The following is a 57671-nucleotide window of genomic DNA, read 5'->3' on the forward strand; positions in this document are numbered from 1 at the left end:
CGCGCATCGTACCGGTGGACTGAATGTACCACTGCTTGCTCTTCTGCTGCCAAACGCCCTGGCTGAAGCCGCCGTTGGAATCGAACACCCACGATCGGATTTGCTCGGCCGCGGCATCCCAACCGATGATCTGCATCCCCGATTGTTCGACTTGATCACCGACCACCATCGAGAACATCCGCACGATGAAGTTCCGATTCTTCGTCCATTGACACGTCGTTTCGACCCGCCCCACTTCGTCTTGATCGACCCAGCTGCCGATCATCCACTGCAGCTCCTGCAAATGATCTTCGTTGGACACCACCACGGGGACGTCTTCTTCGGTCACTCGGTCCAGCAACCATGCATCGTCACGTTTGACGTACACCGCGGTGTATTCCGATTCCTCCGGCTCCTGTTCCGGCACGATGACCGCCGCTGTGCCGGTCTCCAACGCGACGCTGGGCGAGATGAACTGAACCGACCGGGTCGTCGCGGACAACTTGACGCCCTTGTTTTCAGCAAAGATCGCTGCAAACTGTTCCTCGATCGCCTCGCGGCCGGCAACTTGCTCGCCCGAAATCGGGTTCGTGTACACCGCCTCCGGTGACCACATCGCCGCCAACGCTTTGGCATCCCCCTGGTTAAACGCCGTGACATAGGCCGCGACCTCTTTGCGAATCGTCGCTTCGTCGTCGGCCTGATCTGCCGCCACCGGTCTCACGCACAGCGCAACCAACGCCGCTGCCATGAGTGCAAGAGTCACTCGTTTCACTTGTCGCCTCTCTTTCGGTAATGAAAAGGTTTGATGCATTTATTGACGCTGCGCTCGGATCACAGACAAAACCAACTCGATCCCGCCGATCGTGTCGACGCCGCTGACGTCCACATCCGGTGGTTCTAGCGACATGTCGATGTAGGGCAACAGCCGACGAAACCGTTCGGACCGAAAATGGTCCTCCAAATCCTCGCGCGTTTCCCACTGCGCCCAATAGGTGATCGCATTGTCATCCTCTGCATCGCAAAGGACGCGGCAAAACCGACATCCCCTGGTTGCTTCCGCGGGGCCGGACAAGCTGCAGAAGACCTGTAAAATCTCCTCTCGCTTGCCAGGCGGTGCCACCACTCGCAACACGGCTTGGATCATGCGATCTACCCCAACGGAGTCATTCCCCTTGAATTACATCGGTCCGACCGGCCCAACGCCGCTTGGGCCGGTCACGTCGAAGGCAAAAGGCATACCGGTTTGGCGATTCGTCGCCACAAAGGCCGTAAGTCAATTCCAGAAAACGGCTTGCGGCGATCCGGTCGGCCTGGCCTCGGATCGGGTCGGGCCCATGGAAATGGAGATTCTCCGATATATTGGAGGTCTGCATGCGGTCTTCATCCCTGGCTTGGCCGCCGGATCCCCAGCTTGGCCATCCGCGCTTCCAGCGTCGTCGGCTTGATATCCAGCCGCTCGGCCGCTCCACCGCTGCCGCGGATTCGCCAGCCTGTCTTTTCCAGCACACGCAGAATCTGGTCGCGCTCGACTTCCCTGAGCGTCTTTTGCGTCTCGGCGCCCTCACGTGCGGTCGCCGGCGTCTCGATATGCAGCGTGTCGCTGTCGGCAAGGATCATCGCGCGTTCAATGGCATTGCTCAGCTCGCGGATGTTGCCGGGCCAGTCGTGGTTTTGCAACTGTTTCATCGTCCGCCGCGGAATCGTCTTGATCGATTTCCCCATCCGCCGCCCGAACGCTTCGACGAAGGCCCAGGTCAATGGTGGGATGTCGTCGCGTCGATCTCGAAGCGGCGGCACGTGGATCGGGAAAACGTTCAGCCGGTAGAAAAGGTCGGATCGAAACAGGTTCTTTCGCGTGGCCGCTTCCAGGTCGCGGTTGGTCGCCGCGATGATCCGCACGTCGACCGAGATCGTCTTTGCCGTCCCCAGACGCTCGAACCGGCCGTCCTGCAGCACGCGCAGCAGTTTCGCCTGTAACTCCAACGGAAGCTCGCCGATTTCGTCCAGAAACAATGTCGAACCGTCGGCCAACTCAAAACGGCCGATGGCCGCTGACGCGGCGCCGGTGTAGGCACCCGCGGCGCGGCCGAACAATTCGCTCTCGATCAGCGTGGCGGGCAGCGAAGCACAATTGACAACCGTCATGGGACGGTCTTTACGGGCGCTCAATGCGTGGATCGTTTGCGCCAGCAGCTCCTTGCCCGTCCCGGTCTCTCCGGTCAACAACACCGGCGCATCGGTCGTCGCCACACGTTCGACGTCGGCCAGCACCCGCGTGATCGCGTCGCTGTGTCCGATGATTCGTCCATGACGGTGCTTGACCACGGCGTGTTCACGCAGGTACAGGTTTTCCTGTTCCAATTGCCGCCGCAGCCGAACGTTCTCCGACAGCGCCGCTTGCAGCATTTGTTCGTTCCGACGTCGCACGAGCGCGTTGCCGAACACTTCACCGATCAAACCGAGTCGCGAGAGGATTTCGCGAGACCAATCACAGGGCTTTCGGATGAACGCGAACGTCAGCGCGCCCAACCGCTTGCCGCCGACCTTGATCGGAATGGCGACATTCGATCGGATTCCCTCTCGTAGACAATGCGCCCGCTCCTTCTCCGCGGATTCGGGCAGGTCCTGCGGGATCGAGCGCAGAAACACGGTGTTGCCGCTGCGGAACTGGTTGATGTACCACGGCAATCGGTCGACGGCGAACGGACCGATCGGAAACGGCCGGCAATCTCCCGCGGCATACGAATGCGACACGATCACGTGATCTGCATCGTCACCGAACTCGATAAAGGAGCTTCGATCATTGCCCAGAAACTCCACCAGCGACTTCAGGCTGGCGTCGATCCGGCTGTCGATTTGATCACAGGGAAGATTGACAAACCCGGCCGACAGGTTGGCCAACAATTGCTCGAAGTTGAGCCGCTCTTGAATCTCCAGGTCGGCCCGGCGGTGGGCCGTGAGGTCGACCATCACGCCGACCCAGGCGGCGTCGTCGCGATCGTTTGCAGCCGATCCGACGTCCAGCGGTGATTCCATCACTTCGACGGTCGCGGAATGTCCGTCGGCGCGGACCAGACGTGCCCGAAAACACGACGACTCCGATTCGCCAGTTTGCCAGCGCAGTGATTCCAAATCCGACTGATCGTTGCGGCGGATGAAACTCGACACCGACTCGCCGGTGATCGCGTCCGGGGCACGATCCAAAAGCTGTCCCATGACCGGATTGGCATAACAAATTCGCCCCGCCTGGACCACGTACACGCCGACCGGAGAGCGATCGAAAACCTGGCGAAAGTCCCAATCTGATGGATCATCTGCGCGCCCGTCGTGTCTCCCCAGTGATAGTGCCGATTTCATAGTCCGCGCAACAAGCGTGTCGTCGTTTGTCTCAGTGGGGTTCGCCCCGTCAGTCCAGATCGCCTCGACAACAACCGTTGTTGGCTGCACCTGACGGAGACGGGCTCCAATATAATCGACACAGGATTGGATTGGAGGGCGTGCAATGTGGGCTTGGGGTGGACGTGACCGAGCGTGTAATTTTGAACAGTCCCCCATGCCCCGACGGTCCCTTCCGGGCCGTCGGGATAGACCTGTACGACGGTCCCTTCCGGGCCGTCGCGTGAACCCTACGGGTTCAAGGGCTTTTCACAAGCACAATCAACCCCTGGATCAGCCCCAGTCCGATCAGCAGCCCCACGATCCAGATCACCGGTTTCATGGAGTTGGGGATTATCGGCTTCCGCCGCCGCGGTTGCTTCTTGTCCTGTCGCTTTCGCTTCTTCTTGTTGGTGCCCGTGGTTGAAGTGGAAAGGTTCATGGCGCGTCACCCTGCGATCAATGCCACAAAGTAGGCGGAAAAAATAGCGATCGTCAGAGCCATCCCCGCCCATGCGATCGCAGACGGATCGGACGAAGGCGGCTCGCGTGGATCAGTTTCCGATGGTGGTGCGTACGGATTCATGACACCGACCAGTCTACCACAATCCCGCCCGCGGCAAGCGTCAACGCCCCACCCCGAAATGCCGGCGAGCGGCACCCGAATGCCAGCGGGAAGCGTAACAGCCTGTTGAATTAATCCAGCCGCATGGCGCGAGTCGACGCTGCCAACGATCGACATATCATTTGTCCCGAGCCACTCGCACCGCGTCAAGCCGAATTTGCCGTTCGATTTTCATCCTTGCTAGGTCACAAGCCAGACGCCAAGGCACAAGCCCGCAGCTTTTCATCGAAAGGGCCTTGACCCTCCAGATTTGCCTCCATGCTGCTTTGGGTCCCTGGATCGGAATCTGATTCCCCCTCGTCCAGTTCGAACTCAGGATTTTCCGACACCGGACCGAGCAGGACCTCGTCGCCGTTGATGTGAATGGTTGACGCTGGACGCACGGGGTGAACGGCGGGAGCAGGATCTTCAAATTGCTTGGACGCGCCCCTTTCAAAAAACGCGTCGACGAACTGCCAAGCACTTTGCCGGGGACCAATTCGTGCAACGCCATCGTGCCTCATTGCGATGCCCTTTTCTGCTTCAGCAGACGGGCCAGCTTGCATTCTCGCGAGTTCATTGATCACAAACGGGGCGTCAAACGGGGTAATCAAGTCGTCACCGGTGGTGTCGAAAAAGGCCCCGGGCCAAAGATCCACGTCTGGGGGATCAGGCAGTTCGTTTCCCGTCTGGATGGCGAGTCGGTTGATGACAACCAACGCGTCCAACGCAGAGATCATTCCATCGTTGTTCACATCAAATCGATTGATGGTCAATCATGACCGTCAATGCGTTGTCCGATGTTAAATCGATTCTCTCGACGTTTCTTGGCAACAGTGAATCGACTAGCCTGACTGTCGGCACGAAGTCATCAACCGATGACGGCGGCCGAACAACAAGCGTATCAAAGCCTGCTCCCGCATTCATCAATCAGTCCGATGGCAAGCTGGAAGTGATCAAGCAGCACTTCATGCTCGGGTCGACTTTCTTCGCTGAGTTCGGAACCAGGAGCGAACTGTTTTTCTAGCGTCTCATTTGTCTCGAGGAAGTATCAGGCGTATCCATTATTTCCGCCTTTCGCTTGCCAGTGAATCGTAAATGTAGTCGTGAAATCGAGGTTTTGCGGTTTTTTCAGTTTCTTGTTAACGATTTCTGTTCGTGTTCGGCATACGGTGAAAAGCCCGAAATCCACGCTTGCCGCAGATATGAGCGAAAAAAAGAAGCGAGAGCTATTCACTGACTGCTGGCTCAACGCCGAGCCTGCTATATCGGCGTATGTATTTGCATCGATTTCTCTGTTTCATGATGCTGAGGACGTTGTTCAGCGGATCGCTCACGAGTTGGCTCGGCGGTTTGATGAGTATGATTCTCGCCGTCCGTTCGTTGCTTGGGCATTGTGGATCGCAAAGTCGCGAGTGATCGACTATTACAGGGCTCGCGGACGCTCCCACGAAGTTCTTTCCGACGAATTGCTCGGCAAGCTCGCCGATACGATGGCTCGTCAAGCAGATGATCGGAGTCTGCGGCGAGAGGCACTGGAAGTCTGTCTGGATGAACTCCCGCCAAGATCGCGCCGGTTGCTCGATTTGCGGTATGCGGAAGAATTGTCGATCGATGAGACTGCGCGGGAAATTGGTTCCACCAGCGGTTCGGTCCGAGTTCTGCTGTCGCGCGTGCGGACGGTTCTCGCCAGTTGCATTGAGCGACGCCTGGCAATGGAGAATGCGTGATGCCCGTAGACGATGATTTCATCGACCGCATTCTCGAAGGAGAGGCGTCCGACGAAGAGGCCGCGGAGTTTAAGGCGTGGCTGCTGGTCCCCGAGAACCTCCAGCGGTATGCGTTTCGTGCCGAACTGCATTCGGACTTGCGGCGTTCACTGAGACGTAGACACATTCAGAAGAGTGCGCTGGAAGCGAGCACAGACGGTACCGTCGCTGACTCGGCATCGCTGCAGGAGAGACTTCCATCGCCGATTTTTACTTTGCGACAAATGTTGGTGCTGACGGTAACTGGACTCGTGACGGCGGCCTGCATTCTGATCACATTCGTGTGGCCTGAAGGTAAGCCAGCCCCCGGTGACGCTTACACGGCTACCGTTGTCAGTAAGGTGAACGGTTTGCTCACGAAAGACGCATCCCGATGGGACGACATGCAAATCCCCGTGGGTGATTACGAATTGCAGAAGGGTCTGTTGAACCTGCAGTTCGGCGGTGGAGTCATGGTTTACTTTGAGGCTCCTGCCCGCTTCGAGGCGGTCAGTGACAGACGTATTGTGCTGCACAGCGGGCGACTGTCGGCTAGAGTCCCTCCCGAAGGGATCGGGTTCACGGTGGAAACTCCAGAAGCGGAAGTCGTTGACTTTGGCACCGAGTTTTCCGTCGACGTGGAAGGCGGCGCGAGTGAGGTGCATGTGTTTGATGGGCTCGTGCGCGTCCATCCCGGGGCATCGAATCAGCGTGACGTCTCGAGGTCCGTTGACCTTCAGGCGTCGCAGGCCCTGCGGATTACTGATGGGGCGACTAAGCCCGAAGACATCTCGATCGCGACCGACAGGTTTATTCGCAACTTTGACGAACCGAGACTGAACTACGCTCGCTTGGTCAAGCGGTTATCACCGCTCGTCTACTACCGAATGCCGATTCGTGACCGCGGGCTGGTTTCCGAACCGCCCGAGTACTCCGGCGTTGTCTTGACCGGAGAAGGAAAACGTCCGCCGCATGCCCGCGGTGTGTTCGTCGGCGGATCACTGCGAGTTGGAGCCGATTCCACCGGTCGTGGAGGACGCATTGATTCGCCGCCAGCGTTGAGGATGGGGCGATTTTCGCTGACCGTGTTCGTGTATCTTGAAGCACCCGTGCACGGCGCGATGGTTGCCACAAACCTGCATGATGGTCAGGGCAACTTTGGTCTGTCTCTCGATGAAAACGGATTGCTGCGGGCCGCCATCAGGAGCAGCGATGGAAATGTATCGTCCATCGCGGGCGGTTCCGTCCTGCCACAGAAGACTTGGCGGCATGTCGTTGTGACCGCTGATGGTGAGCAATTGCAGTTCTACGAAGACGGGAAGCTTGTTGCGTCCACACCTTGTGAATCAATGGCAGCCAGCGACTCCGATACGGTCTGGTTCGGAACGGACGCCGAAGCGACGCGGGTGTGGGACGGCCGGCTCGACGAGGTGGCGTTGTTCGACCGGGCACTCAACGAAGAAGAAATCGCAACGCTTTATCGCACCGCTCAAGAGGAGATTGCCAGATCACAATGACGAATCAAAGGAAACTGTTATTGCCAAAGCTTCTGACTCGGACTTTGTCAGCCGTGCTTTGCTTCTTGCCGATCATCGGCCTGAGGGTCGCAACGGCGGCCGACCGGCCCAACGTTGTGATCATCCTTGCGGATGACCTCGGTTACGGCAGCCTCAACAGCTACGGCGCGGATGAGTCGCACATACGAACGCCCAACATCGACCGGCTAGCACAGCAGGGCCGGCGATTCACCGACGCGAATACTCCGTCCTCGGTGTGTTCGCCGACTCGCTACGGATTGCTGACCGGCCGATACGACTGGCGGACAAATCAAAAACACGGCGTGGTCAACACCACGGACCCGCTGCACATCGATACGTCGCGTTCAACGATCGCTTCGCTGCTGAAGGCGGCTGGATACCGCACGGCCGCCATCGGGAAGTGGCATCTCGGGTACGGCACAACGAAGGCCGATTTCACGAAACCGCTTACGCCGGGGCCACTGGACATTGGTTTCGATTATCACTTTGCCGTGCCGCAGAACCACGGAGACGCTTCGGGAATTTACGTCCGCAATCGGCAAGTCGTCGGCTTGCGCAGCGACCGAAATCTTCACGTCGGTAAGTCACCCTATGGTCGAGACTTTATCGGCATTGATGCACCTCAACGCGTCGATGAAGACGTGATGGATGAGCTGACGACCGATGCCGTCACGTGGCTCGAAAAGCAGACCGCCGACACGCCCTTCTTTTTATACTTCGCCCCCGTGGCGATCCATTTTCCCTACACGCCGTCAGACAAAACAAAGGGCGAAAGTGGAACCGGTCTCTATGGCGACTGGATTCACGAGTTGGATCTGTCCGTCGGTCGGATTCTCGACGCCATCGACCGAATGAAGGCGACCGACCAGACGCTGGTCATCTTCACCAGCGACAACGGCGGCGTACTGATGACCGAAGGGACACGTCCCGAGGCGGAAGCGTATCGAGCGGGGCTACGCTGCAACGGCCACTTGCGCGGTCGCAAGCACAGCATTTACGAGGGTGGTTTTCGAGTTCCGTTTCTCGTTCGCTGGCCGGGACATGTTCAGCCGGGAACGGTCTGTGACGACACGATCAACCTCGTCGACATCTACGCCACGCTTGCCGCGGTGATCGATCAGCCGCTTCGACCAGACGAAGACGCTGCTGAAGATAGCTTCAATGTGCTGCCGGCAATGCTCGGCACGCCAAAGGAGGAACCGCCTCGTCCGTCGATGATTGTTCACAGCCCCAACGGAAACTTCGCGATTCGACGTGGACCGTGGAAGTACATCGAAGGCAAATCGAGCCCCACATTGAAACGCGTCCCGCGGCGCGACGAATTGCATGCGCAACTTTTTAACCTGCAGGACGACCCGGGCGAGAAACACAACGTCATCAACAAACATCCCGATGTCGTGAACCGGTTGGCAAGTTTGCTTGAGCAGCAGCGCACCGACGGAAGGTCATCGACGCGAACGCCTCAACGAGAAAACATCAAATGAACAAGCAATTTCTTTCATTCACTTCAATAGTGCTCCTCGCGTTACTGCTAGTAATTTCCTTGTCCGCAGGAACTCAGGCAGCGAATGATAGGCCGCCGAACATCGTCTTCATGTTCGCCGACGATCTTGGGTACGGCGATCTCGGCTGCTACGGGCATCCCTACGCGAAGACACCAGTCCTCGACCAACTCGCCGAAGAAGGGACGCGGTTCACTCAATTCTATGTGACCGGAGTGACGTGTAATCCCAGCCGCACGGGACTCATGACCGGACTGTTTCCGGCTCGCTTTCCGAAATATGCGGCCGACTTCGGGTTCGGCGGCCGCTTGACGATCACCGAACTGCTGAAGGAGCGGGGATACAGAACCGGTCACTTCGGCAAGTGGCACATTGGCCCGGACGACAGCGACGGCACTTATGGGATCGATACGGTCAAAACGATTGGCAAGAGTCGGGACAGATCAGCCGGTAGAGATACCGACCTTTATTCGGCCGCGATTGAATTCATCAGAGAAAACAAGAACGAGCCGTTTTACGTCAACGTCTGGGGGCACGCGACGCATTTTCCCGTGAACACACCTGCTGAACTGGCCGACCAGTTCAAAGATGTGACAGTCGACCGGAAAGACTTCTCGCCAACCATGCAGCACAAGTTCGATGAGTGTCTGAAAATCGGCGGTAATCTCGATGAGTCGATGCGTCAGTATCTCGGCGACGTTTACCAGATTGACTTGAATGTCGGCCGAATCCTGAAGGTCCTTGATGAATTGGGGCTCCGGGAAAACACCATCGTGGTTTTCTCCAGCGACCACGGACCGGCTCCCGTGATTCTGGGAAAGAAAGGTGCGCGGGAATTCTCAAACAACATGCTGGGTTACGCAGGAAAGTTTCGCGGAGGCAAACACGAACAGTACGAGGGCGGCACACGAGTCCCGTTTATCATTCGCTGGCCCGACAAAGTCAAAGCCGACCGGGTCGACACGACAAACGTCTGCTCCTTCGTCGATTGGTTGCCCACACTTTGCTCGATTGCCGGGATTGAGGAACTGCCGTCGCAACTTGACGGAGAGGACGTTTCCGACATCTGGCTTGGGGGCGATCGGCAGCGTACGAAGCCGCTGTTCTGGAAATCCAGCTCAACTGGTAGCACTCCTGCGATACGGGTCGGTAAATGGAAGCTGCACCTGCCTCGAAAGCAACGCGATAGACCGGAACTCTACGATCTTTCCCTCGATCCGAGCGAGGGCAACAACGTCGCCGAAGCTCATCCGGAAGTCGTCGGTCGCCTTGGCAAATCACTCCAAGCGTGGGTGGCTGAACTGCCTGCGAACTATGAAAAGGCGAAAGAAAGATGAACAAGTTCATTCAATCATTGCTCTGCGTCATTTGCCTGCTCGTTTCTCTGGCTTCCGAGTTCAGAGCAGCGCTGGCAAGCGACCGAAAACCGAATGTCATCGTCATCCTCGCGGACGACCTCGGCTACGGTGATCTGTCGTGCTATGGAGCCGAGGACATTGCCACACCAAATATCGACCGGATGGCGACGGAGGGGGCGAAGTTCAACAGCTTCTATGTTTCTCCCGTTTGTTCTCCGACTCGCGCGTCGCTGATGACCGGCAGTCATCCGACTCGCGTGGGTATCGGCGGTGTCATGTTTCCTCGGAACAACCACGGGTTGAATCCTGACGAGATCACGTTGCCGGAGCTGTTGAAAGGTCAGGGTTATGCGACGGCCATCATTGGCAAGTGGCATCTCGGTAACGAAGACATTTTCCAGCCTCTGAACCACGGGTTTGATACCTGGTACGGAACGCCGGCATCCAACAACCAGTTCTATTATCCGACGATCAAGAAGTACGCCGCCGACTGCGTGTTTCGCGAAGGCTACACCCGCGAGGGAATCCTCAAGCGAGAGACAGCGGCGTGTCCGCTGATTCGAGACAACGTCGTCATCGAAGTGCCCGCCGACCAGTCCCAGTTCACGCGGCGGTACACGCATGAGACCATTTGCTTCATCACCGAGAACAAAGACAAACCGTTCTTCGTGTACCTGGCGCACAACATGCCGCACATCCCCCTGCATGCGTCGGAGAATTATGTTGGCAGCAGCAAACGAGGTATCTACGGCGACACGATTCAGGAACTCGACTGGAGCACGGGCGAGATTCTACGGTCCCTGAAAGAACTCGGCCTTGATAAGAACACGCTGGTCATTTTCACATCAGACAATGGCCCCAACACCGGCAAAGGCGGCAGCGCCGGTTCGTTGAACGGCGGCAAAGGCTTGACCTTGGAAGGCGGTGTCCGCGTTCCGTTCGTCGCTCGCTGGCCGGAAACAATTCCCGCGGGAACGGAATCCGACGAAGCGATCACCGGCATGGATCTGCTGCCGACGCTGACAAGACTCGCGGGCGGCGACGTTCCCGACGACCGCGTGATTGACGGAAAGAACATCTGGCCGCTACTCGCAGGAAAGCCGGATGCCAAGTCACCTCACGAAGCCATCTACTACCTGCGAGGCCGGGGCGTGTATGCAATCCGCGTCGGCGACTGGAAGTACCGCACGGCGACCGAAAAGCCTCCGAAGGTGAAGGGCCAGCCCGCCAGCGATAGCAAGTCAAGGAAGGTTGCCGTTGAGACGCTCTATAACCTGCGGGAAGACGTCGGCGAGCAGACGAATCTGATCGACAAGCATCCCGAGATCGCCCAGCGCCTGAAGCAGCAACTGGCAACCTTCGAGACGGAACTCAAAAAGAACTTACGTCCCGCCGGAGTTGCGGGCGAATGATAAACCGGGAACAGACGATGACTGACAACACTTCTCGACGCGAGTTTCTAAGACGCACAGCCGCTCTTGGCGTGGGACTCTCCGCGGCTTCGTTTTCGCAGTACGCGTTGGCTGCACCAATTGAGACGACACAACCGGAGCCAGACGGATTTTTTACGCTTGGCAAGCGGAACGATCACTGGTGGCTGATCTCGCCGGACGGGAAACCGTTCTTCACGATGGGCTTGAACCACATCGATCCGGCGAGTCTGCGGTACCCCGAGAACATCGCAATCTGGCGCGACAAATACGGGGGCAGCACAATTCGCTGGATCGAAGAGTCAGTCGCTCCAAACCTGGAGGACTGGGGATTCAACACGGTCGGATGGGTGCAGGAAGTGACCGTGCGTAAGTGGCGACATTCGCGGGCATTCACGATCGATGAGTATCGAGCGCTCGACATGCCCTATTGCCACCTACTTCCCTTCACCGAATCGCACCAGTGGGAAAAGCACACCGTCCACTACGATTTTCGGAGCAACGACTGGAAGGAATGGGCCGACTACGTCGCACGATCTCACTGTGCTGAGCTCAGTGACGAACGAAACCTGGTTGGCTACTTCTACAGCGACTGTCCGACGTGGACACACTCAAGGCCGGACAACGAATGGCGCGGCCCGATCTTTGATCCGGAACGGCTCAGAACAGAGGCGGGACGCAAAGAACTGACTGAGTTGGCTCACAGCTACTACAAGACCACTCACGACGCCATTCGACGATACGACAAGCACCATCTGATCCTCGGCGACCGATACGAAGCAAACGCTCCCATTGCAATGGAAGTAATCGATGCGTCGAAACCGTATGTCGACGTGCTGTCGTTTCAGGACTTCCGTGACCCGGTGAAACACCTCGCCGAATGGCATAGGAAAACGGGCAAGCCGGTCCTGCTGGCAGACGCCGCGAGAATGAATTGGCTCACCGAGCCGGGTGAATTCACTCAAAACGAAGGCCATTGGTATGCCAAGACGCTGGAGGCGTTGTTCACGAATCCAGGCTGCATCGGTTTCCATCTCTGCGGGGCCTACCAACGCAACCGAGCTCGGCGATACGGTCTGCTGGACGAACAAGAAAAGCCCGACCAGGAAAACGTGGCCCTGATGAAGGCTGCCAATCAACAGATTGCCGCGAGGATGCAACAGGAGTTTGGTCAATGATCACAAACATGAAGACAATCACTTTGCTTCTGACGAGCGTTGTTGCGTTGAGCTCTGCAGGAGCTGCGGACGACCCGCCAAATGCAGAAAGTATCAGCAACCAGGACCAAGCGTTCAACGCCCGCATGGAACCGTTTCTGAAGGAACTGAACCTCACAGATGAGCAGAAGCCAAAGTTCCTGACCATCCAGAAAACGATGTCCGCGAGATGGGCGGAGTTCCAAAATTTGCCCGCCGATGAGCGGAAGCCGAAGCAGCAGGCGTTCTATCAGGCCCGGTTCAAGGAACTTGAGGAGCTTCTTACGCCGGAACAAATGGCGAAGTACCGGGCGATTCGAGCCCGTCGAACTGCCGGAGCAAACACGACGGCTGAGGAGAAAAGACTCCCCAATGTTCGCTTAACCAAGATTGATGGCCGGCACTGGCTCGTTGGCCCGGACGGCAAACCCTTCTTCGCGCACGGCATCACTCATGTCAGCACGAAGCGGGCGAAGTTCGACTTTGCCGAACTGTCCGCAGCCTGCAAACGGTTCGGCTTCAACGCTTATGGGTATGGCTGCCCGCCTCAACTCAAACATGACATGCCCTACGTCGAAAGCTGGAATCACCTCGTTCCGATTTCGTATTACAGAGGCAAAGACAACATCAAGTTTGTTGATGTCTTTGATCCGAAGGTACAGACGCGGCTTGAAGCGGGTGTCAAAGCCAACTGTTTTCGCAGTCTCAGCCACCCGCACAATGTCATCGGATATTGCTGGACGGACCTTGGCTCGTGGCCGCTCGACAATCCATCCGGCAGGAACTGGGTGGACTTCATTCGTGGATTGCCTGAAGAGGCTCCCGGCCAAAAGGCTTACAAAACGTTTCTCAGCACCTGGGATGGTGACGACGAAGCTCGGGACCAGGCCTTCCTTCGCCTGATTGCCCGCGAGTACTTCCGTGTCGTTGGCGGAGCCCAGCGAAAATATTCGCCCGACCATCTGATCTTTGGCGATCGCTTTGACTTCAATACGTTCGACTCAGATGTCGTGAAGGAGATGCTGCCCTACGTCGACGGCATCGCGATCCAGCCGCCTTTCCGGGCTCCATTTCCGAAAGAGAAACTTGATGAGATCCATCAGCTCACGGGTAAGCCGATCCTCTTGTGCGACTTTGCCATTCGGTTCAAGGATGGCGACAAGGACATTCGTAGCTGGAAGGCGGAAAAAGATTCCGTTGCTGCCGGAAAGGTTTACTCCGATTACGTGAAGGCAGCGATCGACACGGATTACATCGTTGGCGTTTTCTGGTGCAATCCGGTTGATACTACGAAGGGATTCGGCAACCCCGGAGTCAAACAAGGTTTTTTTGGCGAGGGTTTGGCGGAGCGGCCCGGCCTGCATCAGGCGGTGAGGGCGTTGAATGTGTACCGTGAAAGCATGACACCAGAGGAGCTGGAATAGTGGTGTCGAAGATGTTGCAACGATTGTTCACTCACGCCGTATTCTGGACCGCTGTGCTCATGGGGGACGCGGGCGTCGAGGCAGCAGAAAGGCCGAACATCGTTGTGTTTCTGACGGACGATCAGGGATACGGTGACCTTGGTTGCTACGGCTCCGATTCGCTTGAAACGCCGAACATCGATCGGCTGTGCCAGCAGGGTATGAAGTTCACGGACTTCTATGTGCATCAGCGGTGCTCGCCAACTCGCCTGGCGTTCATGACCGGCTCGCACGCGCATCGTGCTGGTTGCACCAAAGTCATCTACAACAAAGACCGCATCGGAATTCACTCCGATGAAGTCACGACGCCCGAGCTTCTGAAAACAGCCGCCTACACCACGGGGATCGTTGGTAAGTGGCATCTGGGCGAATGGAACGCGTTTAATCCTACTCGTCACGGCTTCGACTTCTTTTACGGTTTCATGATCGATCTTGATCAGGGAACGGGCATTTATCGAAACCTCGAACGGATTGAGTCGATCAGGCGAAAGACCGACGGGCAGCATTCGCCGAAACTGCTCGACGCCGCGACCACCTTCATCAAGGAGAACAAAGAACGCCCGTTCTTTCTTTACTACGCATCGCCGCTACCGCACACGCCGTGGATTCCCAATGAGCGTTTTAAAGGGACGTCGCGGCGAGGCACTTACGGTGATGTGATCCGTGAGATCGACTGGCAGGTCGGGGAACTAATGAAAACACTCGACGAGCAGGGTGTCACCGAGAATACGCTGTTTGTCTTTGCATCGGACAACGGCCCAGTGCTCGGCATCAATGGTGGTGACGCCGGCCCGTTCCGCGACGGCAAATGGACCGATTTCGAAGGCGGCATTCGTGTTCCGTGCATCATGCGCTGGCCAGACAGAATCAAGCCTGGTTCGACCAACAATCAGATCACCGGGATCATCGACCTGCTGCCGACCTTCTGCGCGATCGCCGGAGTCAGCCTACCGGGCGACCGCGTGATCGACGGCCGAAACATCCTGCCGTACATGACGGGCGAAAAGGTTGAGAAGCCGATCCACGATTCCTTCATCGTCCCCGGCTCAGTGATTCGTCACGGGCAGTGGAAGTTGCTCGTTCGAGACCTGAAACCCGGTGGAAAGAGTGGTCGCGAGGGAAAGCGTCCATCAGCTCCAGCAGGATCGCTTTTCAACCTGCAGGTCGACCCCGGTGAGACGCGAGATGTCTCCGCCGACCATCCCGAAATCGTAGCCGACCTGCGTCGCCGAATGGATAAGGCGGTCAGGGAACTCGAAGCGAACAGCCGACCGATCGGCAGACTCCCCGATACACCATCTTCCGCAACCAAGAACAACGTCAAGAAAACGAAGAACCAGTAAATGCGCTTCACACTCGTATTACCAATATTCGCCGGCGCGATCGTTTCGCTTTTCACACAATCGGCCTGGGCAGCCGCGCCGGCTGATAAGCCGATGAATGTGCTGTTTCTGGTTGCCGATGATTTGAACAGCTGGATGTTGGAAGAAGTGAATCGCTATGCGGGCAAGGTGGTCGCGCCAAATCTTCGCAAGCTCGCCAGCAGTGGAGTGAACTTCACGCGAGCCTATACGGCTGCACCAGTTTGTTCGCCTTCTCGCACAGCCTTCTTTTCAGGGGTCGCGCCGTGGAGGTCGGGAATCTACAACAACGCACAGACCGTCAGCAAAAGTGAGATACTGAATCAGGGTGACGTGTTATCTCTGGCCGGGTTGTTCAAGAAGAGCGGCTACGGCACCTTCGGTTACGGAAAAATCACCCACGGTTGGGACCAAAGACAGCACTGGGACGACAAGGTTGGCCACAAGCGAGATCCAGCTCCTCCCGGAGCACCTCTGGCCAAACTCAGCGGGGGAGAGCAGGACTGGGGGCCCATTCATCTCACCGAAGAACAGATGAATGACACGCTCGGAGCCGACAGGGCGGTTGCCGTCGATGATTTACGCCGCACCGCCAGCAGCCGCAAACAATAAGTTGCGAGTCGGGCTGATTGGCGCGGGCAATCGAGCCAAATGGCTGACCCGAGCGTTGGGGCGTGAGTCTCATCGAGCCGATTTGGTCGCCGTCTGCGATTGCCACCTGCCGCAGATCGATGCCCTTGCGGCTGATAACACGAAAAATCCAAGGGCCGGTGATTCCTGGAAACGCTATCAGAACTACGAGCAGATGTTCGATTCTGAAGATCTAGACGCAGTCATCATCGCGACACCCGATCACGTCCGCGTGCGTGCGGCAATCATTGCCTGTGCCAAAGGCCTCGACGTTTACGCGGAAAAGCCGCTCAGTTTCAGCGTTCCGGAAGGCCGCGCGCTGGTCAAAGCCGTGCGAAAGCACAAACGCGTGCTGCAGGTCGGTACACAGCAACGCAGCACACCGATCAACCAGTACGCCTGCGAGTTTGTGCGCGACGGTGGACTTGGCAAAGTTTCGACGATCCTCGTAAAGAACTACTCAGGCTCTCGGCCTGCGACCGGCCTCGACCAGCAGCCCATCCCCGAGGGCATGGATTGGAATCGATTTTGTGACCAGGCACCGCTGCTCGACTATCACGAACAGCTTCATCGTCGGTGGCGGAACTTCGATGCCTTTACAGGAGGACCCATTTGCGATCGCGGTTCGCACGCGCTGGACATGGTTCACCTTGCGATGGGATGGGAGAACGTGGCGCCAACGCGGATCGAACCCACAACCGAAGCGAAAGACTACTGGGATCGCGGTGTGAGACTTCATTACCCGGATGGCACTGTCATTCGCCTGGAAAGTACAGGTGGCCGGCCTTTGGCGGCATCTTTGTTGGCCAGCAGGGAAAACTCGAAATCAACCGTGGGCGGTTCGCGTGTAACCCGAAGGATCTGCTCGCTCCATTCACCGGGTCACAGACGGAATCGCACGTCGCTAACTGGTTGGATTGCATCGAAACCCGTGAACAACCCAATGCACCTGTGGAAGTCGGCCATCTGATTACCAGCGTCGCACACCTGATCAATATCTGTCGGATCACCGGACGCACGATCAACTGGGACGCCACCAACGAGCAGATCATCGACGATGACGCCGCCAATGCGCTGTTGACCAAGGAACGACGTCCCGAATTCTCGCTTCCCACTGTTTAGCCCCAGGACTTCAAATGCTTTTCGATTCACTCTGTCGTACTGATCGCGCGACAACGCAACGGTATTCTTCAACCATTGCGCTAGTTGCGGTCTTGATGTGCTGTGGCACCTCCTTCGCTGATGATTGGGTTACCTTGTTCGATGGTAAAAGCCTCGATGGCTGGAAACCGTCACGCGACAACACGCAGTTCGCGCTCACCGACAGTGTCATTATTGGCACGAGTTCTGGCCAGACTCAGTTTCTACACACGGTTGAAGAGTACGGTGACTTCGAGCTTGAACTGGAAGTCAAACTTCACGACACCGACTTAAACTCGGGGATTCAAATCCGGACGAAGCTGACGCGTACCAACGACGCCGGAAAGGTTCGTCCCTCCGTTCACGGACCTCAGGTCGATATCGGGAAGTCTCCTGGGCGCAGCGGACACATCTTTAACCAGGGCAATGGTGCTTGGATCACTCCCAAAGAAGACCTGGCCCGGAACGAGCTGATGGTTAATAGGAAATGGAACAAGCTGCGTGTGTTGGCCGCTGGCCCTCGAATTCAAACCTGGATCAACGGCGAACAAGTTGCGGATGTCACTGACGATGAGGCCTATGCGAAGTATTCTTCGGGCGTGATCGCACTGCAGGTCCACGGTGTCAAGAAGTCACCGGAGACAGCACGTCACGTTTCGTTTCGTTCAATTCGCGTACGCAAGGTCGAATCCGCATCTGGAAGGTAACACCCGATCCTCCAAATCTTTCACGAAACCATGAACACCACGCTACGTTCGAGTATTCATTGCATATCGACCCGCCGGATTTGCAGAAGCGAGCCGAAAGCAGATTCACCAACGACATCGACAAACAGACCCGCGCATTCGGTCACATGATCACCTACATGGATCAGATCGTTGGAGACATCATGGCCAAACTCAAAGAGCACGGCCTCGAAGATAACACGCTGGTGCTGTTCACCGGAGACAACGGCACGCACAAGAGCATCACCAGCAAGCTGCCCGGCATGAATCTCCAGGGCGGCAAGGGCTCGATGACGGAAGCCGGCAGTCGAGTCCCACTGCTGGCGTGGTGGCCTGGTCATATCAAGCCGGCAGTCCGCAGCGAATTCTTCTGCCTTGTCGATGTTCTTCCAACGATTCACTCCATCGCCGGCATCGAACTGAACCGCAAGGTAGACGGCATGAATCTGTCTCACCTTTTCGTTGGTGGCGAAGGAACAGATCGCGATCACGTGCTGATTAATTACGGTCGTGGGTACTTCGTCCGCGAGAAACGCTTCCGGCTGAATCAGGATGGCAAACTGTACGACATCCCGATTACCTCAGACGCCTCTCGGTACAGCGAAGCCGTCACGACTGATGCCGCACACAACTTTGACCGCGTCCGTCTGCAGAAGATTCTCGATGACTTCATGGCCATCGAACCGCAGTACAACAAGGGATCGACGGACAGCAGGAAGAAGAAAGAGCGTGTCAAAAGGCAACAGTAATCCGAGTCCAAAAACGACGCCGAACCATGCCAGGTTCCAGCCGCAGCATTCCTGGCAGATCAATTCGGCTCGCACGAAGGAACAAAGCCACTGAGAAGGTAGATATGAGTTTGCGTTCTGGACTGAAACATCCATTGAACGTGTTCGTGCCTTTGTGCGCGATCACGTTTCTGTTTCTGGCATCGTTTGATCGTGTGGCAGGCGCCGCTGAGAAACCCAACATCGTGCTGCGGTTCATCGATGACTGGGCGTGGAACGGCACACCGGTTCCTATGAATGACGGCATGGAAAACTCACGTATGCCGGTCGTGCAAATGCCGAATGTTGAGCGGCTGGCTCGTGAGGGAATGAAGTTCACGGGCGCGTATGCTTCGCCGCAGTGTTCTCCGTCGCGAGTCTGCGTGCAGACCGGACAATCCTCGCCGCGGAACGGCTTTACTGTGTTCATGAATGACCGGGGACAGGACTACTTCGACGAAAAAGGCTACCCGCACTTCCCGGTGATTCCCTGCGTCTCGGACATGACGATCGACGCGGACGCGGTGACGATCCCCGAAGCTCTGAAGCCGCTCGGCTATGTCAGCGCCCACATCGGCAAATGGCACATGCGAGGAGAGCCTGGCGACGAAGAATACGTGCTGCACGACGGCGACACCAGCAACAAACCCGGCAACACACTGCCTGTGGGCGCGAACCAACGTCTGCCTGACGACCTGACCGATCCCAAGCTGATGTACAACCATGCCACATTCCGCCGTCGTCTCAGGTCATCGCAAGCTTCTGCATTTCTACGAGCGACCGGACGTCCCCATGCTGTTTGACCTGACTGACGACATGGGTGAAGTCCACAACATTGCGGCGACGTACCCCGAAGAACACCGCCGACTCTATGACGAGATGATGGAATACTTCGACAAAGTCGGAGCGCGGATCCCGAAACAAAATCCGAATTACGACGCGGCCATCTACCGGGACTCGAAGGAGTACGACAAACGCATCCAATGGGGACCATTCGCAGGCAGCAGGCCACTTGAAGAAGACGAAAAATAGATGGCTCTGAATCTGACACACCAGAAGTGGAGTTACGCCAGACTGTTCTTTAAGTCTAGCCGCTTCCACGAGCCAATTCTGAGGCCCACATGTCATTGCGTTTGAATTCGTCAAGGGCGTGATCCGAGCCCTCGAATGGCGTGCGGGCTGGCCGCGCGATACGCGGCGATTGCGTCAACCGCTGGCTCGAAACGCGTCGGCTTCAGCGCAGCGGTCGGATTCACCGCTGCACGAATGCAAATCAACTTAGTGGGTCCCGCATGGCCCATTTTGACTCGACAAAGGACCGACTCGCGTGTTCAGTGACGTCCTCCATCGCAATCGTCCCAACCGGTTTCCCAACTCCGGCGTCGGCCGCCGGAGCAGCGATTCAGATTGTCGAAAGTCGCATCAGTGGCTCCGACTGAGGGGGATTCGGGCGACGCCGCCGAGCGTTCGGCTTGTCCAACTTCGCTAGGGTTAAAGTTAAAGAAATTCGCATCAATGTCTACGATCGAGCCTGGTCGTTTGAACGTCTTCATACCAGCCAGGGATGATCGGGTACATGCGAGCCAGATTTCCGAGTTTGTTTTCGGTCCTCGTGTCGGATCCTCGCTCACGCTTTGGGTTACGATAAGAACGGTCCTGAGCAACTTCATTTGATGCACGGAAATGCGAGAGTTTTTACCCATGATGCGTTCAATCATTAGTTTGACGGCCTGTTTTTTGGCGGTAAGCGGGTACGCAGATCAGCTCTGGCTTCAGGGCCAACTGCAGCAGCTTTCCGAGCGACGTGCCAGCGGCGATAACAAGCCGGTGGTTATCGAAATTCCGGACGGAGTCTACCGACTTCAGAAAGCTCTCACACTGTCGCCGGAATTGGTCGGGGCTGGATTGACGCTTCGCGCCACAAACGCTGGCAAAGCGATCATCTCCGGCGGTCGTCTACTGCCGCAAGGTGAGCGTGATGAACGGGGCCTCTGGAGAGTTCCACTCCCCACCGATTCAAACCGTTTCGGTCGTCCGCGATTTCTGATGATTGACGGGAAACTCTGCTCGGCTGCCCGACATCCCAATTTTGGATACCACCGAATCAAAGAATCACTCCCTGATCGCCGCAGTGGATTCGTCGCCGCGGCGGGAGATATCCCGGATGGAATCGGCGATGGCTTTGATCTGATTTTGCTGCACGATTGGTCCAGCAGCAGGTTGCCGGTTCAGTCTTATGACGCCCGCACGCGGACGCTGCGCACTGTGGGACCGATCGGCTGCAAGGCCGATCACTACGCCATCGATCACTTCGAGAAACAACCACGCTACTGGCTGGAAGGACATTCGGCATTCGCAGATGTCGAAGGTGAGTGGTACATCGACGCGGATTCGCACGAGTTGGTGATTGTCGGCCGAGAAAACCAGCAAGAGTCACCGAAGGTTGTTTTGCCCTGGCTAAGCGAGTTGCTGGTTGCCTCCGGCACGGACGGGAATCCGATTCGTAATCTTGCGATCCACGGAATTGCGTTCACCGAATCACGATTCGAGATGCCGCCGGGAGGTTACGCCGGCGCTCAGGCGAGCATGCATGAGGCACGTGATGAGCGTGGCGTGCGCACTCCTTCAGGTCGTGACTTCGTCCAGGCCGCGGTCAGGATTGAAATCGCCAGCGGCTGTCGCGTCACCCATTGCAACTTCCGGTCACTCGGTGGCAGCGGGCTCTGGATCGGCGGCAGGACAAAAAACTGCAAAGTCTTCCGATCACGCTTCTACGAGATCGGCGGCAACGGGTTGAACCTTGGCGAAGACAATTCACGCCGCGTCGACGACGAAACCTGGTACAAGACAGCACCCGATCAAGTTCCAACCGGCAACAAGGTCGAGCACTGCGAATTCAGCCATTGCGGTCGTATCCTGCCGGGGGCGGTTGCCATTTGGGGGGCCCTGCACCGCGATCTGGAAATTGCCAACAACCACATTCACGACTGCCCCTACACGGGAATCTCGCTCGGATGGATCTGGAACGACAGCGAAAGTCCGGCCGCCGGAAACGTCATCCGCGACAATCGAATCGAGTTCGTGATGCAGGTTCTTAGCGATGGTGGCGGGATCTACACGCTGGGCCGACAGCCGGACACGCTGATCACTGGGAATCGGATCAGCGATATCCCACTGAACGCCGGACGCGCCGAGTCCAATGGCATGTTTTTGGATCAGGGCACAAGCGGACTGACCATTTCCGGCAACACAATCCGTCGCGTGGACAAATCCCCCTGCGTTTTCATCAATGCGGCGAGAACATCGTGCGAGAGAATCGCTGGGAGTTGGCAACCGACGAAACACCGCCGGTGCGTTTCAACAACACACCCGAAGAAAACATCACGGTCGGAGCGAACGAAGTACTCGAGCCCCAGAAAAGTTACTTCCTGATCGGCAATTCGCTGACTTGAGACACCGTGCCATCGCGTCTGGACGGCAATGTGCATTGGCACGTCGACTGCGGCAAGAACCTCGCCTTCATCCGCGACAATCATCAATCTCCTTGCGTGGAAACATCCCGATTGTGGCCGACGGCACTGACGACAAATCAGTACGACTACGTTTCCATCCAGCCGCACTACGGGACCACGATCGAGCAAGACGTGGAAGTGATTGCACACTGGATGAAGCTCCAACCGAAAGCAACGTTCGTGATCCACACCGGCTGGGCCCGTCATGCGGATTGGGCCGATGATCATCGGGAGTTCTTGACAGGAGAATCTAAGATGGCGGAGAATTGAGCGGATGGCAGTACATCCACACAGAATCGTCTATCCAGGTCAATGGCCTCAGCCAAATCACAATGCGCCTCGTCGCGCGGCTAGATTCGCGTTCTCGGTTCTATGCTTGATCATTGCGACGCAGCATCTCTCCCACGCAAACGATGCCTTTGTTCGACCGCTACCGACTGATTCCCAACCCAAACCGGTTTGGGGACATCGCGACGGACTAAGAATTGGGCTCCACCCCACGCCCGGTCCTGCTGGCCTGATTCGGGTTTATGCACCCTATCTCGATCAGCAATACCCGCGCGTGGTCAACTTCATCTCGATCGAACCCTCCGTTGAAGGTCTCCGAGGACGCGGGCAATCGGAGTTGGAAATGAGCCAGTATCGTCCCGGAGAACGCGGGCTCGTGTTTTGGGCGAGTAATCAACGAACCTCAAATCGCCCGCCCGGGACGCTCGCCTCCGGAATCGTTGATGAAGCGGACGATGTCCTTCGCCTGTTCATTCACACCGAGCCGTTTCGTAACGGTGCCCATCCAATTATTGAATGTTTGTTCCGCAAAACGAGGCCTTACGAAATCGAGTTTCGTATCCATGTGGCGAACGATAGTGCAGAGATGACATTCTGCACGCTGTCGGCGACCATGGGCAACTTTGGGCTTTTGCGACGGATTCATTTAAAACAGAATCAAGTGGTCGCAGCAAAAGACCTCTGGGGTGAAGAAGCGTTGGATCGGCTAGGCTTTCTTCCTTGGCGAAGCTGGCCGGCCGCCGATTTGGCTCGAACCGAGGATGGGCGCTTTTGGGTCCAGTTGTCGACAGATCTACCGAACCCTTCACGCGTCAATTACGATCCACATGTCGCTCCAAACTGGCGATATGTCGGCCACAAAGCAACTCATTATTGGCGCGCCGAATCAACGGCGAAGCCACTTGCCGCAGTCAACGGCCGAAAAACCTACTGGATGTCGCAGTCGCCTATCCCCGGTGGCATTGCGTTCGAGAATTTTGAGCTTCGCATGCCGTTCAGTCGTGGCCAACGGCTCTGGTTTGGCGTTCTCCCCGATGAGCCAAAGCAGAACGAAAGTTCGGACGACAACTTGCCGAGCGAGGACTGAGCATCCGCTACAGCGGATCCATCACAGATAAAGACAAGAAACACGGTGGTCGTGCCGTTCTCCGAAGCGAATCACTTCTCTACCGACCGCTTGGATGATCTGTCGACCATCTTGAAGTCGAGCTTGTCGACCTGGCGGGCCAAGAAACCGAAAGATCCTGCTCAACCCGATCATTATTCGGCCTAAAGTGCTGAGTTTGATCGCCATTCGCCGAAGATCGACAAGTATGTCCCTGTGATGCGTTCTCGGCGACTGGTCGGCCAGTTACATGTGTCGGGGCTGCGCGTCACGCTGAGGGCGAGTTTTGTTAGGTATAACGCCTGGCTTTCTCGCAGCACCGACTCCGCCGCAACAGGCTCCGATGCACCGTTCGCACCCCCCCCGGGCCGGATCGGAAGGAAACGGCACCGAAAGGTAGACCTTATTTCAGCCTCCTGACTCAACCGAAGCATCGATCCAGTCTGCACAGAACGACCGGTAGTGGCGGTATTTCCGCGCGAAGTAGCACCTGGTGGTATGATACTTGCGACATTTCAGCGTCGCATTGGTCCCTCGTCGTGCGGTCACGAAGTTGGGCCAGAGCATAGGAACGGGTAGTCATGTCGCGAATCCACTTTCTAATCGGTGTCTGTGTTTTTGGCCTTGCAGACGCGGTTGTTGCCCAACAAGCCACTGTGCCGAAACCGGATTCAGTGAAGGTCGCCGCTGTGCAGGTCAGTGGCTATGACAAGGGCGAACTTCCACGCCAAGATTTTGACCCGTCGGGCAAGCTAGTGCCGTATATCGATCGCGCCGGTCGCGAGGGAGCTCAGCTGGTCGTGTTCCCAGAATATGTGCTTGGACACACCGACGTGCCTGGGGATGTGACCCAACCGATCTCTGCGGCAGCTCGAGCCAATTCCATCTACGTGATCGTCGGATGCTGGGAGCAGTCTGGCGATGGCACGTTTGCCAATGTGGCCTTGGTCTTCGGCCGAAATGGAGAGATTGTGGGCCGCTACCGAAAGACACATCCTGCCATCGACCACTTCGACGGCGACGATCCTTGGAAACGACCACCCGCTGGCAAGAGCCGCCGGTGGATGCTCGAGAACGATCCGGAATGGATCATGCAAGCGGGGGAAGACTTGCCTGTATTCGATCTCGACTTTGGCCGAGTCGGAATCATGACTTGCTACGATGGCTGGTTCCCCGAACCACCGCGAGTTCTCTCGCTGCGCGGTGCCGAATTGATCGTTTGGATCAACGGCCGACGTGGTACCGTGGAGGACTTCATCGTTCGCTCCATCATGTTTCAAAGCCATGTCGCCATGATCACCTCGAATCAAGCCTACGGCGGAGGCACAATGATCGGAGATGGTCGAAGCCGAATTCTCGCGCAAAGTCCGGCGCGGCAAGAGTCCTACATCACCGCAACGATCAACCTGGCGAGGGTCCGGCACATGCGATCGACCAGCCGCAATTTCGCCCAGCGACGTCCCGACCTGTATGGCGAGCTTGTTCGGCAAGACCTGACTCAGAACGCGACAGCCGAATGACCCCTTCGCTTGTTTCGGTTCCCTCGCGGTTCCCGCCTTTTTCTCCTCGGACACATCGACCGGAATGCTCGTCGTCAAACCGGTTGTGCAGTTCGTCTCATCAGCCGCCGTTTAGGAGCGTTTTTATGCAAAGCGGGTCGCGCTGTGCGGATTGCACGTTCAAATACTCAAAAGCAGCTACATTAGAAGTACATTGAGGTCACCATGCTGGGCCAGAAGATCCGATCAGGCTCGATCATTTGTCTAATGACGTTTTGTGCATCCGGACTGAGCGTGTTGCCAGCCGCGCCGGCAGCCGCACCGCCAAACGCAGCTTGGTTCCCGGAAGCACCCAGCCCGCCCGAGCCTGCAGGAAAGACCATCCTCGCGTCCTCCGTCGAGGAACTGTTTCAAGCGGCGAAACAAGTTCAGCCCGGGGGGACGATCTTGGTGGCCGATGGTCACTATAGCCTGCCGCGATTGCTTGCCATCACAACGAACAATGTCACGTTGCGCGGCCAGTCGGGCAAGCGGCATCAAGTGATTCTCGATGGCGGCGCGATCCGACACGGCGAGTTGATCGGCATCACTGGCGCTGCGGGAGTGACGATCGCCGATCTTACGGTTCAGAACGTCAAGTGGAATGGCATCAAGATCAATTCGGATCGCGGCGCTGACAAAGTGACGATCCACAATTGCGTCCTGCACAACGTCTGGCAAAGAGGTGTGAAAGCACCAGCCATGCCCGAACAACAAAGCGATCACGGACCGCGTCACTGCCGCATTCAGTTCTGCCTGTTCTACAACGATCGCGCCAAGCAGTTTTCAGATGACGAAACCGACACAGCCGAATCATACAACGGCAATTACATCGGCGGCATCGATGCCAAGAATACGACCGAATGGACGATCAGTGACAACGTGTTCATCGGCATCCAAGGCCGTACACGTGAGGGCCGGGGATGCATCTACATCTCGGAGAACGGTCGCGGGTGTGTGATCGAGCGAAACATCTTCATCGACTGCGACATCGCCATCGCACTTGGCAATCCGTCGCTGGGCTACTCGCCACTTCAGGCAATCGATTGCGTCGCTCGAAACAACTTCGTTACCCAGTGCCCGGAAACCGGAATTCTCGCTTGCTACACACGAAATTGCCAGATTCTCAACAACACGGTCGTAGAACCGAAGAGCCGAATGCGGCGTCTGATTTGGGTGCAAAAGTCTAACGAAGGACTGCGGGTGGAGAACAACTTGCTGATTGGGGCACCACCACAGATTGCCAGAGAAAGTTCGATTGTACGAAGTGGCAATATCGTTGGCGATTCATTGACCGAGACGAAGATGGGAAGGGGGCAGAGCTTCTTGTCCCCGGCGGCAGTCGCACAAGCGATCGAGTTCTCTTCAAAGCTTGAAGCAGATCGCAAGCAAGCCGCTGCCGACCGCCTCAAACCTGGAGTCCAGCGCCCCGAGGTCTTGGCCGCGATGCGCCAGGTGCACGCAGGTTTCAACGGACAGTCCGGATATGTTGCCCAGTTCGGTGACTCAATCACGCACTCGATGGCCTTTTGGACGCCGATGGGCTGGGACGAACCACAGCGTTACCTCACCCACGAGGATGGTTTGCCAAATCGGCCCGAGAAGATGCGATGGCGTGACTACGTGAAAGGAACACGCGATAAGGGGCCCGAACACGCGAACGATTCTGGCTGGCGTGTGGGTCAGGTCTTGAAGGCGATGGACGGGGTGCTTGAAAAGCAAAAACCGGAAGCAGCGATCATCATGGTTGGCACGAACGACATCTCCAGTGGACGGGTGCCCGAAGGCTACCGTGCGGGGCTGGAGGAAATCGTCAGCAAGTGTTTGGCGTCTCACTGCGTGCCGATTTTGAACACCCTTCCTCCCCGACGCGGACACGACCAAGCTGTCGATGACGCGAACAAGATCATTCGAGAGATAGCCCGCGAAAAGCAAATCCCTCTGGCTGACTTTCATGCCGCGTGTTTGCGTGTTCGCTCCGGGAACTCATGGGACGGCACGATCATTTCTGATGACGGCGTCCATCCCAGCGGCGGCGAGTCGAACAACTACAGCGAGGAAAACTTGAAGCAGTGTGGGTACGCACTGCGCAACTGGATCAACTTTCTCGTCTACCGACAGTTGTACTTCCGCATCTTCGCAGCGGAACCTTGAGTGAGTGTCTTGTATCGTCCCCGATTCATCGGATCGAAGGGGGAGCTCGTCCGCAGACCGCCCGGCGTTAGCAGATCATTCGTGACGACGTTAAAGACACTCGCTTACGTTCCAACTGAATCTACGGGCCTGTTTTTGCAACAGACTCGCAGAAACAAAATCTAACATTTGTCAGCGAGGAGTGAGCAATTGTGCAATCTCTGTTCGCATATCCAGCCGCACGACCATCGCACCAAAATCTGGTTTCAGTATCCGCCGAAGCCTTGCCTCAGTGCACCCCTCCGCCAATGAATTCAGCCAGACTGGCTATCCAAATACGCAGATTTTGAAGCCGGCATCCCTTCTCACAATACCATCACGCGAGTGTTGTCCCTGATCAAACCAGCGGAGCTCTAGGAGGCACTTCTTCAGTGGCATGCTCATCTCTGCGAAATGAATTGGGATCACGAGATTAAGGACGACGATCGTTCCATTCGTGTGTTCAGTCGCGACGTCGTTCGCAATTGCAAAAGCCGGTTTCCGAACTACGGTGCCGGCCACCGAAGCATCCGGTCAGAGAACCCGGAATTGCGTCGGCAGCGACCGCGTCAGCTGTTTCGGGTTACGATAAAAACGCTCCTCTCTGCCATCGGCCTTTCAGTCAATCCACCAATGAGTCAGTACCTTGCTAGACGACTTTGATTTTTTCGGCGATGTAGGTGGATCCAACAACTCGATTGGCTGTGGAGGGCTACTGATCACGTTTGCCATCGCTGCGCTACTGTTCGTCATCCTGATGGCTTGGATGTCGTGAGAGCGTGAACGTGTTCGCGCCGGCGCTAACTCGCAAACGGCGTGCATGGCTTGAGCGAGAACATCAAATGATCCATGCAAGTGACGCGGTATCGAGCGACGATTCGTTCTTACGACCCAACCTTCGCGGAAACTGGAGGGCCGTGAATCATAGGGCCAGCGGGACAGATGGGGCCTATAAGTCCTATGTGTCCTCTTGGTCCCATTTCACGATCATTGCCGCATCTGCGAAGAAGCGGCAGTGCAGTTCCAGCCTGTGAGCGTTTTATCCTATCATTGTCAGGGACGTTTGATGGGTGGCGCAAATTCGAAGTCCCCCAAATCAAAGCCCCATGAGGTTGCTACACAGCACAAAGTGCATGTCGTGCACCGCAGCGGCCTGTCCCGCAATCGAATCGGTCATCCGGCCATCAGCCCGGCTCGCTTATTGCGTCAGGAACGGTTGATGCCAGGGACTCCACGAGGACCACTGGCCGGTGTCACTCTGCTGGCGAACTCGGCAATAGTAAATGCGTTTGGAACCGAGTTGGTGTTTTGCTTCGGAGGCTCCGATAAAACTTCCGGTCTCCGAACCCACTGTCAGTCGGTCCTGTTCGCGACTTGGTTTGGACCGCCAGACGATTTCATCGCCCGCGTTGTCGGCTGCGATCTCCACTTGCCATGCGCGTTGGCTCCCTGGTCCTCGGTATGGTGTCTTGATCAAAACCGGATTCTTCGAGCAGACGACCGGACCGATCGGCTTGGTCGAGACGACGAAGTTGTCAATCCAACGAGCCTGATCGACGGGAGAGCCCTGGTTCCAATACGCTTCCAGGAATACCGCGTTGATGCCGCGCTCGCTGAATTTTCCTCGCCAATCGAGATTGCGTCTCTCCGCTTCCAGCCGACCGTCAATCCATAGTTGGTTCACTCCATCCTGCTCGCCGGGAGTATTCAGTTTGGCACGGGCTTCGACGCAGACCCACCAGCCGGCCCCATCGCCGCCGTGCAATTTGAACCGCGATGCCGGTTTGTTTCCGAGCCAGCGGAGGTTGTCGAAGTCGTTGTACCTGGTGGTGACCACACGACTTTCGCGGACTCCCGATGCCGGGTCCAATGTGAGTGCCTCTCCACTGCTCCAGACGTGTGCGATCATCGCCTGCCGCCAACCGGGCGGCACCAGGCTGGTCGCGCGGGAAAGCTTCGCCGGACCACCGCCTTTCCAATCGCGAGGATGCTTCACGTAGATTCGCCAATAGACATCGCCGAACGTTTCCTCGCCGCGAACGACATGCGATCGATGAGTGGGCGAGTCGCCAAAAAAGACTTTGCGGCCGCCGATACCGCGACTCCCTTTCGGGTATTCCATGAGGAGCGATCTTCCGACGCCGCCGAAACGCGGCCGGTCAACCAGATCACCGCTCTGTTCGGCATAGCGTGATTGGTTTTTGGCATCGTCAAAGTCGTCGTGCCAAATCACCGCCGGATCACTCGCAATCGGCTGCGGATCGAGTATGACCAAGCTGTCGATTTTTGGGGATTCCGGAGCATCTTGGGCTGCCCCGATCGTGCAACCGAGCACCAGCCAACCACAAGTCACTGACATGCGTTTCAAAGACGTATTCAATCCCTGCATCTCGTGATCCCTCGGAACGTTCACACTAAAATGCGCGTGACGTCAGGCCCTAAGCCGTTCGTGAATCCTGGCGCCGCTTCGCACATTGAGTGTATCATTCCGTTCCGTGTGCGGTGCAACTAAACTTCCTGCCGGTAAACTTACGCTGTCCAGCGAGACGGACATTCGGCCGCATATTGATTGGATTACAATTCGACCGAGTGTCCCATGCCGCCAGTTCAAACCCATCGTCCGCCGATGCCATCCTTACCCCGTCTTTGCTTTCTCGTCGTGGTTTTCTGTGCTTTGGCAGTCGTCGACAGGACGTCCGCACAGGAGCCTCCTTACGACGTGTTCCCCGAAGCCACGCCTCCTTACTTTCGTGTGCGCTACGAGCCATCAACCGAACCGGGCGAATTGATCTTTGCAGTGAACTACACCGTTTGGATTCCACAAGGTGTCGAGACACTGCGTGGGATCGTCGTGCACCAACATGGTTGTGGCGAGGGTTCGTGCAGGTCCGGCCTGACGGGGGCATATGACCTGCACTGGCAAGCATTGGCCAAGAAACACAATTGTGCGTTGTTGTCACCGTCGTATGAACAACCCGGAAAGGCTGATTGCCAGATGTGGTGCGACCCACGCAATGGATCGGCCGCCGCCTTTGATCGATCGCTCGTCGATCTCGGCAAGTTGTCCGGGCACCCGGAACTTGCCTCCGTCCCGCTTGCACTTTGGGGACACAGCGGAGGTGGGCACTGGTGTGGTGGGATGGTGCTGACGCAACCCGAGCGTGTCGCAGCAGCTTGGCTGCGTTCGGGCGTGCCCCTGCTGGTCGCCAATCCCGATCGACCAGAGATCAAACCGTACACTCTGTCCAGGGCAGCGTTGCGCGTTCCGATCATGTGCAACCCCGGCACCAAAGAAGGTGTGACGGTGAAAGACGGTCGATTCGCCAAGGTTTGGCCCGCGAACCTCGCCTTTTTTGAAATGGTCCGCGGTAGCGGGGGCCTGCTCGGAATCGCAATCGATCCGCTGACCGCTCACGAATGTGGTAATTCGAGATATCTGGCGATCCCTTGGCTGGACCAATGTCTCAGTCTGCGCTTGCCTGACCAGCCGGGGCAGGCTCTGCGAGAGGTTTCTCTTGAAGGAGCATGGCTGGCCGAGCCAACCGGTGCGACCGCAATCCGCGCCGCGAAATTCGAGGGTGATCCACTCAAGGTGGGATGGCTCCCAAATGAGACCATCGCCGAAGCGTGGATGGAATTCCGAAAGGACACGAACGTGGTTGATACGACACCACCTCCAGCGCCATCGCGAGTGGAGCTGGATGGGCACCGGCTGCGTTGGTTCGCCGAGGCAGATGTTGAAAGCGGGATTCAGAAATTCATTGTTCTTCGCGACGGCAAATTTCTGGCAGAAGTCGCCGGTAGCGGCAGGAATCGCTTCGGACGCGACTTGTTTCAGAACTTGCAATACAGCGATACCCCCGTTCAACCGCTGGCAAAAATGGAGTTCGTTGATGAATCCGCGGAGCAAGGTGTCAACCATGGTTATTCGCTGGTCACCGTGAATACAGTGGGCCTGAAATCGATACCCACCAGGGCAGTCCCCGCTGCTGTGGGCAAAGATTAGCTGGACAGCGCCACTCTGATCAAGAAACACCGTGAATCGCCGGTCGAACGTAGCTACCTTCGCCAGAAGGTGGATCCCCAGGGTTTTCCACGCTCTGGCGAGCGTAGCTACGCCAAAGTGGCGTTGTCCAGTTAGTCATGATTGATGAGTGTTCGATGCGCACCCAAAACGCTATTGTTTCTTGTCAATCTTGACGACGTGCGTCTGCCGGAGCAGGTTCTTCCAATCGCCGAGTTGGTCAAGCGAATCGATTGACTGGAAACAGGGGACAAGCACATCGAGTTCGGCCAGTAATGTGTCAATGTTGTCGGCTTTCTCCAGTGATCGTTTTCGCAAGGTCGACTCAAAGACGGGCGGGCCATCCAAGGAAGGCGAGTCCGCGGGATAAGACTGGTACCTCTCGGCTCGAGTTCCCTTGCGATAGTAATCGTAGCCTTCGTAACCCGCCGCATCGCTGACCTGCACATGCAGCGTCGCAACCTTCAGCTCTTTCGAGATCATGGTCGCGAGTTCATCCAGGTTGCGAATCCTGTAGTCACCCAAGGCATGCAGGCTCGTCCAAGGCAGCGGTGAATCCCCGTCCGTCCAGGCCATCAAGGCGATGCCGTCAATCGCGGGTAATCCCTCCCGCGGCTGCCAGCTTCGCGAATCTGCGAAGTGGTTCGCCAGCCAATTCGCAACACGTTTAGTACCGGCTTTCGCCAAAACCAGCTCGTAGCTTCCGTCGTGCAGCATCAACCCGACCATTCGTTTCGGTTTCGTGAGGCTCGGGTCGTACTGAGAAATTAACTCTCGCATCTTTTCACGGTCAGCTTTGCGCGTCGGAAGCTGGTCGGCGAGCGTTTCGTCCTTGTAGGTGATGGTTGTCTGCGCTCCAGCTTTCAACAGCATTTCGGTTAATTCAGCGTTGGCATTTTTCGTGCTGTGAAAGACAGGTGGCCTGCCATCGGCAACGGTGACTTGATTGACGTCGACACCTTTCTGGACCATGAGCGTCACCAGCGATTTCGCGTCTGGGTTGTCAATATCAGAGTTTTGGCAGACCCGTTGCAGCAACGTCGATTCCGGACCATCGCCGCCCGGCCGGATGGCCGCGATGTTGGGATCAAGCCCTCCGTCGATCAACTCTCGGAGTTGCGGCCAGTCTCCGTCCTGCATTGCCGCATGCGCCTTGTACCAAACGTCGGGTTGATTCGGTGAACCGGCATTTTCCAGTACTACCACACAACGCTCGTAGTCAGCACGTTTTTCATTGGCGAACTCCGGATGCTTCAAGACGGCCATCCACTCGAACTCTAGGATGGTTCGTGCCGACTCTCCGAACGAGCTTTGGTACAGAGCGTCAGCCCCGCTCTGAATGCACTGCTCCAACCATTCCGCGTTCAAGGAGCGTGCAAGCAGCATCAGGCAAGAATGACCAAACGCATTGGGTAAGTTGATGTCCGCGCCCGCATCCAAGAGTGGTTGCGCACGCCGCTCGAATTTCCGGCTCCCATATTCCTGCGAGGCGTAGGTCATCAACAACGGGGACGCGCCTGCGAATTCGGCCGCACCGGATAACCTGTCACGGTTTCGTTGATTCACGTCGCAGCCCAGCTCGATCAACAGTTGCAACGTCGCCGGTCGTCCGTGCAGCGTAGCGATCGATAAAGGTGTCCAGCCGTCGAACTCGGGCATATCGGCGAGCGAATTCCACTTCACGCCCTGTGAATCTGCCTGGCGCAGCGCATCCAGATCATTATGATTGATGGCAGTTTCGATCTGCTGGGCGGTCATCTTGGGTGCATCCGCCTCGGTCAATTCGAAAAACAACTTGCGGGTTGACCCGCCGATCTCTTGCGCCAACTCGGCGGCGGTCGCTCCTTGACGCGTCGTCTTCTCTAGGTCCGCTCCGGCCGAGATCAATGCGGGAAGCACGTGGCGAGAAGCTTCGGTGATCGCCACGTGCAGAGGAGTCAGGCCGTCTTTGTCTTTAAGGTCGATTTTCAACTTGGGTGATTCAGCCAGCGACGCAACCACTTCAGGCTGGTCCCAGAACGCAGCGACATGCAGAGGCGTGCTTTTGTCGTGATCGCGTGCGTTGACGTCGGCTCCGGCCTCAATCAACGCTTGTGCTGCGGCGACTTGCTTGGCTTCAATCGCAACGTGCAGCGGCGGCGACCCGAACGCGGTGGGTCGGTTCAAATCGGCTCCGTTCTTCATCAATAGCGCGAGGCATGGGAGGTGTCCGAAACGAGCGGCCAGATGCAGTGCCGTCCAGCCCATCGCCATTCCGCCCGTCTCGCAATCGTCCCAAGACGTGTGATAGAGCATCATACGTTCGCCGGTCGAAAAAGGTGTCGCATCGCGACTGATCGCCGTGATGTCCGCACCGGCTTCGATCAGTACCTGGGCAACCTGTTCGTATCCGGCGCGACAAGCCAGCATCAGTGGCGTATGCCCCAGTGTGGACTTGCGGTCATCAACCGCTTCAACCGACTCACCAGATGCAAGCAGCGTCATTACCTGGTCCAAACGACCTTTCTCTGACGCCAGTAGTAGCGACTGACTCATGTTGTCTCCTCGGGGCAGCTTGCGTGAATTGGCTAGAATTGTCGCAGCGCATGACGTTCGCGAGATGGCGCCAGTTTATTGCACCAACTCTCTCTGCCGGCTACGATTGCCCTGCGTGAAGTTGCAAGGTGTCCGATAGCTCGGGCCATTGTAGCGACCAGCTCACACGGGGCGAACGTCCGAGCAATGCTATTCACGCTGACCGGATAGCTGTAAACAGCATCGACGAGCGACTGAAGTCATGCGATCTTCGACTGTATCCACAACCGAAGGCTTTTCGTGAGGGGGCCGTTCGCTGCTGGCGTCACAGCACTTCCGATCGCTTTCCGCAACGCTGCGTTCGTCGTCATTGCCAATAGGGTTTCTGCCGAGACGCGATCAGGTTGCTCCTTGTTCAGCAGCAGCGCGAGATCATCTTCGGTCAACGCCTCTCTGCGGGACAGGTGCCACATCGCACGCCGCACGACGTCCGGATCAGGGTCGTTGAGCGATTGCCGGAGACTGGAAATGAAATCGCCCGAAGGGTCGGCGGCCAATTGCTCGATCGTCGTTCGTCGTACCCGTGCCGAATCGTCCGCGAGGAAAGGCAGAAGCCTTGAGATCACGTCTTCGCGAACATCGGAATTCGGCAGCCAGGATCCGAGCACCCGAATGACCGCGCAACGCTGCAAGGAGTCTGCCCGACACAATCTAACACGTGTCTGCTGCATTGTTGTGTGACCGAGCGGCAACCAAACAGAGCGACAACAAGAACGACGCGGGGGGGAAACTTGCTAGAATGCCCCTCTTCTTTGCAGCGTGGCGGATCCTGGTAATGGCGGAACTGAAATCGGCAAACAACGGCAATGGCATGATGATGGACCGCATGAACCTGATCGAACTGCGAGACCGGCTGACGACTTTGTTCGGCATCGTCATTCTTGCCCTGTCCGGTGCTGCTTCTGCTGCGGAGGGCGCGGAAGCTCCGGACGTGTTGTTCATTGTCGTCGACGACATGAACGACTGGATTTCCTTGCTTGATCCTGACGCTCCGATCAAGACGCCGAATCTTGAGCGGCTGGCACGGCGCGGGATGTTGTTTACACGCGCTTACTGTGCTTCGCCGGCTTGCAACCCTTCGCGCGCGGCCACGCTGACGGGGCTGCGGCCTTCGACAACGGGTGTCTATGGCAACAAGAGCGATTGGCGTGGTGCAGTGCCCGATCGCAGAACGATCATGCAGCAGTTCATGGTCGCCGGATATGACGTGCGGGGAGCCGGCAAGATCTTTCATCATCATCTGGGCGGAGCGTTTCACGATGACGAATCGTTCCGCAATTTCCAGCCGATGCGTCCGCAGAAATATCCGCCGAAAAAACTGAACAACGCTCCCGAGTATGGTTCGCCCAACACCGATTGGGGGCAGTGGCCGAGCCGGGAGGAAGACTCAATTGATTTCCATACGGCCAGCTACTGCGTCGACGTACTGAGCCACCCGGCCAGCGATCCGCCATTGTTTCTTGCGTGTGGAATTTTCAAACCGCATTCGCCGTTTTTTGCTCCGGCTGAATACCACAACGCCTATGGCGACATCGCACTGCCGGCTCGAAAAGAAGACGACTGGAGGGACCTTCCAGCCGGTGCGGCTTCGTTGCTGCGCAGCAAGAAGTGGTTCTGGCAGGGAATGATGGATGTCGAGAAGGAGCAGGAAGGCTCCTTCCAGAACTTCATTCAAGCGTACGCGGCCTGCGCGGCCTTCGCCGATGCCCAGATCGGCCGCGTGCTCGATGCGCTGGACAAGAGCCCGCGACGCGACAGCACCATTGTCGTGCTGTGGTCAGACCACGGCTTTCATCTGGGTGAAAAAGACCACATAGAAAAATTCGCCTTGTGGGAGAAGAGCAATCACATTCCCTTCATCGTGGTTGCCCCCGGCGTAGCGAAGCCCGGCAGTCGTTGCCATCGACCGGTGGACATGACGTCGCTTTATCCGACCTTGCTGGAACTGTGCGGGCTGCCCGCCGATGCGAATTGCGACGGTGACAGTCTCGTACCGCTGCTCCGTGATCCAAACGCGAAGTGGATTTCGCCGGCGATGATGACTTACATGCGAGGCAATCACGCCGTGCGAAGTGACCGCTGGCGCTACATCCGTTATGCGGATGGTAGTGAAGAACTCTACGATCACGATGCGGATCCAAACGAGTGGCACAACCTCGCGGGGCAGAAGCGTTATGCCGAAGTCATTGCCTCGCATCGCAAGTGGCTGCCGACAACCGAGGCGAAACAGGTGCCGGACTTGAAGAGGCGTCAGCCCAGACCCGAGATAAAACGATGAATCCGGCGGCATCGACAATTCTCAATTCATTGATTGTCGTTCGATCGGCGTTGCTACCACCGGCCTTTTCCGGCAACACTGCTATCTGCCCGGTATGATCCCAGAAAATGCAAGCCACTAAGATTAAATCACGCGGAGGCAAGGGCGAGCAATGACCACAATCCTGATGCTGCTCACAGTGATTGCGATTGCCGGCAGTGGGCTGATGGCGGGCTTGTTTTTTGTCTTCTCCGTTTCGGTCATGAATGCTCTGGCACAGATGCCTGCGCAGGAAGGCATGAAGGCGATGCAGCTGATCAATCGCACCATCTTAAACCCTTTGTTCCTCAGCGCGTTCTTCGGAACGGCCCTTGCCTGTTTGCTCCTCGCAGCCATCTCTGCATGGCAGCGGCCGCCCGACTTTGGCTGGGCGATCGCTGGAGCATGCCTGTATTTACTGGGCGGTTTCATGGTCACCGCATTCTTCAACGTCCCGCTCAACAACTCGCTCGACAAGCTGTCGGCGGATGATCCGGCGAGCCACGCAGAGTGGACGCGTTACCTTGCGATTTGGACGCGCTGGAATCATCTTCGCGCAGCGGCATGCATCTTGGCGTGCGTTCTGCTCGCGATCGGGCTGCCGTAGCAGCGGCTGAAAGCAAGTCTAAACCTCAACGAAACGAAATGAAAAAGACGAAAACGGTGCTCGTGCTTGGGCCACAATCTGACATTCAAGGGGCTCTTTGGTCAGCCACGCAGACTCGTGACGGATGCTGTCAAGCGTTTCTGCCAAGCCATTGGGGCAAACGGCTCCGGCAAGCCAAGCAAGTTCGTACTCATGAATACGGCGGGAAACAGGAATCGCAATCTGAATGAGCCGATTTCGCGCGCCCAGAGCTGCGTGATCGGACTTCTGCGTCTGCTGGTGCCGCCCCATCGGGTTAACGAGAATGCCGCGGATTACCTGCGAATGGAGGTTGGTCACAATGACACCGGACTCCAGTGGGCGGTCGTTCGTCCCGACAGTTTGTTCGACGAGGACGACGTGAGCGACTACGAGTTATATCCGTCGCCAACCAGGAGCGCGATCTTCAATCCGGGGCGAACCAGTCGCATCAATGTCGCACATTTTATGGCTGACCTGATCACGAATGATGATGTCTGGAAGAAATGGTACGGTCAGATGCCGGTGATCTACAACAAGGGATCCTGAGCTCAAAGCCCTGAATCTCCGCATTGGCGCGTAAGAAGTGAGAATGCATTAAACTTGACGCGCTGGAAATGTGCGTTTGAGCCAGCGAAACATGGATTTGAACAACGCATGCGTCGGATCACTGCTCAAGTCGTTTCCGCAATGAGTCCATCGAAATGCCGTTCGGGACCGCTGCGCCGAGATGAACCAAAACTTGTTCAACCTGATATGATAGGCGGAGACTCAGAGCAATTTACTAGGAAGCAAAGATTCCACCTAAGACCGCGCCGAAATTTGGTGTTTGAGAAATTCTTGAGGTCGATTCATCGACGAACGTTGCCTAGGAACACTGTGAGCATTTCTTTATTGCACTGCGCCCCCTTGATTTCTCCGATGGTGATGGAAGGCAGCGTTAATCTCGAGCAATATCGCAACTACCTGCGAGTCTTAGCTGATATGCAGCTGAATCCACGATTACGCGCCACGGAAGACGTTTCCGCCGTCGTTCAGATCACAATGTTGCAGGCCCATCGAGATCAGAGCAATTTCCGGAGAAAATCACTTCGTTCTTGGTTCAAAACGATTCTCACCCACACGTTGATGAACCTTGCTAAGAGGTATCAGGCCGAGAAGCGAGATCTACGTACCGAACGCTCGATCGATCAGCCGATGGAGGAGCCTGAGCATCATGGCTGATTCAAGCGGCAGCCACGACGAAGCTTTTGATCGAATCGTCCACGAATACTATCAAGCAGTTGAAAACGGCCAAAGAGTCGATGCGAAGGTGTTCATCGATCAACACCTGGAATTCAAGGATGAATTGCAATCCTTTTTTGCCGACCTGGAAAACGTCGGCTATCTAGCGAACAGGCGGGGTATCTCGGGTACCTTGGCGGCTACACCGACCGACCTCGAGCCACAGACGTTGACTGTCGGTCCGGGGTCGTCGCTCACCTACATCGGCGAGTACCGAATCCTAGAGGAAATTGCCCGTGGCGGAATGGGCGTCGTTTTTAAAGCGAGGCAAGAGAAATTACGTCGGACCGTCGCATTAAAGATGATCCGGTCAGGTCGCTTGGCCGGCAAGGCTGAAGTGGACCGATTCAAACGCGAAGCTCGCGCCGCGGCGATGATCAAACACTCGAATATCGTCGGTGTCCATGAAATAGGTGTGCATGATGGCCAGTACTACTTCACAATGGATTACGTGGAAAGTGAGAGTTTGAGAGAGCGACTGCGTGAAGGATCGCTTGTGCCGCAGAAGGCTGCAAAGTTGGTCGTCGCGTTGGCAAGAGCAACGCACTTCGCGCACACACGCGGCATCCTTCACCGCGACCTTAAGCCTGCGAATATCTTGGTCGATTCGAACGAGCAACCACACATCACCGACTTCGGGCTAGCCAAGTCGCTCGCCAACTTCGATGAAACTTCAGATGTGGACATCACTCGCTCGGGACAGATTATCGGGACTCCAAGTTACATGGCGCCTGAGCAGGCGGCGGCCAAGTATCAATTGGTGGGTGTCGGAAGTGACATCTACTCGCTGGGGGCAATACTGTACGCCTGCTTGAGCGGTCGTGCTCCATTCGTAGCCGAGTCAGCCGTCGAAACGATTCATCAAGTCATTCATCACGAGCCAGTGGCCCCCAGTGTTTTGAATCCGCGGGTACCGAAGGATCTCGAAACAATCTGCCTTAAATGTTTGGAAAAAGAGCCGCACAAAAGATACGGCACGGCCGCGTTGTTGGCCGACGACCTGACGCTGTACTTAGCAAATGAGCCCATTCTCGCCCGCAGGGTGACACCGATAGAAAGAGCATGGCGTTGGTGTCGTCGCGAGCCCAGGATGGCCATTCTATGCACAATCCTCGCGCTCGTTGTCTTGTCAATCGCGACGATAAGTCCGATCCTCGCGGCTCGACAAAGCAAGCTCCGCGGCGAGGCCGAACACCTTCTCACCGAGAAGACTCAATTGCTGGAAGAAAAGGCGGGGCTGGTAAACCAGCTTCAAAATTCTGTCAAAGAACAATCGCGGTTCGCAGAGAAGCTCCAAGAAAGAAACATCGGATTGTCGCGTCAGACTGCGCGTCTCTTTCTTGCTCGGGGTTGCAATCTGTACAGCGAAGGTTTGTATCGATCTTCGAATATTGAGTTTCTCCGTGCGTTCGCCGTGCTCGCCACTTCCGATCCCCTGTCCGATTCGATTCGCTCCGTTGCTTTGGCTCGGTTGACGCATAGCGGAAGGTGTCTGTCGATCATCCCGCACGAATCAGGGATTGGCCCCGTCGTCTTTAGTCGCGACGGAAGTCGCATCATGACGGCAAGTGGTCGCTTCATTCGCGTGTCGGATACTCGCACGGGACTCCCCGTAGGATCTGTCATCGAATACGAAGAACCCTTTCGCGACTCCCCCTTCGCCAAAAGTCCTGATGGATCGCGTATCGTCGTGACCGCGCTGTCGATGCGAAAATCCGACAAGGCCAGAAGTCGTTATGTGGGTAAGGCACGAATTTTGGACACCGCCAGCGGACGGCAGATCGGAGCGTCACTCACCCATGACGGCCGAATCGAGGCTGTCACTTTCAGCTCTGATGGGAAATTCATCATCACCGGTTCGGATGACAATACAGCTCGCATCTGGAGTGCGACGACCGGTGACCCGATCGGGCAACCAATTCAGCATCAAGCGGATGTTGTTTCCGTTGACATCAGCCCGAATGGGCACTTTGTGGCCACCGGGTCAAGCAATAACCAAATAAGAATCTCGGATAATCGCGGGCGGCCCGTGGGCGAACTACTCAAGCATGATGATGTTGAGTATCAGATTGGCGACCCTAATCTGGGCGAGTCTCGCGTCGGTGGCGTCGTCACCTCGCTTGCTTTCGGTCCAGATGGATCGCAGCTTTTGTCGGCGGCAACCTCTGGGATCGTGCGTTGGGACGTGAAGACAGGTCGACGCCTGGATGAGCTGAAACACAAGTACAAGTTCACCGTAGATCCAAGCCGTGAGCGTTTTTTTACGTACTCGAAATTGGGGGTAGAGGCCTGGGATTTCCATACCCTGCGGTTGCTAAGTCACGTTGAAAGTCCTGCTGAAAAGCTCGAGTTCAGTTCTAACGGCAAACGGTTTATTACGATCTTCGGTAACTCTGCCCGCGTCCACAACGCGTTGACGTTGGAGCAGATTGGAGCACCGCTTCCCCACGAGCATCGGGTCCGCTCTGTTGCCTTCAGTCCGACTGCGGATCGGGTCGCCAGTGGGTCCGAAGATCCAACCGTTGCCGGAGGTAGCACGGAAGACGAAGTTCGCATCTGGCGGGTCGAAGCACCAACCCCGCTGCTCCTCAATGGAGTCTATGGGCAAGTGGCTGCGATCAATTCCGATCGGACACGCCTGATCACAACGGAGGAGAATTGGTCACCGGCAACCGACAGTATCGGCTACGTCGCCAAACTTTGGGATGTGGAGCACGAACGTGTCCTTAGCAAAACATCCGTGCACTCGGAGGAAATCACCTGCGTAGCCTTCAGTGCTGATGGTCAACAATTTGTCACCGTCAGCGGGAATACAGCGAGTGTCTGGGATTCCGTCACAACTCAGGAAGCCAGAAAGATCACGTTTGAAGGAGAGATCAAAAGCGTCTTGTTCGCGGAAAATAGAAACTGGGCTACCATCGCATGGAATCAAAAACGCGGTTATCGTCGTGCGGATCTTCCCGATAGACTTCTGTTCGCGAGAGATTTGCGCGTTCAAGTTTGGGAGATGGACGAATTGCGACCTGTCGGTCCCACGATTGAATTTCTCGGGTCATCCATCGCTGTGGCGACAAGTCCCGACGGCCACATGGTCGCATCTGGATCGAATGGCCAGGTACAGATCTGGGACAGCCGATCCGGCGAACCTTTGGGTGACCCTCTCGGCGAAAAAGTTGTTGCCGGTAGCCGAGTTGGACAAGTACAGGTCGCGTTCAGCCCAAACGGAAGTCAATTGATCGCTGGAAGTCATACGCTTCGCATTTGGGATCTCACCAGTCGCCAGCCGATCGGTCAGCACATGCCTCACGACGGTGCGGTCACTTCGATTGCGTACGATCAGGAGGGTTCCCGTGTGGCTACCGGCACCTACGAAGGATGGGGAGGCAAAGCGCGTGTTTGGGATGCGCGGACCGGTCAGCCGCTAACCAATCCAATTCAGTTCGAAGAAAGCACGGTCGACAGAGTCGCCCTCACGAAAGACGACAAGCTGGTGACTTGGACAATGGACGAATGCGGACTTTGGGATATCGGTACAAACATTAGGCCCGAAGACTTCCGAACCTGGTTCGAGCGAGTTCTGAAAGTCACGGTCGGCCTAGACGGTTCGGTGAACATCAATCGCGCGGCAAGCCGAAAACGTGATCATCAACCCGGGACCCGGTGATGACAGTGTCACCGTCAGTGGTGGAGAAGTGGAACGCACCAGTTCCGGTCGAAGCGATAAATGGCGCTTCGTGTCGCGTGATCGGAATCCACCGCACCAGTGGCGATCTCCTTTGGAACACGGAAGTCCACCGTCAAGTTCCCGGACCCAAGCGAGCCCAGAATTCCTACGCCACGCCCACGCCGGTGTCCGATGGCGCACGGGTGTACGCCGCGTTTTACGATGGAACGATCGTCGCCGTCGATTTCGATGGCAAGTTGGTCTGGAAGAACGAAGACGTGGACTTCCACAGTTTGCATGGGCTCGGTGCCTCGCCGATTCTTGTCGGCGGACTCATCGTCATGCCGTTTGACGGCAGCAGCCGCTCCGATCAGCGTGTCGGTTGGAAGGAACCGTGGGACCAGGCCGTCCTGTTGGCCGTGGACAAGGAGACCGGTGATACGAAGTGGCGGGGAGAGCGTGGGCTGTCTCGGGTTGGACACGTGACCGCCATCGTGATCGAAAAGGGGCAGACGGTGGTCAGTGCGGGAAGCGACCGAGTCCAGGCGCACGACGTTGAAACGGGAAAGCGAATCTGGTCGGTCTACAGCCAAGGTGAGGGCGTGACACCCTCACCCGTGCTGGGTGAAGGTCTGATCTTCACTTCATCCAGTTTCGAGGAACCGACGATTCGAGCGATTCGTCCAGGCGGTCACGGGGATGTGACCGAATCGCACATCGTTTGGGAACAGAAACGCGGTGTCCCGGCCTTGCCATCGCCGCTGTATGTCGAGCCGTTCCTGTACACGATCACTCGCGACAACATCCTGCACTGCATCGAAGCGAAAACAGGTGAAGTCGTCTGGCTGGAACGACTCAAGGGCAATTACTCCGCGTCGCCGCTATTGGCCGACGGCCGAATCTACATCACCTCCGAAGACGGTCTCACCACGGTGTTGGAGCCCGGGGCGCGATACAAGGTGATCACCCAAAATAGGCTCGACGGCAAGACGATGGCATCGATCGCAGTTTCCCGAGGCAACTTCTTCATTCGAACCGGCGACAGCCTCTACTGCATCGGCAACCAACCGCGCTGATCAAGCCATCCACGATAACGCGAACTCTCGCCAACGCCTGTAAGCAGGAAGAACGATCGGAGAACCGTCTGCTTGGAACGAGACGGTTGACGGCGGACTGTGTCGGGTAAGCGATCCAGAGCACGCTCACGCCGTTTTCTTGTCACCCATTTTCTTGTCTTCCCGCTGACTGCTGCCGACCTCAGCACCCCCGGCAGGATTCGAACCTGCGACACCAGCTTTAGGAAAGCTGTGCTCTATCCCCTGAGCTACGGGGGCGTGTTGGTGAACACGTTTTACCTTGCCGGTGTGGCCAGGAAAACCTGTCTCCGCTGGACGCGCCATTTCTTTGCAAAGAATCGGCCCCCTCCGTTCGAGGGTCCGCCATAATGGAGGCCTCTCGCGACGCCGAATTCCCTCGATCGGAGACTAGTGAGCGTGTTTGCAGCCAATCGTTCGCCGCATTTTTGGATTTTTGTGTGTTTTGCCACCTCGCTCGGTTGGGGACTCTGTTGGGATCGCTCGGTCGGTGCGCAGGAGACCACCGATGACCAATCCTCCACGGTTTCCGAACAGGAACGGGCGACCGCCGAGAGGTTTCTGCAGGTGTTGTTGCGGCGGCCGCGGCCCGGAACGGCACTGAATCGTGTTTACGGTTTCCATGTGCAAAACGGTTCGTTGGATGATTTCATCGACTCGTTGGACGTTCCCGATGACGCCCCCGATGCCGGTCGGAAACGGATGATTCTGGGCCTGCTGCAATCCCAACGCGGTCGCCACGCCCTGGCGGCAGAGGCGTTTGCCAAAGCCGAATCGCTGCAGGAAGACGACTACGCCAGCAGCTACCACCTGGGACGGTCCCTGCTTGCCATCGGTCAAACGGAAAAGGCCGCCGCGGCGATCGAACGCGCGATCAATCGCAAACCGGCTCGCAACGAGGCGCTCCCCATCTTCACCGAATTGGGACGAATCTATAGCCGCGCCGGCCAAAACGAAAAAGCGCTTCGGGTCTGGCAGAAACTGGAATCGCTGTTTCCCGGCGATGCCCGTGTCGGCGGACAAATTGCCAGCACGTTGGCCGACGAAGGAAACGTCCGCGAAGCTTTGCGACGATTCGAATCGCTTGCCAAGACGGCCCGAAAAAATGATGACAAGATCGCGTTTGCGATCCAGGCCGCCGAAATGCGCCGGCGACTCGGGCAGACCGACGAGTGCACGCGTGACCTGGAGGCCATCCTGGATCGGCTGCGGCCGGGAAGTTGGCTGTACAGCGACGTCCGCAATCGGATCGAAGCCGGGTTCTTGAAATCCGGTGACTACGACGCCTTGGCAAACTACTACAAAGAAAAGCTTGCCGAATCCGAAGACGACCTCGCGATGCAAATTCGCTTGGGACGCATCCTGGTGTCCGCCGGTCGGATCGACGAAGCGGCTGAAACGTTGGCCCAAGCAATCAAGCGAGCGCCGGACGACGCCGGCGTGCGGCTGGCGCTCATCGATGTCCTGGTCAGCAAGGGAGACATCGCCGCTGCGGCCCAGCAGTTCCAATCGCTTGCCGAAAAGGACCCCGACAACCCCGATCTGTTGCTCCGCTGGGGACAGACCCTGTTGCAAGACGATTCACGGCCGCTCGCTGAGAGACGTGCCGCCGCCGCTGGTGTTTGGCAACGCTTGGCCGATCGTCGCGAAGACGACGCCGTCGTGTTGTCGCAGATCGCCGATCGCATGCGCGGGATCGATCGCAAGGACGATGCCATCGGATTGTACGAACAAGCCATCACGGTCGATCCCGATTCGCCACAGTATCGAGAGTACCTGGGCGAATACCTGCATCGTCTGGACCGAAAGGATGAAGCGATCCAAACCTGGCTGTCGATCGCCGAAGGAGACCGTCGCAATCGCGATTCGCTGGTCCGTCTTGCAGAGGTGTTTTCGACGTTCAACGAAGACGATCGCGCGATGGAGGCATGGCGTGAGGCCGCCGAATTGAATCTCACATTCCCCCAAGAATTACGATTCGCACGTCGTTTGCGCGACGCGGAGTTGTACGACGAAGCGATCGCGCGGCTGGACGCAGCCGAAACGATCGCCGAGACTCCCGACGAGCAGGAACAGTTGCTAAAGGATCGCATCGCGACCTACCAGGAAGCCGGAACGCTGCCACAACAAATCGCCTTGCTGGAGGCCGAACCGCCGACGGCCGAGAACCATCGGACTCTGGCGATGATGCATGCCGCCGCCGGACAATGGGCCGACGCCGAGATTGCCATTCGTCGCGCCATCGAAAAGCAACCCGATGACCCGAGAGTGCTGTTGGTGGCCGCGGAGATCGCCGAGGCGCAAAACCGATTTGCCGACGCGGTCGAGACGTTTCAAACACTGGCCCGCGTCGAGGTGCGATTTCAAACCAACTATCTGCAGCGGGTCGCCCAGTTGCAAATGCGTTTGGGGCAAGTCGATCCGGCGATGGAGACATGTGATGCGTTGATCGACGCAAACCCGGCAAGTCCGGAATCGTATCAATTCCTGGCACGTTTGGCCTTCCGTGCCGGACGCGACGACCAGGCGATCACGGCGCTGCGGCGTGCGATGAACATCGCGCCCCGCGACAACGCTCCACGCCGGATGTTGGCGTCCGCCTTCGCCGACCGCTACCGCACCGAAGAGGCGATCGAATTGTATTGGCAAGCGATGCGCTACGAATCGAAATCGGAGGACCGAATCGCGTTGGTCAAACAGCTGGCCCCCTTGTACGAACGACAGAATGAATTGGACACGCTTGTCGGGCGAATCGACCAGATGGCGCGCGAGGACGTCGATCCGCGAACAATCCAATTGATGATTTCGGCGGCTCACGAAGCAGTTCAAGATTATGGCGCGGCGCGTCAAGCCGTCGATCCGCTGTTGGCCGCCCAGCCACGCGATGTTTCGCTGCTGGAGACCATGGTCCGTTTGAGCGACGCGGCCGACGACGTTGTCACCGCGGCCGAGTTTCAAGAACGCATCGTCGCGCTGGCCGACACCCCGGAAAACCGTTTTAAACTGGTCCAGCTACAGCTCGACGCAGACCTGATCGACATCCAGACGGCGCTCAGCGACCGGATTTCACTCGGCTCCGACCCGGCACGGCTGGGCGCAATGATTCGCTCGGCCGTTCGACGCGGGGATCGACCGACGGCGATCGCGATTTGTGAAGCAGCCTTGCAACGCGACCCGGCCTTGTGGGACGTCAAACTGATGTTGGCCCAATTGCTGCTGCACGAGCGTGGTGACGACGAATCGGAAAACGCACCAGAGGAAACCTACCCCGCACCGCATCGTCGCGCGATCGAACTGGCCCGCGAGATCCGGCAGCAGGAGGTGCCGCTGGATGCCTTGCCGCCGGCGGCGCGAAAGCAATCAGGCGGCAGTGCGGCCCGGCCAGCCGGTTACGATACCAGTCCACGTCGCTGGACCAGCAGCTCCTACGCACTGGCACGCGGCTATCGGCTCGGTCGCTACGCCAGCAGCAACTATTCAAGCTCTGCTAACAGCTACACCACGGTCGATCCGTCGTCTTTCGGCCACGCCCGCGTTCTCGCCACGGCGGTTGAATTGGTCGCGATCGCCAAACGTTTTCCAGCTGACGAAGCGCGAATAAAAATGGAGACGCTGATCGATCGGACGGTGGCGCTGCCGGCGGTCGAACAGATTCGTGACGCCGCCGTGATCTGGGAACGGCGGGCATTCCAGTCGATCCTCGGCTATTTGACAACTTCATCGAGTTCGACCAGCGAGGCAGAAAAGGCCCTCACCGAAAAACTGAACTGGCGCCTGGCCGAGTTGGATCCCAAAGAGGGCGCGATGTATTTGCGGGGCATGTTGATGGGCAAGATCCGGTCGGCGGCGCAATCGAAGGCCAACAGCCAGACGTCTGATGCTGACAAGTCCGGCGTGACGCTCACGGCATCACAGGCCCAGTTGGTGATCAAGCTGTACGAGCAGGCGTTGGCAGACGCCACGGCCGGCGGCAACTCCGTACCCTGGTCAACGCTGTCGGACTATCGCGTGATCTTGTCCAGGCATTTCGAGCAAACGGGAGACACGGCACGGGCGAAGCAGTACGCGCTCGAGAAGCCCGCCGCCGATGCGTCATTGAACGAACTGATCAGCGCGATCGGCTATTACTTGAATCTCGACCAAGTCGACCAGGCCGACGCACTGGTCAAGCGACTGCTGCCGGCCGTTCGTGCCGACGGGAGTGGAAGATCGACCTCATCAAGCAGCGTCACCGGGACCGCCGGACACTTGGCAACCGCCGGACCCCACGGTGCCGAATTTGTCGATCGTCATCGGTTTGCGATTCTTGACGCCGTTCTGGCACAAGCGATCAAGAATAACATGGCAGCGGCACGTCGCAGCACGACATTGTCCGACGGCACGATCAGCACCTACGTTCGCAGCGCGCAAAACAGTTATTATTCGTTCCAAGTCAAAGCACCACTGTCGACGGAGTTGCTAAGCCAGTCAGTCGTCAACGAGCTGTCAAGTCTTTTGCCCGGTCCAGAAAGCGGTGGCCAGCCACGCGGGTTGAACTTGACCGACGAGGTGCTCGAGCACCTGGACCGGTCACCTGACGACGCACCGATTCGAGAGCAAAAGGTCCGTCGGGTGCTGGCTGCGTTTGCCCATTGGTGGACGCAGCGACCTGAGGAGTGTTATGACCGCATCGAGCGTTTGAGCCGAGATTTTCCGGACGACGTCGACTTGCGGATCGAGCAGGCGCGATTGGCGAGCGAGTTATCACAACCTCGACTGGCCCTGTCGTTGCTCGATTCGATCGATCCGCTGGACAGCGGCATGTTGGTTCGTAAAGAGATGGCGGCGATGAACCTGGCGTCGCAGCTGGGTGACGTTGAACGTGCTAGGCAGGCCGCTGAGCGTTTGTTCGGGATGCGGATGGACACCCGAACGCAGCTGGCGCTGGCCGATCAGCTCCGCCGTCTGGGGATGCCCGAAAAGGCCGCCGCCGTGCTGCGTCGGCTGCGCGGCGGTCGTGCCCGCGATGAACGAACCGAATTGCAAATCGCGCAGGCGTTCCTGGCCAACGACGAGCATGAAGCCGCCGCGGAGGTCGCTTACACGCTGCTGCGCAAGCTCAGTAGCGGTCGGGCATCGACCAGCAATCTTGCGTACTACCGCCAGCAAGCCGTGTCGATCCTAAGAAACGCCAAGCGGCTCGATCCGCTGATCGAACAAGCCCAACGCCGCGTCGCATCGGCACCGGCTTCGGTTCGCGCCCGCATCGAATTGGCCGAACTCTACACCGCAGCTGGCCGGCAATCGGATGCGGAGGACTTGTGGGGCGAGATCGCAAAATCTAAACCGAACGATCCGCGACAATTGATCGCCCGCGCCGCGGCGCTCTACAAAGCCAAGCAGTACACGGAGGCCACCGAACTGTATCTCGATGCTTTCGAAAAGGACCCGCAATTGCTCAGTCGACATGTCTACGATTTGACCCGCGCCGCCGACCGCGGCGATTCGGATGCCATGTTTCGACGATTGATTCAGTTTGATCCCGAGTCCATCCAGAGTTATCGGTACGACAATCTGATCAACGTCGGGCGACGAAAAGCGTTCACCGATGCGAAGCGAAAGTTCGTCGCTCACGCGTTGAAGAATTCGCAGGTCAAACGAGATTTTTATCGCTACATCCGAAACATCCCCGCGACCGAACGAAAAAAGATTCCTGCAATTCGTCAGGCGATGATCGATGTCATTTGCAGCGAAGACGCATTTACGGCAACTTCGTCGACATGGCGAGTCACCAGTCGGTCATCCGGTGGCACGGCGAACGGGCCGCTGAAGGACATCTTGTCGTTGCTCTGCAGTGACGCTGAGGCGCGCGAGCGATTCGACAAAGCCGTCACCAAAGCCTTGCAGAACGAAGCGACCGCGCCGACGGCAGCTTTTCTGGCGGCGCTGGTCGATGTCGCCGACGAGGAAAAGCGCGATGACGCAATCGAGTCCATCGCCGGGTTGATGGTGTCGGAGGTCGCGGCGGCCGCTCCGGGCCAACCGGTGATCAGTGGCGGGTTGCTGTGGCAAGGCGGCCAGGCTCTGGAGTCGGTGTCCGAGATCAACGAAAAAACATCGCTGTTGGTTTCGATCTATGAAGCCGCCGGACGCGACCAGAGTGTCTCGATGACCGACATGCGGTTTTCCGTCGGTGCTCGACTGGTCGATGCCCTGGCAAAGGACGGTCAAAAGGCTCGCGCGCGGATGTTCCTGTTGGATGCTTATGAGAAGACGGATCATTCATCCGACAATTTGCACAATCCCGGTTATGGCGACTACCAAGACATCCAGTCCTATCTGTCGATCGCCGAGAAGCTGGACGGCATCGGGTATCCGATCGACGCACTGATCATTCAGCAACGGTTGGTCGCCATGCCCGACCGGTTCGCCAAAGCGAAACGTTGGGGCGGCGGATTGTCGTTTGAAAAGGCCGAACAAACGGCCGGGCAATATGCGGCGAAGATCACGACCGAGTCCTCGGTCGACTACTTGAAATCGCTCGGGGAATCGATCGCGGACTGCGAGGATGATCTGGCAATCCGATTGATGGATTTGCCACTGGAGATGGTTCTCGGTGGGGATGCCAAATCGGGACTGCAGATCGCGATCGATTCGGCCACCGGCTCGGACGACGGTCGTGCGGCTTTGACGTCACTGTTCGATTCGCTGCGGGCACATTCACCCCAGCGGCCCGAGGATTGGTCGATTCCTGCGGCACAACTTTTGGTCTCGCTCAAAATACAGCCCGATGACCTGGATTCGTTGGCCGAACAGCTGACCGACCGGCTGCCTGACGAAGCGGCACTGCAGGTCACAGTCACGTCAACGTCGTTGAAACCGTTGGTGGATTTGTTCGTCGTTGCCGCGGCGGCTTCCGAAGTCGACTCCGACGCGGCACGGCGGATTGCAACGGACCTGGGCGAGTACCTGCGTCTGGTTGCGAGCAAACTTCACCAACCGGGGCTTGATTTGGCAGTCGCTTCGTTGAGCGGTGACGACGAAAGGTCACTGAACGCATTTTTGGATTCGATGGAAGCTGCGCTCAAGTCGGGGCAAACACGGAGGAAGACTTATTTCGATGCCTGTTTCAAGATCGCGACGATCGCAGCCAAACGTGGCCAGATCTTGACCTCTGCCAGGGCACTGATGTTGGCTCTGCGAGATGGCCCACCGCCCAGTCGCGTTGCCGTCGCATCGGATGCGTTTTCGATCAACCAAAACCAAAACCCTGGTAGGGTGCCCGTCGACGATGGGATGGAGGATTTGACGGCGCGACTACTGGAATTGGTCGACCTGTATTCCGACGTGACCGGAAAGAAGCTTGGTCAACGGGAGCCCGATGTCGACGTGAAAGTGGATCCCGACACGATCGACACCGACGTCTGGCAGGCACTCGATCAAGCGTTCCGCAACGTCGTCTTGCCGAGTGGTCAGCCCGGGATGGTGTATCCGTATGCCATGCGGATTGCCTCGCGAACGAGTTATGACAACTATTCCAGCGACGATGACTTGAGCCCTCGATCGGTTTCGATCGCGATGGCACGCATCGCGAGAATCGCCGGCACGTCGGACTCGCTGTTGCAGTTGATCGCGTCGCGATTGGAGTCGGTGGCGGACAAAAAGGTCGCCGCGAGTGTCATGGTCGATGCCGCTCTGGCCGCTGGCGACAACGAGGCTTTGGCCGAGGCGCTGGATCGGTTTGCCCAGGCCGTGGACGAAAGCTTGCCGAGTGCAGAGACGCCAGCGACGAAGCCTCCCCAGATGAGCAGCATCTCGTCGCAGACCCAGCAAGAATCGTTTCAGAAAAGCGACCTCGTCGATCTGATGACTCGTACGTTGGTGCCGCTGGTCGCGGCAAAGGACAGCGTCACGCCGCAGACCTATGCGAAGGCGACCGAACTGTTCGCCCGAACCGAGCGGTTGATCCAGTCGGACAGCTACACCGCCGGCCGGCACCGCGAGATCGCCCGGCGGATTCGCGACAAGGTGCTCGCCGGGACGGAGCAAGCGGCGGGGCACTCTGATTCGGAGGACGTTTTGAACCAGCCACTCGATGTGCTCAAACGGTGGATTTTGGGTGGGGGTGGCGGGTAGCTGAGCGGTGCAGCCTTCGCTTCGCTACCCTCGATTCCATACGCACCTGATGGGTTCAGAAACCTCCCCCCTTTCGATCGGCCGGCGGCTTTGCCACCGGCCGATCGAAGGGAGGGGAATCGGCTTTCTTTCCTGGGGTGGCGGTCACTCCGCTGCGCTCGTTCCCTGACCCCAGGCTATGGATGTGGATGCCCTTTGGGCAAACAAAGAAGATCGATGATCACCACTGAGCGAATCGCCCCTACCCTCGCTGTGCTCGCCCCTCCCTTCCAGGGTGGGCTGGCGAAAATCAATGGAACTTGGAACGTTGCGTAGGTTCGGGGACGTTCAGCGATTCTGCTGGATCCCTCGATTGCAAATTGCAAACTGTTCATTGCAAAATTCAAATTTGCCGGCAATCGTCGCTCAAATCATTTCGCAATTTGCACTGTTCATTTTGCAATTTGCAATCGTTGCCGGTTCGCCAGTTTTCGACGCCACGTACTTTTCATCAGGCCACTTCCAGGGAGGGTTTTGTAGGATCGGTAGAGACCGCGTCCTCCGGGAGGGTGACTTCATTTCCTAGCCCGGTTTCCCTCCCTTCCGCCGGTTCTCGGCAATCGCCACGGATTTCGATACACTTCTCCGCACGCGGGAGTTTTCCTGCCCGCACCGCATTTCTTCCCCGCACCAGGACACGACGATGCCGCTGTGGCAGATTGACATTTATCCCGCTGAGAACGAGATCGACCGCGAGGGTGCTCGCACCAGCGAGGAGATTCATGAGTTGGGCATCGGTGACGACGTGCCGGTCGTTTTCGCCCGCGGTTTCTTGGTTCAGGGCGAGATCGACGGCGACCAGGCCGAGCAGATCGCCCAGCGGTTGTTGGCCGATTCGGTGACCGAGCGGACCGTCGTGGCGGTCGCCGGGGATGCGGTGTTGAGCCAGCCGCCGGCCCCCTCGGATGACATCCGGCTGGTCAACGTGTTGCCCAAACCCGGCGTGATGGACCCGGTCGCGGCCAGCACGATCGGTGCGGCCCGCGATTGCGGATTCGACGTGCAATCGGTTCGCACGATGCGAAAGTACTGGATCAGCGGTGTCGATGAGCCGACGTTTCAAACGATTTGCCGTCGCGCCCTGTCCAACGACTCGATCGAACAGGTCGTCGCCGGACCGCTGGAAATGGACCAACTGGATGTCGGCACGGCCTATGACTTTGAACTCGTCCGCGTCCCGATCCGCAGCCTGAGCGACGACGAACTGGAAACGCTCTCGCGTGAAGGCCAGCTGTACTTGACGTTGGTCGAAATGCAGACGATTCGCGACCACTTCGTTTCTCTGAATCGTGATCCGACCGACATCGAACTGGAGACGATCGCCCAGACCTGGTCGGAACACTGCAGCCACAAGACGTTGGCCGGACGGATTCATTACCGCGGAATCGGCGCTGACGGAACGCCCGGCGGTGACGAGCGACAGTATGACAACATGCTCAAGGAGACGATTTTTGCGGCCACGCAATCGATCCGCAAGAGCTTGGGCGATGATGATTGGTGCGTCAGCGTGTTCAAAGACAACGCCGGCGTGGTGACCTTTGACGATGATTTCCACGCCTGTTTCAAAGTCGAAACGCACAATCACCCCTCGGCACTGGAACCCTATGGCGGTGCCAACACCGGGATCGGCGGGGTGATCCGCGACCCGATGGGAACCGGCATGGGGGCTAAACCGGTCTGCAACACCGACGTGTTTTGTTTTGCCCCGCCGGACACGCCGGCCGACCAGTTGCCGCCGGGCGTGCTGCACCCGCGACGTGTGATGAAGGGTGTCGTCGCCGGCGTGCGTGACTATGGCAACCGAATGGGCATCCCGACGGTCAACGGCGCGGTCTATTTCGACAAACGATACTTGGGCAACCCGCTGGTTTACGCCGGAAACGTCGGCATGATTCCCGTCGGCATGGAAGACAAACAAGTTCACCCGAACGATCTGATCGTTTCGATCGGGGGCCGGACCGGACGCGACGGAATCCACGGCGCGACGTTCAGCTCGGCAGAATTGACCAGCGAATCGGAATCGTTGTCCGGCGGCGCGGTTCAGATCGGCAACGCGATCACCGAAAAAATGGTGTTGGATGTGTTGATGCAGGCCCGCGATCGTGGGCTCTACAACGCCGTCACGGACTGTGGCGCCGGCGGTTTTTCCAGCGCCGTCGGCGAAATGGGTGAAGACGTCGGGGCGGAGGTCTGGTTGGAGAAGGCGCCGCTGAAGTACGACGGATTGTCCTACACCGAAATCTGGATCTCCGAGGCCCAGGAGCGGATGGTGCTGGCCGTGCCGCGGACAAAGTGGGACGAGCTGCGTGAGCTGTGCGAGAGCGAAGGCGTCGAGGCGGCGATCCTGGGCGAGTTCAAGCCGACCGGGCAGTTGCATCTGACCTACCACGGCGAAACCGTCGGCAACGTCTCGATGCAATTCTTGCACGACGGTCGCCCGCCGGTGATCCGCGATGCCGTGTACGATCCGCCGGCCGTCGTGCCACTGGATCTGCCCGCTTCCGTTTCGGCGGAAACGCATCAACAGACGCTACTAAAAATCCTGTCCAGTTTGAACGTGGCCAGTAAACATTGGGTGATCCGCCAATACGATCACGAGGTTCAAGGCGGCAGCGTCGTCAAGCCGCTGGTCGGACCGCAATGTGACGGCCCCGGCGATGCCGCCGTGATTCGTCCGCTGCTTTCCAGCACGCGCGGGCTGGTGATTTCCTGTGGCATGAACCCGCACTACGGCGACTTTGACACCTATCACATGGCCGCCTCGGCGATCGACGAAGCGATGCGGAATGCCGTGGCGGTGGGTGCGGACCCGAGTAAGATCGCGATCCTGGACAACTTCTGCTGGGGTTACACCGATCGCCCCGAAACGCTCGGCTCGCTGGTTCGCGCCGCGATCGCCTGCCAGGACGTCGCCGTCGCCTTGGGCACCCCGTTCGTCAGCGGCAAGGACAGCTTGAACAACGAATTCAGCTACTTCGACGACAGCGGCGAAAAGCAAACGATTTCGATCCCGCCGAGTTTATTGATCAGTGCGATGGGGCAGATCGCCGACGTCTCGCTGGCCGTGACGATGGACGCCAAGCAGTCGGGCAATGCGGTCTTCCTGATCGGGACGACCAAGGACGAACTGGGCGGGTCGCATTACTGTCTGAGCGAAAACCGATCCGGCGGCAACGTCCCGACGGTCGACGTCCCGGTGGCCAAGGCGACGTTCGCGGCGGTCCACGAGGCGATTTCGGCGCGAATGCTGCGAGCCTGTCACGACCTCAGCGAGGGCGGTTTGGCCGTCGCGGCGACGGAAATGGCGATGGCCGGCGGATTGGGCATGGAGCTGGATTTGGACGCGGTCGCAGAAATCTCCGCCGAGGGGCTGTCCGACACGTCGCTGCTGTTCAGCGAATCCAATTCGCGGTTCCTGGTCGAATTGCCGGTGGATCTGGTGGACCAGTTCACCCCGATCTTTTACGCTCACGGCGTCCAGGCGGCTCGAGTAGGTACAATAACCGAGAACAGAAAACTGACCGTCACGCGATCCGGTGCCACCGTGCTGGACATCGAAATCGCGGCGGCCAAAGACGCTTGGCAAAAACCACTCGACTGGTAACCGGATGATCTCTCCCAGCTCGCAATCCGATTCGACAACAACGCCGACCTGGACGGTGGTGGTTTCACGCGGACAATCCCGCAACCCCGCCAAACGTTCGCTGGAACAATCCATCGCCGATGCGGCGTCGGTGCTCGAAGGTGCCGACGTGTTGGTCGTTCCGCACCTGTACGATTTGCCCAAAGGCGGAGAGTCGCTTGAGAAGCTGTCCGAGCTGGAAGGCAACCTGATCGTCGTCTCGTGGATCTTTCCCCGGGCGGCCCATTGGGTGTTGGACCGAAATGGCGTTCGCGGGCAATTCGTCCCGGTGGCGATCGGAGACGCCGACGACGAGGACGAAGAATCAGCCGAGCCGGCCGAGTCGGATGTCGATCGCGTTGCCGATTTGTATCCCCGCCCGAAGCGTCAAATCCACTGCATCGATTTAAAGGCCGAGCAGAGTCTGGAACGGTTCACCGAAGCGATCCGGGGGCTGGTCCTGGGGGAAGACGATTCCCAGGAAATGACCTCCGGCGACGCATCGTCGTCCGGCGAGACTTCGTTGCCGATCGTCGGCGGCCAAATCGTCCAGGTCGATGAAACGACGTCCCGCCGCTGGTATCCGGTGATCGATTTCAGCCGCTGCACCAACTGCATGGAGTGCGTCGACTTTTGCCTGTTCGGCGTCTATGGGGTCGATGCGGCCGAAACGATCCTTGTCGAACAACCCGACAACTGTCGTAAAGGGTGTCCGGCCTGCAGTCGGGTCTGTCCTGAGAACGCGATCATTTTCCCACAACACAAAGCGCCGGCGATCGCGGGGGCCGAAACCGGTGGCAGCGAAGGGTTCAAGATCGACCTGTCGAAGTTGTTCGGTGCTCCCGATGGCGGTGACGATGCGATCGCAACGGCCGCCCGCGAACGCGACGAACAATTGCTGCTGGCCGGCCGCACCGCCGTCGGAATCGACGAGCAACTGCAGCGCCGTCAACAGGACTTGATGGCCCAGCCCAAAGACGACCTGGATCGCTTGATCGATTCGCTGGACGAATTGGATCTGTAACGGTGGGTGTCTTCCGCACATCGGTCGGCAATGGCGGATGGCTGAACGATTTCTAGCGGCTGGAGGCAGCTATCGAATGCGGCATCAAAAAAAGAGCACGGCCGAATCAACGACCGTGCTCTCCAGCGTGTGTTTCAAGGACCAACGAAGAACGGTGAACTAGTTGATCGCCTTGTTGACCGCTTTCATCACGGCGGCGACGTTCACCTTGTCGGCTTTGTTGAACTTGCGAGCCGCGACGACTTTGCTGTCGTTGGCGATCACGACCGTCACGGCCGCCTTTTCGTCGATCTTGTAGTTGCTCGGTCCGGTCTCGTGGTCGTTTGCGATGACGACCGGAACCGCGGTTGCACCCGAGGTTTCGGCAACCTTGGTGGCGACGTCTTTCAATGCATCGGCGTCTTTGCCCATCAGCGTCACGAAGCCTTTCAGTTTGGCGTCTTCGTTCGCTTTGACCGCCGCATCAATTTCCTTGACCAGTTCATTGAGCTTTCCACCGGTGTCGCGTGCGAACACCATCACCATCGGGCGCGAGCCGTATTTGCAGCGATAGCAAAGTTTTTCACCTTGCTCGACGCCATCATCTTCGGCACCGCAGACTTTCGTGACGTAGAACGCTCCGATCGCATCGCCAGCCTTCAAGCCCTTTGCGGCTTTCTTCTTCTTTGCCGACTCCTCGGCCGAAACCACCGAACAGACCAGCAAACCAAATACAGCCAAAGGCAACATCAAACGAGACATGCGTTGAATCTCCAACAGAAAGGGAGGCAAAAAAAGGAGGGACGTTTCTCTTACTCTCAAGGGCGTTTTCACAGACGCCCTGCCGGTAATGGGCAAACCATCTTACCATCCGCCACCACAACCCGCAGGTTCGTCACAAAACTACTGCAAAAAAAATCGCGATGGCGATAATCCCGTCCCCAGGCGGAGATCGGGAACGAGGCATCGAGGAGAGTCGCCGTGTTCTCCGAACTCGGCGCACGAAAAAGCGAAGCTTTGCCGCGCGTCAACCTCGGACACCGCAGTGGGTCCGCAGCGCTTTTCTCCCAGGTTTTCTTGTAAGACCCCGCCGATTCGTCCGTGTACAACAATAGAAGCCTCGTCTGCCGCTTTCATCTGATGAACGTTTGATCCAGTGTCAGCCTTTCCCATCACACGACCGAGCCTGCTTTTGCGGTTGCGTGACCGTGAAAATCACGGGGCGTGGAGCGAGTTTTTGGAGATCTACGAGCCGGTGATCTACCGTTTGGCCCGGCGACGACAGTTGCAGGACGCCGATGCCCGTGAGATCGTCCAGGAGGTTCTGCTGCGAGTTGCCGCGGCGATCGACCGCTTCGACCCGGAGGCGTCTGGGTCGTTCCGAGGCTGGCTGTCCCAAACCACGCGGCGCGTCGTCGTGGATCGATTTCGACGACTTGCCGCGACCGCCTGCCCCGTGGGTGGCCAGTCGGATCCGTTTGCGGAGGTGGCCGACGGTTCGGAAAACCCCTTTGAGGTGGAATTCGATTTGGAGCACCGCCGGCAACTGTTTCGCTGTGCCGCCGAGCACCTCCAACGTGAGCTGTCGGCGACGAGCTGGACGGCGTTTTGGCGGACGGCGGTGCAAGGCCATCCGGCACGTGTGGTGGCGTCGCAGCTGGGCATCAGTGAAGGCGCGGTGTATGTGGCGCGCTGCCGAGTCCTGAAACGGATCCGAGAATTCATCGAACTGCGGGAGGCGGAGTGAAATGGTTGCTGTCAATCGATCCTCGTGGGGTAAGGCGTATCAAAGCCATTGTGATGAAGACGTCTTGAAAGGTCTGCTGGACGAATCGCTCTCGGCGGAGATGCAAGCGGTCGCCGAGGATCACTTGGCGGTGTGCGCGCCTTGCCGAGA

43 protein-coding genes and 1 tRNA gene (2 of these 44 running past the window's edge) are annotated in these 57671 nt (G+C 57.6%); 34 read left to right on the forward strand and 10 right to left on the reverse strand.

Translation table 11 applies throughout. The features are described from left to right. From H1B37_RS00930 to H1B37_RS00950, 5 genes are all read right to left on the reverse strand, one after another. Positions 1-745, reverse strand: the 5' portion of a protein-coding gene (locus H1B37_RS00930) for an SgcJ/EcaC family oxidoreductase (protein WP_353620747.1). Its footprint begins 155 nt before the window's first position; 745 of the gene's 900 nt are visible here — the first part of the coding sequence; the start codon lies at positions 743-745; its stop codon lies off the left edge, out of view. Positions 746-793: 48 nt separating this feature from the next. Beyond that, on the reverse strand, positions 794-1126 hold the full coding sequence (locus H1B37_RS00935; RefSeq protein WP_182864725.1) for a putative quinol monooxygenase: 333 nt from the start codon (positions 1124-1126) through the stop codon (positions 794-796). Positions 1127-1362: 236 nt separating this feature from the next. Continuing rightward, positions 1363-3339, reverse strand: coding sequence for a sigma 54-interacting transcriptional regulator (locus tag H1B37_RS00940; protein WP_182864726.1), 1977 nt, complete (start codon positions 3337-3339; stop codon positions 1363-1365). 277 nt (positions 3340-3616) lie between these two features. Continuing rightward, positions 3617-3799: a hypothetical protein gene (locus tag H1B37_RS00945; protein WP_182864727.1), complete on the reverse strand. Its 183-nt coding sequence runs from the start codon at positions 3797-3799 to the stop codon at positions 3617-3619. 368 nt (positions 3800-4167) lie between these two features. Beyond that, entirely contained in the window at positions 4168-4716 is a 549-nt protein-coding gene (locus H1B37_RS00950; protein ID WP_353620754.1) for a dockerin type I domain-containing protein, read from the reverse strand. 23 nt (positions 4717-4739) lie between these two features. Between H1B37_RS00950 and H1B37_RS00955 the strand changes: the two genes are divergently transcribed. The 22 genes from H1B37_RS00955 to H1B37_RS33585 all read left to right on the forward strand — a co-directional run bounded on the left by H1B37_RS00955 (position 4740) and on the right by H1B37_RS33585 (position 27812). Continuing rightward, entirely contained in the window at positions 4740-4988 is a 249-nt protein-coding gene (locus H1B37_RS00955; RefSeq protein WP_182864729.1) for a hypothetical protein, read from the forward strand. 79 nt (positions 4989-5067) lie between these two features. After that, on the forward strand, positions 5068-5691 hold the full coding sequence (locus H1B37_RS00960; RefSeq protein ID WP_353620748.1) for a sigma-70 family RNA polymerase sigma factor: 624 nt from the start codon (positions 5068-5070) through the stop codon (positions 5689-5691). Beyond that, positions 5691-7226 (forward strand): LamG-like jellyroll fold domain-containing protein, encoded by a 1536-nt coding sequence (locus H1B37_RS00965; protein ID WP_182864730.1) that lies wholly within the window; start codon positions 5691-5693, stop codon positions 7224-7226. The genes H1B37_RS00960 and H1B37_RS00965 overlap by 1 nt, the downstream gene beginning before the upstream one ends. A gap of 20 nt (positions 7227-7246) precedes the next feature. After that, positions 7247-8731 (forward strand): sulfatase family protein, encoded by a 1485-nt coding sequence (locus H1B37_RS00970; RefSeq protein WP_182864731.1) that lies wholly within the window; start codon positions 7247-7249, stop codon positions 8729-8731. Next, positions 8728-10086: a sulfatase family protein gene (locus tag H1B37_RS00975; protein WP_182864732.1), complete on the forward strand. Its 1359-nt coding sequence runs from the start codon at positions 8728-8730 to the stop codon at positions 10084-10086. Before H1B37_RS00970 ends, H1B37_RS00975 begins: the two co-directional genes overlap by 4 nt. Continuing rightward, positions 10083-11519, forward strand: coding sequence for a sulfatase family protein (locus tag H1B37_RS00980; RefSeq protein WP_182864733.1), 1437 nt, complete (start codon positions 10083-10085; stop codon positions 11517-11519). The genes H1B37_RS00975 and H1B37_RS00980 overlap by 4 nt, the downstream gene beginning before the upstream one ends. Before the next feature lie 17 nt (positions 11520-11536). Further along, the gene (locus tag H1B37_RS00985) at positions 11537-12715 is read left to right on the forward strand and encodes an agarase (RefSeq protein WP_182864734.1); all 1179 of its coding nucleotides are present in this window, start codon (positions 11537-11539) and stop codon (positions 12713-12715) included. An 8-nt stretch (positions 12716-12723) separates the two neighbouring features. Further along, entirely contained in the window at positions 12724-14157 is a 1434-nt protein-coding gene (locus tag H1B37_RS00990) for a Spy/CpxP family protein refolding chaperone (RefSeq protein ID WP_182864735.1), read from the forward strand. 11 nt (positions 14158-14168) lie between these two features. Beyond that, positions 14169-15539, forward strand: coding sequence for a sulfatase-like hydrolase/transferase (locus H1B37_RS00995; protein WP_436297966.1), 1371 nt, complete (start codon positions 14169-14171; stop codon positions 15537-15539). Then, entirely contained in the window at positions 15540-16169 is a 630-nt protein-coding gene (locus H1B37_RS01000) for a sulfatase-like hydrolase/transferase (RefSeq protein ID WP_286177272.1), read from the forward strand. It begins immediately after the preceding gene. Continuing rightward, on the forward strand, positions 16132-17157 hold the full coding sequence (locus H1B37_RS01005; protein ID WP_286177274.1) for a Gfo/Idh/MocA family protein: 1026 nt from the start codon (positions 16132-16134) through the stop codon (positions 17155-17157). The genes H1B37_RS01000 and H1B37_RS01005 overlap by 38 nt, the downstream gene beginning before the upstream one ends. Then, positions 17100-17309, forward strand: coding sequence for a hypothetical protein (locus tag H1B37_RS33580; RefSeq protein WP_286177275.1), 210 nt, complete (start codon positions 17100-17102; stop codon positions 17307-17309). Before H1B37_RS01005 ends, H1B37_RS33580 begins: the two co-directional genes overlap by 58 nt. A gap of 14 nt (positions 17310-17323) precedes the next feature. Next, a complete protein-coding gene (locus H1B37_RS01010) occupies positions 17324-18034 on the forward strand; it encodes a 3-keto-disaccharide hydrolase (protein WP_286177276.1) in 711 nt (236 codons plus the stop codon). Positions 18035-18093: 59 nt separating this feature from the next. Next, positions 18094-18801: a sulfatase-like hydrolase/transferase gene (locus H1B37_RS01015; RefSeq protein ID WP_182864736.1), complete on the forward strand. Its 708-nt coding sequence runs from the start codon at positions 18094-18096 to the stop codon at positions 18799-18801. A 26-nt stretch (positions 18802-18827) separates the two neighbouring features. Next, the gene (locus tag H1B37_RS01020; RefSeq protein ID WP_353620749.1) at positions 18828-19622 is read left to right on the forward strand and encodes a sulfatase-like hydrolase/transferase; all 795 of its coding nucleotides are present in this window, start codon (positions 18828-18830) and stop codon (positions 19620-19622) included. Then, positions 19612-19851, forward strand: coding sequence for a hypothetical protein (locus H1B37_RS34260; RefSeq protein WP_353620750.1), 240 nt, complete (start codon positions 19612-19614; stop codon positions 19849-19851). The genes H1B37_RS01020 and H1B37_RS34260 overlap by 11 nt, the downstream gene beginning before the upstream one ends. A gap of 1014 nt (positions 19852-20865) precedes the next feature. Then, positions 20866-22251 carry a right-handed parallel beta-helix repeat-containing protein gene (locus H1B37_RS01025; RefSeq protein WP_182864737.1) on the forward strand — a complete coding sequence of 462 codons (1386 nt, stop codon included), beginning with the start codon at positions 20866-20868 and terminating at the stop codon, positions 22249-22251. A 26-nt stretch (positions 22252-22277) separates the two neighbouring features. Continuing rightward, positions 22278-22601, forward strand: a complete 324-nt coding sequence (locus tag H1B37_RS01030) for a hypothetical protein (RefSeq protein ID WP_182864738.1) — start codon at positions 22278-22280, stop codon at positions 22599-22601. 106 nt (positions 22602-22707) lie between these two features. Next, on the forward strand, positions 22708-23706 hold the full coding sequence (locus tag H1B37_RS01035) for a hypothetical protein (RefSeq protein ID WP_182864739.1): 999 nt from the start codon (positions 22708-22710) through the stop codon (positions 23704-23706). A gap of 599 nt (positions 23707-24305) precedes the next feature. Then, positions 24306-25244: a carbon-nitrogen hydrolase family protein gene (locus tag H1B37_RS01040; protein ID WP_182864740.1), complete on the forward strand. Its 939-nt coding sequence runs from the start codon at positions 24306-24308 to the stop codon at positions 25242-25244. 246 nt (positions 25245-25490) lie between these two features. Beyond that, positions 25491-27416, forward strand: a complete 1926-nt coding sequence (locus H1B37_RS01045; protein WP_182864741.1) for a GDSL-type esterase/lipase family protein — start codon at positions 25491-25493, stop codon at positions 27414-27416. 291 nt (positions 27417-27707) lie between these two features. After that, positions 27708-27812, forward strand: a complete 105-nt coding sequence (locus H1B37_RS33585; protein WP_182864834.1) for a transposase family protein — start codon at positions 27708-27710, stop codon at positions 27810-27812. An 820-nt stretch (positions 27813-28632) separates the two neighbouring features. Here the strand turns inward: H1B37_RS33585 and H1B37_RS01055 are convergent. Continuing rightward, entirely contained in the window at positions 28633-29793 is a 1161-nt protein-coding gene (locus H1B37_RS01055) for a hypothetical protein (protein ID WP_182864742.1), read from the reverse strand. A gap of 780 nt (positions 29794-30573) precedes the next feature. Between H1B37_RS01055 and H1B37_RS33590 the strand changes: the two genes are divergently transcribed. Continuing rightward, positions 30574-31440, forward strand: coding sequence for a hypothetical protein (locus H1B37_RS33590; protein ID WP_286177279.1), 867 nt, complete (start codon positions 30574-30576; stop codon positions 31438-31440). Between the two features lie 171 nt (positions 31441-31611). Here the strand turns inward: H1B37_RS33590 and H1B37_RS01065 are convergent, their stop codons facing one another. Then, positions 31612-33993, reverse strand: a complete 2382-nt coding sequence (locus tag H1B37_RS01065) for an ankyrin repeat domain-containing protein (protein ID WP_182864744.1) — start codon at positions 33991-33993, stop codon at positions 31612-31614. Between the two features lie 239 nt (positions 33994-34232). Next, complete coding sequence (locus tag H1B37_RS01070) at positions 34233-34703, reverse strand: HEAT repeat domain-containing protein (protein WP_286177298.1); 471 nt, start codon at positions 34701-34703, stop codon at positions 34233-34235. On the opposite strand from H1B37_RS01070, the gene H1B37_RS01075 reads away from it, so the two are divergent. From H1B37_RS01075 to H1B37_RS01100, 6 genes are all read left to right on the forward strand, one after another. Continuing rightward, a complete protein-coding gene (locus H1B37_RS01075) occupies positions 34691-36310 on the forward strand; it encodes a sulfatase (protein WP_353620751.1) in 1620 nt (539 codons plus the stop codon). The two genes, H1B37_RS01070 and H1B37_RS01075, sit on opposite strands and share 13 nt — an antisense overlap. Before the next feature lie 151 nt (positions 36311-36461). Beyond that, positions 36462-36935 carry an anthrone oxygenase family protein gene (locus H1B37_RS01080; RefSeq protein WP_182864747.1) on the forward strand — a complete coding sequence of 158 codons (474 nt, stop codon included), beginning with the start codon at positions 36462-36464 and terminating at the stop codon, positions 36933-36935. A 66-nt stretch (positions 36936-37001) separates the two neighbouring features. Continuing rightward, complete coding sequence (locus H1B37_RS01085; RefSeq protein WP_182864748.1) at positions 37002-37502, forward strand: NAD(P)H-binding protein; 501 nt, start codon at positions 37002-37004, stop codon at positions 37500-37502. 330 nt (positions 37503-37832) lie between these two features. Next, positions 37833-38177 (forward strand): hypothetical protein, encoded by a 345-nt coding sequence (locus tag H1B37_RS01090; RefSeq protein WP_182864749.1) that lies wholly within the window; start codon positions 37833-37835, stop codon positions 38175-38177. Further along, a complete protein-coding gene (locus tag H1B37_RS01095; RefSeq protein WP_182864750.1) occupies positions 38170-41901 on the forward strand; it encodes a WD40 repeat domain-containing serine/threonine protein kinase in 3732 nt (1243 codons plus the stop codon). The genes H1B37_RS01090 and H1B37_RS01095 overlap by 8 nt, the downstream gene beginning before the upstream one ends. Further along, positions 41901-42977: an outer membrane protein assembly factor BamB family protein gene (locus H1B37_RS01100; protein ID WP_182864751.1), complete on the forward strand. Its 1077-nt coding sequence runs from the start codon at positions 41901-41903 to the stop codon at positions 42975-42977. The genes H1B37_RS01095 and H1B37_RS01100 overlap by 1 nt, the downstream gene beginning before the upstream one ends. Before the next feature lie 185 nt (positions 42978-43162). Here H1B37_RS01100 and H1B37_RS01105 read toward each other — a convergent pair. Continuing rightward, a tRNA-Arg gene (locus H1B37_RS01105) sits at positions 43163-43235 on the reverse strand. Between the two features lie 153 nt (positions 43236-43388). Here H1B37_RS01105 and H1B37_RS01110 point away from each other — a divergent pair. The 3 genes from H1B37_RS01110 (at position 43389) to H1B37_RS01120 (ending at position 55795) form a co-directional block, all read left to right on the forward strand. Beyond that, on the forward strand, positions 43389-51110 hold the full coding sequence (locus H1B37_RS01110; RefSeq protein WP_182864752.1) for a tetratricopeptide repeat protein: 7722 nt from the start codon (positions 43389-43391) through the stop codon (positions 51108-51110). Positions 51111-51792: 682 nt separating this feature from the next. Continuing rightward, a complete protein-coding gene (purL, locus tag H1B37_RS01115) occupies positions 51793-54753 on the forward strand; it encodes a phosphoribosylformylglycinamidine synthase subunit PurL (RefSeq protein ID WP_182864753.1) in 2961 nt (986 codons plus the stop codon). Between the two features lie 4 nt (positions 54754-54757). After that, complete coding sequence (locus H1B37_RS01120; RefSeq protein WP_182864754.1) at positions 54758-55795, forward strand: 4Fe-4S dicluster domain-containing protein; 1038 nt, start codon at positions 54758-54760, stop codon at positions 55793-55795. Between the two features lie 159 nt (positions 55796-55954). On the opposite strand, the gene H1B37_RS01125 is transcribed toward H1B37_RS01120, so the two are convergent. Further along, positions 55955-56536 carry a hypothetical protein gene (locus tag H1B37_RS01125; RefSeq protein WP_182864755.1) on the reverse strand — a complete coding sequence of 194 codons (582 nt, stop codon included), beginning with the start codon at positions 56534-56536 and terminating at the stop codon, positions 55955-55957. A gap of 394 nt (positions 56537-56930) precedes the next feature. Between H1B37_RS01125 and H1B37_RS01130 the strand changes: the two genes are divergently transcribed. Next, complete coding sequence (locus tag H1B37_RS01130; RefSeq protein WP_182864756.1) at positions 56931-57521, forward strand: sigma-70 family RNA polymerase sigma factor; 591 nt, start codon at positions 56931-56933, stop codon at positions 57519-57521. Position 57522: 1 nt separating this feature from the next. After that, a protein-coding gene (locus tag H1B37_RS01135; protein ID WP_182864757.1) for a serine/threonine-protein kinase crosses the window boundary here: on the forward strand, positions 57523-57671 show its start. The gene runs 1444 nt beyond the window's last position; the window shows 149 of its 1593 coding nt (coding positions 1-149); its start codon is at positions 57523-57525; its stop codon lies beyond the right edge, outside the window.

The sequence above is a fragment of the Stieleria mannarensis genome, from assembly GCF_014154935.1.
Lineage (GTDB): Bacteria > Planctomycetota > Planctomycetia > Pirellulales > Pirellulaceae > Stieleria > Stieleria mannarensis.

What these genes read in the sequence shown, in the direction of transcription:
- purL (WP_182864753.1), top strand. Translation starts at nt 51,793, where the DNA reads ATGCCGCTGTGGCAGATTGACATTTATCCCGCTGAGAACGAGATCGAC.
- H1B37_RS00995 (WP_436297966.1), top strand. Translation starts at nt 14,169, where the DNA reads ATGTTGCAACGATTGTTCACTCACGCCGTATTCTGGACCGCTGTGCTC.
- H1B37_RS01120 (WP_182864754.1), top strand. Translation starts at nt 54,758, where the DNA reads ATGATCTCTCCCAGCTCGCAATCCGATTCGACAACAACGCCGACCTGG.
- H1B37_RS01045 (WP_182864741.1), top strand. Translation starts at nt 25,491, where the DNA reads ATGACGTTTTGTGCATCCGGACTGAGCGTGTTGCCAGCCGCGCCGGCA.
- H1B37_RS01010 (WP_286177276.1), top strand. Translation starts at nt 17,324, where the DNA reads ATGCTTTTCGATTCACTCTGTCGTACTGATCGCGCGACAACGCAACGG.
- H1B37_RS01040 (WP_182864740.1), top strand. Translation starts at nt 24,306, where the DNA reads ATGTCGCGAATCCACTTTCTAATCGGTGTCTGTGTTTTTGGCCTTGCA.
- H1B37_RS01020 (WP_353620749.1), top strand. Translation starts at nt 18,828, where the DNA reads ATGCCAGGTTCCAGCCGCAGCATTCCTGGCAGATCAATTCGGCTCGCA.
- H1B37_RS00935 (WP_182864725.1), bottom strand. Translation starts at nt 1,126, where the DNA reads ATGATCCAAGCCGTGTTGCGAGTGGTGGCACCGCCTGGCAAGCGAGAG.
- H1B37_RS00990 (WP_182864735.1), top strand. Translation starts at nt 12,724, where the DNA reads ATGAAGACAATCACTTTGCTTCTGACGAGCGTTGTTGCGTTGAGCTCT.
- H1B37_RS01065 (WP_182864744.1), bottom strand. Translation starts at nt 33,993, where the DNA reads ATGAGTCAGTCGCTACTACTGGCGTCAGAGAAAGGTCGTTTGGACCAG.
- H1B37_RS00955 (WP_182864729.1), top strand. Translation starts at nt 4,740, where the DNA reads ATGACCGTCAATGCGTTGTCCGATGTTAAATCGATTCTCTCGACGTTT.
- H1B37_RS01005 (WP_286177274.1), top strand. Translation starts at nt 16,132, where the DNA reads ATGATTTACGCCGCACCGCCAGCAGCCGCAAACAATAAGTTGCGAGTC.
- H1B37_RS01055 (WP_182864742.1), bottom strand. Translation starts at nt 29,793, where the DNA reads ATGTCAGTGACTTGTGGTTGGCTGGTGCTCGGTTGCACGATCGGGGCA.
- H1B37_RS00975 (WP_182864732.1), top strand. Translation starts at nt 8,728, where the DNA reads ATGAACAAGCAATTTCTTTCATTCACTTCAATAGTGCTCCTCGCGTTA.
- H1B37_RS00965 (WP_182864730.1), top strand. Translation starts at nt 5,691, where the DNA reads ATGCCCGTAGACGATGATTTCATCGACCGCATTCTCGAAGGAGAGGCG.
- H1B37_RS01025 (WP_182864737.1), top strand. Translation starts at nt 20,866, where the DNA reads ATGATTGACGGGAAACTCTGCTCGGCTGCCCGACATCCCAATTTTGGA.
- H1B37_RS00940 (WP_182864726.1), bottom strand. Translation starts at nt 3,339, where the DNA reads ATGAAATCGGCACTATCACTGGGGAGACACGACGGGCGCGCAGATGAT.
- H1B37_RS01095 (WP_182864750.1), top strand. Translation starts at nt 38,170, where the DNA reads ATGGCTGATTCAAGCGGCAGCCACGACGAAGCTTTTGATCGAATCGTC.
- H1B37_RS01000 (WP_286177272.1), top strand. Translation starts at nt 15,540, where the DNA reads ATGCGCTTCACACTCGTATTACCAATATTCGCCGGCGCGATCGTTTCG.
- H1B37_RS00985 (WP_182864734.1), top strand. Translation starts at nt 11,537, where the DNA reads ATGACTGACAACACTTCTCGACGCGAGTTTCTAAGACGCACAGCCGCT.
- H1B37_RS01125 (WP_182864755.1), bottom strand. Translation starts at nt 56,536, where the DNA reads ATGTCTCGTTTGATGTTGCCTTTGGCTGTATTTGGTTTGCTGGTCTGT.
- H1B37_RS00980 (WP_182864733.1), top strand. Translation starts at nt 10,083, where the DNA reads ATGAACAAGTTCATTCAATCATTGCTCTGCGTCATTTGCCTGCTCGTT.
- H1B37_RS01080 (WP_182864747.1), top strand. Translation starts at nt 36,462, where the DNA reads ATGACCACAATCCTGATGCTGCTCACAGTGATTGCGATTGCCGGCAGT.
- H1B37_RS34260 (WP_353620750.1), top strand. Translation starts at nt 19,612, where the DNA reads ATGCTGTTTGACCTGACTGACGACATGGGTGAAGTCCACAACATTGCG.
- H1B37_RS01100 (WP_182864751.1), top strand. Translation starts at nt 41,901, where the DNA reads ATGACAGTGTCACCGTCAGTGGTGGAGAAGTGGAACGCACCAGTTCCG.
- H1B37_RS33590 (WP_286177279.1), top strand. Translation starts at nt 30,574, where the DNA reads ATGGTGCTGACGCAACCCGAGCGTGTCGCAGCAGCTTGGCTGCGTTCG.
- H1B37_RS01070 (WP_286177298.1), bottom strand. Translation starts at nt 34,703, where the DNA reads ATGCAGCAGACACGTGTTAGATTGTGTCGGGCAGACTCCTTGCAGCGT.
- H1B37_RS00945 (WP_182864727.1), bottom strand. Translation starts at nt 3,799, where the DNA reads ATGAACCTTTCCACTTCAACCACGGGCACCAACAAGAAGAAGCGAAAG.